Below are 57,671 nucleotides of genomic sequence, written 5' to 3' on the forward strand. Positions count from 1 at the left end.
ACTGTACTTGAATGATTTTTTCAAAATTGGGGTAAATTATCATGGATTTACTCAAATGTATCAGACACTATCATCCAAGTATGGTTTTGATGACGCAACGTTTTTTGAATATCTTTGTAAGAAAGGGCCTTTTTCTATTCAAATTTGGCGTAAAAAACAAACTCAAAATTATGTGATTCTTGATGAAGCCTATACTGACTATACACAAGGTTTTGAAATTCAATCTCCTGAAAAAATATTTATTCCTTGGGGGACTACTTATGAAGCCTTATTTCAGCAGACACAATTTAAAGAAAAAGGAATCTCTTATGACTTTATCTTCCCTATTCGGATAGGGCGTTTATTACTCAAGGATGTGTGGATCACACCAAGTGTCCGAAAAGATGTACCGATTTTAGCGTTATACACTGAGTGCTATCATGAATCCGCGACAGAAAAAAGTTATCAGGAATTAACCGCCGCATTACGTGAGAACCAACAGTTAATCAGATCATGTGTTGAAGAACGAGCCGATCCGAAATTATATAAGTCTGTTTTACGCCTTAACGCGACAGAATTTGAATTGCGTTATTATCGACATATACGAGACGATTTTGATAGGGGATACACTAAATTCAGCATTAGAGATACGACAGACTATTTAGATTATGTGATCAACGAGCCTTATGAAAATCAATTAGTGATAACGGATTATTTAGTGATTGAGGCGCAAAATTTAATAAAAATGGATTATACCGATAATTCCATTATTAAACGCCGACCACCAAAAATAAAAGAAAAGTTTCGTGATGCACAAAGCCTGATTTGGACAGATGATCTCAATCATAAAATCGGTTTTACCAGTGATGACCGCGCTATCGTCTTTGATAAAGCGGACATTGAATCCTTTACTCTGGCAAATATAGAGACAACCCGAAGACATAATCGCAGTTCACTCAGCATCTGTTTTGTGGATAAAAATAAGGAAGCCATCACTGTATTTCTAGCTGAACATCATTTTCTGATACCCTATGTGGATAAAATAAAAACACTGACACAAAAAGAGGTGTTGTTTCTTGAAGAATATATAGAGGATGTTTAAAAAACCGATAACATCTTGATGTCATCGCAAATTCAAACTCCTTTTACACAATATATTTAAACTTTAACCCGATTTAATATTTACGTAAAAACAACTAAGAGAACTTAAATGAACAACATTCACAACCATAAAATTTTAATTTTGGACTTCGGTTCACAATATACCCAGTTGATTGCCCGCCGTGTACGTGAAATTGGCGTGTACTGCGAACTTTGGGCATGGGATGTATCCGAAGCCGATATTCGTGAGTTTAATCCAACTGGGATTATTCTTTCTGGTGGTCCTGAAAGTACCACTGAAGAAAACAGCCCACGAGCTCCCGAATACGTATTCAACGCCGGTGTACCCGTATTAGGGATCTGTTATGGTATGCAAACCATGGCGATGCAACTAGGTGGTTTAACTGAAACTTCTACTCACCGAGAATTTGGTTATGCATCAGTGAATCTAAAAGCCGCGGACGCGTTATTTGCTCAATTAAATGATGATGTCGCAAGTTCACAGCCCAAATTAGACGTTTGGATGAGCCATGGCGATAAAGTGACGCGTTTGCCAGATCATTTCCAAGTCACCGCAATGACCTCAACCTGTCCAATCGCAGCTATGTCGGATGAACGTCGTCGTTTTTATGGTGTCCAATTCCACCCAGAAGTGACTCATACAAAAAGCGGGCTTGAATTATTAACGAATTTTGTGGTGAAGATCTGTGGTTGTGAACGTAACTGGACACCAGAAAATATCATTGAAGATGCCGTTGCTCGTCTTAAAGCACAAGTGGGCGATGATGAAGTGATTTTAGGCTTATCTGGTGGCGTTGACTCTTCTGTCACTGCACTACTCTTACATCGTGCGATTGGTAAAAACTTACACTGTGTTTTCGTAGATAACGGTTTATTACGTCTCAACGAAGCGGAACAAGTGATGGAGATGTTTGGCGATAAATTTGGTTTAAACATTATCCACGTAAAAGCAGAAGATCGTTTCTTAGATGCGTTAAAAGGCATCGATGAGCCCGAAGCAAAACGTAAAATGATTGGTAAAGTCTTTGTGGATGTCTTTGATGATGAATCGAAAAAACTCACCAGCGTCAAATGGTTAGCCCAAGGCACGATTTATCCGGATGTTATTGAGTCTGCGGCAAGTAAAACAGGTAAAGCACATGTGATTAAATCACACCATAACGTCGGTGGTTTACCTGACTACATGAAGCTAGGACTTGTTGAACCACTTCGTGAATTATTTAAAGATGAAGTACGTAAAATCGGTTTAGCATTAGGTTTACCAGCTGAAATGTTAAATCGTCACCCATTCCCAGGACCAGGTTTAGGTGTCCGTGTTTTAGGTGAAATCAAAAAAGAATACTGTGATTTAGTCCGCCTTGCTGATGCGATCTTTATGGAAGAGTTGCATGCTTCTGGTTGGTACTACAAAGTCAGCCAAGCCTTCACGGTATTTTTACCAGTAAAATCCGTAGGTGTCATGGGTGATGGGCGTAAATATGACTGGGTAGTTTCCCTCCGTGCTGTGGAAACAATCGATTTTATGACCGCACATTGGGCACACCTGCCTTATGATCTCTTAGGTAAAATTTCCAATCGTATTATTAATGAAGTCAATGGGATTTCTCGCGTTGTTTATGACGTTAGCGGTAAGCCGCCAGCAACAATTGAGTGGGAATAACCTAACAAATAAGCCCTGCAAATGCAGGGCTTTCTATTTTGTTTAATGTTTAATTGATTAGTATTGACTTATTCCGTCACACAACCGCCAATAATCACTTGCCCATCACCAATCAATTCTGCTTTATTTCCTTTGGTGTGAAGTTCGTAAGTATAATCTTTATTGATGGCTTTATAATTTGCGCCTGAAGCTGACTTAACAATTTCAAGTGGAATCATTTCGTCAACTTGGTTAATAATCGCAAAACTATCTTTGCTGGTATTCACAAAAATCACATCGAGTGTTTTTTTCCCTTCACAGCTATAAACGACTTTCGCTAATTCCCCTTTTGAACTGGCTTCCATAATGGTTGCTTGTGCAGAAATTGCACTTAATGAAAGAGTAGCTAATATTGCAATCAATGCTGTTTTATTTAATTTCATAAAAACTCCTAAATTCATTTTATTGCGTACCAAACGCATTGCTTGGACAAAAGATTATCCATAAAAGTTCAATCAATATTTTTATATCTAAAGAAATAATCAAATTGAGAAAAGTCTGTACTTAACCCCATTCCTCTTTCTCTGATATCTAATGGTATAACAAGTGAATCAGCACATGATTTTTGCTAAAAAAAAGCATACAATATTGCCTATGTTTGCACCTTAATAAAAATCTTGCTAAAGTGCGCTACAAATTGTGCTAATTTAAGAACAGGAAGAAAAATGGCCCAAGAATATTTAGATTTTGAATTACCTATCGCAGAACTGGAAGCGAAAATCGAATCTCTGCGTTCTGTCGCAAGTCAAGACGATGAAATTAATCTTGATGATGAAATTGCACGTTTGCAAAAGAAAAGTGCCGAGTTAACCAAAAAAACCTTTGCCAATTTAGACGCATGGCAAGTGTCAAAAATGGCACGTCATCCAAATCGTCCTTATACACTTGATTATATTGAACGTATTTTTACTGAATTTGAAGAATTAGCCGGTGATCGCGCCTTTGCCGATGATAAAGCCATTGTAGGCGGTTTAGCCCGTTTAGACGGCAAACCGGTTATGGTCATCGGTCACCAAAAAGGACGCAGTGTCAAAGACAAAGTCAAACGTAACTTTGGTATGCCTGCCCCTGAAGGTTACCGTAAAGCTTTACGTTTAATGCAAATGGCGGAGCGTTTTAATTTACCGATTATTACCTTTATTGATACACCAGGAGCATACCCAGGTGTAGGTGCAGAAGAACGTGGTCAGTCCGAGGCCATTGCTCGTAATTTACGTGAAATGTCTACTTTAAAAGTACCAGTGATTTGTACCGTTATCGGTGAAGGTGGTTCAGGTGGCGCGTTAGCCATTGGTGTAGGTGATAAAGTCAATATGTTGCAATACAGTACTTATTCTGTGATTTCACCTGAAGGTTGTGCCTCTATTTTATGGAAAAGCGCAGAAAAAGCATCTACAGCAGCGGAAGTCATGGGATTAACGGCCAATCGTCTGAAAGAATTAAACTTAATTGACAGTATCATTGAAGAACCGTTAGGCGGCGCACATCGTGATTTTGACGCGATGGCGCATAACTTAAAACAACGTTTATTAGACGATCTCAACGAACTGGAAATGCTTGATGAAGATAATCTACTTCATCGCCGTTATAATCGTTTAATGGACTACGGTTACTGTTAAAACTCAATTAGTGCGGTACACATACCGCACTTTTTTTTGGGAAAGGTTATTATGCGTCGTATTTCACTTTTCATCACTGCTATTTTCTCCCTTAGTTATTCTGTGATTGCTTTTGCAGATAAATATGAATTTTCCTTTGCGCCCAATATCGAGCAAGACCCCGTGATGATGGAAGCCATATTTTTAGAAAAAAGGATACTGAACAAGCAAGAAATTTCTGTTTATCAAACAAAATATGAAAACAATATTGAAGGTAGTTGGATAAAAACCCCCGTCACGCCGTTTTCAACGAAATTAAACGCTGAGATCTTAGAACAATTTGACCTTTATGCTGTACCTTTTGAAAAAATGATCCTTGTGCCTAAAAATTGGCAACTACTGAATGGTGGTGTTGGCGTAAACGGTTCAATTTCTTATGTTTTTACACCCAAAACAGGAAAAGGTTATTTATCTTATTACCATGCGGGTGCTTGTGTAGGCTGTGCCATGATATCAGCCTCTGCGTTTTTTCCAGAAGCACAAAAAGATGCCAAAGAACATGATTTTGAAGCCTATAGCGCCACTGTCCCACCATTATCACAAGTACGCTTAAAACCACATCTCATGGCTTATCAGGTCAATAAAGGGAAAGATAAACTGGATGGGGTTGCTTATTATAATCTCGAAAATGATGGTTCATTTTGGAAAGCTGAAGTATTCTTGCCAGAATCACAACAAAAATTAGCAACCCCACTACTTAATCAATTTATTCGAGAAGGAAAACAATAACATGAAACATGTGCTTTCAATACAGTCCCATGTGGTCTATGGCTATGCGGGAAATAAATCTGCTACATTCCCTATGCAATTATTAGGTGTGGATGTTTGGGCATTAAATACAGTTCAATTTTCTAACCATACGCAATATGGTAAATGGACTGGCATGGTGATTCCGAAAGAACAAATTGGCGAAATTGTGCGTGGTATTGATGCCATTGAAGCGCTCCACTTATGCGACGCCATTGTTTCTGGCTATATTGGTTCGGCTGAACAAGTCGAAGAAATTGTTAATGCGGTGCGTTTTATTAAAAGCAAAAATCCAAATGCGCTGTACTTATGCGATCCTGTTATGGGTCATCCTGATAAAGGCTGTATCGTTGCAGAAGGCGTAAAAGAAGGGCTAATTAATTTAGCCATGGCAGAAGCCGATTTGATCACACCGAATTTAGTCGAATTACGTGAGCTAAGTGGTCTCCCTGTCGAAAATTTTGCACAAGCACAAGATGCGGTCAGAGCGATCCTCGCCAAAGGACCGAAAAAAGTTCTCGTCAAACACCTTAGCAAAGTCGGTAAAGACTCAAGCCAATTTGAAATGCTATTGGCAACCAAAGACGGCATGTGGCACATTAGTCGCCCATTACACCAATTCCGTAAAGAACCTGTTGGCGTGGGTGACTTAACCGCTGGTTTATTTATTGCTAATTTGCTGAATGGTAAATCTGATATTGAGGCCTTTGAACATACCGCCAATGCTGTCAATGATGTCATGACCGTTACACAACAAAAAGATAACTATGAATTACAAATTATTGCTGCACGTGAATACATTATGCAACCTAGCAGTCAATATAAAGCCGTGAAAATTGCTTAATTTCTTGCAAAAAGGGCGTTAGAATTAACGTCCTTTTACTTTGTGATGAAATACTATGTTGCTAACACAATTCCAAGCCGAAATTGCGCAACTTCCGCCCACACAACATCAGTTTTTAATTGGTTTTAGTGGTGGTTTGGATTCCACTGCTCTATTACTCTTGTTTGCAAAACTTCGTGAAAAACAACCGCACTTAATGCTACGGGCGATTCATATTCATCACGGACTAAGTGCTAACGCGGATGCATGGGTCACGCATTGCCAGCAAATTTGCCAACAAGTAGCCATTCCACTCATTGTAGAACAGGTCAAAATTGAACAGCACAAAGGGATTGAAGCGGGAGCAAGAGAAGCACGCTATCAAGCAATCCGCCAACATCTTCTGCCTAATGAAATGTTCGCCACAGCACATCATCAGCAAGATCAAACCGAAACTTTTTTCCTTGCCTTAAAACGAGGTAGTGGCTTGGCTGGTCTCGGTGCGATGCAAAGGGAAAGTACACTCTATTGTTTACCTATCTGTCGTCCATTATTAACCTTTACACGCCAAATGTTGTTAGATTATGTCAAGCAAGCAGGTTGCCCTTGGGTAGAAGATGAGAGCAATACAGACAGCCGTTATGAGCGCAATTTCTTACGCCATGAAGTCCTTCCACGCTTACGGCAACGCTGGCCACATTTTGACAATGCTGTGCAGCGCAGCGCACAACATTGCTTTGAGCAACAACAATTACTCAGTGAACTGCTACACGCCGAATTTGCACAACATTTTGATAAAACCGAGCGCACTTTTCAGCTCCGCGATTTTGCTACACGCTCTCTGTTAAAACAAAATGCATTACTCCGTTTATGGTTGGCGCAATGTGGGCTTTCTATGCCGTCTAAAGTGCAGTTAACGCAATTGATTCAAGATGTCATTCTTGCTAAATTGGATAGCCAACCCCAATTTCAACTGGGCGAATATTGTGTCCGTCGCTATCAGGATACACTCTACCTGACACCCCATTTTGCTGATTTATCATCACTGCGCTTACCAATTCACATTGGCGAAACACTTACCTTACCCGATCATTTAGGCATGCTTTCACTCCAACAACAAGCTGGGCAATTGCAGGTAATTTGGTCTCATCCACAACACACCTTCACAAGCATATTGCCTTTAACAGAAGACCCTATCGAAGTACGTTTTCGCTATTCTGGTAAAGTGCGTTTAAGCCCAACTAGTGCGAATAAAGACATCAAAAAACTCTGGCAGCAACATGCTGTCCCAGTATGGTTACGCCAACGTATTCCACTTATTTTCTATGCGGACAGGTTCAAAAGTGCGGTCGGTTATTTCAATGCTATCTAATGCCAGCTTTCCGCTTTACTTTTCTTTTTTCTGTTATCTCTTCTGACATTGTCATAAGTAGCGCAGTATAACCTCGCTTTCGTTATCAACACTGTTAGTCCATGTTGACTCTATTTTGTTAATTTTCTGTGTCTTTTTGTAAAAAATAAGTTGTTGAAATAACATTTTTCTCTATAATCAAATCTTAATGATAATTAATATCATTAAATAAGAATGGATACTTAGATGAGGATTATATGAAAGATTTATCAAAAATGACCTGCCTTGAAGACTTACGCCGTGTTGCGCAACGTAAAGTGCCAAAAATGTTTTATGACTATGTAGTTTCAGGATCTTGGAGCGAAAGCACATTGCATGCCAACCGTAATGATTTTCAAGCAATTAAGCTACGTCAACGTGTTTTAGTGGATATGGAAGGTCGCTCACTGGAAAGCACAATGATTGGTCAACAAGTCAAAATGCCATTAGCCATTGCGCCAACCGGCTTTACCGGCATGGTTCACCCCGACGGTGAAATCCATGCGGCACGTGCGGCAGAAAAATTTGGCATTCCCTTTTCTCTATCGACCATGTCCATCTGTTCTATTGAAGATGTGGCAGAGCATACGAGCGCACCATTTTGGTTTCAACTCTATGTCATGCGTGATCGTGAGTTCATGCGCAATTTGATTAAACGTGCACAAGCGGCCAAATGCTCTGCACTAATTCTGACAGCCGATCTGCAAGTGCTCGGACAGCGCCATCGTGATATCAAAAATGGCTTATCCGCCCCACCTAAACCCACTTTAAGAAACTGGATAAATCTTGCCACCAAATTGGAATGGAGCTTAAAAATGCTCGGTACACAACGCCGTACTTTCCGTAATATTGTCGGTCATGCCAAAAATGTTGGCGATTTATCCTCACTCACTTCATGGACCTCAGAGCAATTTGATCCGCGTTTAAGCTGGGATGATGTGGCAGAAATTAAAGCATTATGGGGAGGTAAACTCATCATTAAAGGGATAATGGAACCAGAAGATGCCGAAATGGCGGTGAAATCTGGTGCTGATGCCATTGTGGTATCCAACCATGGTGGTCGTCAGCTAGATGGTGCGTTATCCTCGATTCAAGCTTTGCCAAATATAGTGAGTGCCGTAGGGAACGAGATTGAAGTCTGGCTAGACAGTGGCATTACGAGTGGTCAAGATATGCTGAAAGCTTGGGCAATGGGCGCGCGTGGTTTCATGACTGGTAAAGCCTTTTTACATGGTCTCGGGGCGTATGGGGAAGCTGGGGTACATCGTTTACTGGAAATTTTCTATAAAGAAATGGATGTATCTATGGCGTTTACTGGTCATCGTAACTTAAAAGACGTGACCGAAGCAATTTTGGTGAAAGGCACTTACCCTACCGCAGACTGAGAAAAAACAAAAGACAACGTTTTTGCACCAAGCAGAGCATAACGTTGTCTTTCTCATGTTTTCACATAGTCGCATTAATGCGACTATGTTTTTTTTCAGAACGCGTGAAGTTTAGATTGCCCAACCAAAAGCATAGAATGCCACTAATGCTATCGCAATCAAAACGGTACCCACATTGAGCTTTTTCACTTCACCAGACACAACTCGCCCGATCACTAACGCGGCAAAGCCTAACATAATACCAGTGACAATGTTTGCCGTTAACACGATGAACACCGCACAAACTAAGCCGCTCATTGCGCCAATAAAATCATCAAAGTCTAATTTACTGACGTTACTTAACATCAATAAACCAACATACATCAAGGCAGGCGCAGTGGCATAACCCGGGACTAAGAAAGCTAAAGGTTGGAAAAACAACATTAATAGGAATAACACGCCTACCACGACAGCGGTTAAGCCCGTTTTACCGCCTGCGGCTGTTCCTGCTGCCGATTCAATATATACCGCAGCCGGCGCAGTACCGAAAATACCAGAAAAAATACTGCTGACAGAGTCTGAAGTTAAGGCTTTCCCGCCATTGATAATTTGCCCCTCTTTGTCTAATAAATTGGCTTGACCTGCCACCGCACGAATCGTACCTGTCGCATCAAATACCGCGGTCATCACAAGGGCAAACACCACAGGTAAAATAGCCGGTTGTAATGCGCCCATTAAATCTAATTCAAGGAATAATGAGTTTTCACCAAAAGTTGGCATTTTAAAAATGCTACCGCCAAATTTAACATTCGGATCAAAAACCAAGCCGACTAATGTGATCGCAATAATCACCCATAAAATCGCGCCTTTCACTCTCATTTTTTCTAAGCCAATGATCAACGCTAAGCCAATTAATGACATTAATACGGGAAACGATGTAAATTCACCCATTTTTACCGGTAAGCCCGCTTGATTACTCACTACAAGCCCCACACCATTGGCCGCAATTAATAAAAGAAATAAACCGATACCAATCCCAGCACCATGTGCAATACTACTTGGCAAGTTACGTAAAATCCAAGCACGAATCCCCGTTGCAGAAATAATGGTAAACACCACCCCCATTAAGAAAACGGCACCTAATGCGACAGGAATGCTGACTTGTTGACCTAATACTAAGCTAAATGCAGTAAATGCGGTTAAAGAGATCGCACAACCAATCGCCATAGGCACATTTGCCCATAAACCAATCAATAACGAACCTAAACCTGCCACTAAACAGGTCGCAATAAACACAGATTCAGCAGGAAAACCTGCTGCGCCCAACATATTTGGTACCACAATCACCGAATACACCATAGCTAAGAAGGTGGTTAAACCGGCAATGATTTCTTGACGCACATTTGAGCCACGTTTCGTCATCTCAAAATGTTTTTCTAACGACATATTGTTTCCTTAAAGTTAACGTAGTAAATAAAAAAATAAGCGCATATTCTACGCTATTTTTTTCAATAGTAAACGTTTGCGTAATCGTTTGCCAACATTTTAATAAGAAATCTAAATTCAAACATGACAGCTTGAGTAAAAGTGCGGTAGATTTTCAACAAGTTTTGATAAGCCCTGCCTTCTATGTGGGGATAGTGCTTTCCCTTAATTAGCAAAAGATCTATACTACTGACTCTTTGTATCAAATAACGCAACTAAGGACATAATATGGTGATTCTCGTAACTGGTGGTGCAGGCTATATTGGCTCGCACACCGTCGTTGAACTACTTAATGCAAATAAAGATGTTGTTGTTTTAGATAATCTTTGTAATTCCTCTCCGAAATCCCTCGAGCGTGTTGCTCAAATCACCGGCAAACAAGTCAAATTCTATCAAGGTGATATTTTAGATACCGCACTTTTACAAAAAATCTTCGCTGAAAATCAAATTCAATCTGTGATGCATTTTGCTGGCTTAAAAGCGGTTGGCGAAAGTGTGCAAAAACCCGCTGAATACTATATGAATAACGTCACAGGCTCATTGGTCTTAATACAAGAAATGAAAAAAGCAGGTGTTTGGAATTTTGTGTTTAGCTCTTCTGCGACGGTGTACGGTGATCCTGAAATTATTCCGATCACTGAAAGTTGTAAAGTAGGCGGAACAACAAATCCTTATGGCACCTCAAAATTTATGGTGGAGCAAATTTTAAAAGATATCGCCAAAGCGACACCAGAATTTAGCATTACGATCTTGCGTTATTTTAACCCTGTTGGTGCACATGAAAGTGGCTTAATTGGGGAAGATCCAAATGGCATTCCAAATAATTTATTGCCTTATATTAGCCAAGTGGCAATCGGTAAGTTACCACAACTTTCGGTATTTGGTAGTGATTATGAGACTCACGATGGTACTGGGGTACGTGATTATATTCATGTGGTCGATCTTGCTATTGGTCACCTTAAAGCCCTTGACCGTCACGAAGGTGATGCTGGCTTGCATATTTATAATTTAGGGACTGGTAGCGGTTATTCTGTGTTAGATATGGTCAAGGCGTTTGAGAAAGTAAACGACATCAAAATCCCTTATAAACTTGTTGATCGCCGTCCAGGTGATATTGCTACCTATTATTCAGATCCTAGCCTTGCCAAAACAGAACTAAACTGGACAGCAGCGCGTGGTCTTGAACAAATGATGAAAGACACTTGGCACTGGCAAAAAAAGAATCCTAAAGGCTATTGAGATTAATCATGGAAACCCAAAAACCGAGTTTATTATCCCAAATTTTCAGTCGGAACATGTTGCTGTGTATTTTTACCGGTTTCAGTTCTGGTTTACCGCTGTATGTTCTGTTCCAAATGGTACCTGCTTGGCTGTCGTCAAGTAATGTGGATGTCAAAACCATTGGCTTTTTTACCTTAATTGGCTTCCCTTATACTTGGAAGTTTATTATTTCTCCGTTACTTGACCGTTACTACCCTAACTTTTTAGGGCGCCGTCGTAGTTGGATGTTTATGACACAAGTTGCCTTATTGGTTTTACTCGCCTTGCTTGGTCAATATGATCCCGTCGCCAATATCACTATTGTTGCGGTCATTTCCACATCCATTGCGATCTTCTCTGCCGTGCAGGATATTGTCATCGATGCTTACCGTCGTGAAATTTTAACAGATGAAGAACTCGGTTTAGGTAACTCAATCCACGTGAATGCTTACCGTATTTCAGGCTTAATCCCTGGTGGGTTATCATTGATTTTAGCGGATAGCTTACCTTGGGATGTAGTATTTATTTTCACTGCGCTCTTTATGATTCCAGGGTTAATTTTGTCATTGTTCTTGAGTAAAGAACCTGATGTACCACAAATTGACCGCTCTTTGCCGTTCTATCATACTTTTGCGTTGCCTTTTAAAGAATTCTTCTCACGCAAAGGCATGGCTTCTGCCTTGGGGCTGATCTTCTTTATCTTCTTATATAAATTTGGTGATTCCCTCGCCACATCCTTGCAAACCAAATTCATTTTAGATATGGGATTTAGCAAAACCGATATTGGTACTGTAGTGAAATTAAATTCACTTTGGGCATCGATTATTTCAGGCATGTTAGGTGGAATTTTAATGCTACGTATTGGTATTAACCGTTCCTTATGGCTATTTGGTTTTGTGCAATTGATCACCATTTTAGGCTTTGTATGGATGGCGAGTTATGGCAAATTCAATACGATTGGTTCTTTTGAATTCTTTGTTCTCACCACGGTGATTATTGGGGAATATATCGGGGTAGGCTTAGGCACAGCGGCATTTGTCGCGTTTATGGCGAGAGAAACCAATCCACTTTATACTGCAACACAATTAGCGATTTTTACTAGTTTATCCGCTATTCCAAGCAAAATATTTAGTGCCTTTTCAGGTGTCTTAGTAGCAGATTATGGCTATTATACGTTCTTTTGGATCTGCTTCTTTGCGGCAATCCCTGGTATGTTAATGTTGTTTAAGGTCGCCCCTTGGCATAGCGCAGAACAACGCGCATAACTTGCCGAACGGTTGACATTTGGATCAAATTCAGCAACCATAAACCGTTTTGTTTTATTCCGAAAACAATGAAAAATCACACCGCACCTTGTCATGAAAAACACAAGGTGCGGTAAAAAATCTGATTATTTTACTCAATGAGGTCATTATGAAAATTATCCTATTAGGTGCACCGGGTGCGGGGAAAGGGACACAAGCGCAATTTATTATGAATAAATTTGGCATTCCACAAATTTCAACGGGTGATATGTTGCGTGGTGCAATCAAAGCAGGGACAGACTTAGGTAAACAAGCAAAAACCTTAATGGATGCGGGTCAATTAGTGCCAGATGATTTAATCATTTCATTAGTGAAAGAACGTGTTGCACAAGCCGATTGTGCCAAAGGTTTCTTATTAGACGGCTTCCCACGCACTATTCCACAAGCGGATGCGTTAAAAACAGTCGGTATCCAAATTGACTACGTTTTAGAGTTTGATGTGCCTGATGAAGTGATCGTAGAACGTATGAGTGGTCGCCGTGTACACCAAGCCTCAGGTCGTACTTATCACGTCGTTTACAACCCACCAAAAGTAGAAGGGAAAGATGACGTGACTGGCGAAAACTTAATCATCCGTGCCGATGATAAACCTGAAACTGTATTAGATCGCTTAAAAGTGTATCACTCCACCACGAAGCCATTAGTGGACTACTACCAAGCAGAAGCGAAAGCGGGTAACACCAAGTACTTCCGCTTAGACGGGACGAAAAAAGTGGAAGAAGTGAGTCAAGAATTAGATACCATTTTAGCGTAATTTGTTTTTATCAAAAAAGGCTGTTTAATACAGCCTTTTTTGTTATCTGGACCGAAGTGCGGTCTATTTCAACAACGATTTTAACGCTGTGCCGATTTCCGCTAAACTGCGTACCGTTTTCACACCAGCAGCTTCAAGGGCGGCGAATTTTTCATCTGCGGTGCCTTTGCCCCCACTGATAATCGCGCCTGCGTGTCCCATACGCTTACCTTTTGGTGCGGTGACCCCAGCAATATAGCTCACGACGGGCTTAGTCACATAGTCTTTAATAAAAGCAGCCGCTTCTTCTTCTGCGGAACCACCGATTTCGCCGATCATCACGATCGCTTCGGTTTGTGGATCATCTTGGAACAGTTTCAAAATATCAATAAAGTTTGACCCAGGGATTGGATCGCCACCAATTCCCACACAAGTGGACTGTCCAAAACCTTCATCGGTGGTTTGTTTGACCGCTTCATAGGTTAAGGTACCTGAGCGTGAAACAATACCGATTTTACCTTTTTTGTGAATATTGCCCGGCATGATCCCGATCTTACATTCTTCTGGCGTAATCACGCCAGGACAGTTAGGACCAATCATACGCACGCCAGTTTGATTCAAGCGTTGTTTTACTTGTAACATATCTAGGGTTGGGATCCCTTCAGTGATACAAATCACTAACTGAATGCCCGCATCAATGGCTTCCAAAATCGCATCTTTACAACCTGGTGCCGGGACATAAATCACGCTAGCCGTAGCACCCGTGGCGTCAACCGCATCACGCACAGTATTAAACACCGGTAAGCCTAAATGGGTTGTCCCCCCTTTACCCGGCGAAACACCACCGACCAATTGCGTACCGTAAGCCAATGCTTGTTCAGAGTGGAAGGTGCCTTGTCCGCCAGTAAAGCCTTGGCAAATCACTTTGGTATCTTTATTAATTAAAATAGACATCTTATTTTCCCTCCGCGGCTTTCACAGCTTGAATCGCAGCATCCGTTAAAGTATTTGCCGCAATAATATTCACACCACTGTTTGCTAAAATCTCACGACCTAAAGGCGCATTATTCCCTTCTAAACGGACCACCACAGGCACATTGACGCCTACTTCATTCACGGCAGCAATGATCCCTTCTGCAATTAAATCGCAACGCACGATACCACCAAAGATATTCACTAATACCGCTTTTACTGCACTATCCGATAAGATAATTTTGAATGCTTCCGCCACACGCTCTTTGGTCGCCCCACCGCCCACATCAAGGAAGTTTGCCGGTTGACCCCCGTGTAATTTAATAATATCCATGGTCCCCATGGCTAAGCCTGCACCATTCACCATACAACCAATGTTACCCTCAAGTGCCACATAGTTTAATTGGTGTGATTCTGCAAGCGCTTCACGTGGATCTTCTTGGCTTGGGTCTTGCATCGCTTTTAATGCTGGCTGACGGTATAAGGCGTTACTATCGACCACGATTTTGGCATCTAAACACAGTAAATTACCTTCTTTGGTCACCACTAACGGATTCACTTCTAACAGCGCCAAGTCTTTTTCCACAAACATTTTTGCCATTTGTACGAAAATATGAGCAAATTGTTTAATTTGATCACCTTTTAAACCCAGTTTAAACGCAAGTTCACGCCCTTGGTATGGCATCCCCCCCGTTAGAGGATCTATCGCCATTTTATGTAATAAGTGCGGTGTTTTTTCCGCCACTTCTTCGATATTTACCCCACCTTCAGTGGATACCATAAACACAACACGTTGTGATGCACGATCAAGCACTGCGCCTAAATACAACTCATGTGCAATGCTCGATCCTTCTTCCACATAAAGAGTATTAACAGGTTGCCCATTAGCATCCGTTTGGAAAGTCACTAAGCGTTGTCCTAACCATTGGTCAGCAAAAGCACGCACTTCGGCTTCGTTACGCACCAATTTCACACCACCGGCTTTACCCCGCCCACCTGCGTGAACTTGGCATTTTGCGACCCAAACATCACCATTGAGTTTTTTTATTGCATCTGCGGCTTCATCTGCGCTTTTACACGCATAACCCTTGCCTACTGGCAATTGATATTCTGCAAAAATTTGCTTCGCTTGATACTCGTGTAGGTTCATAGCGTTATGTTCCTTATTTTCATATTCTCAGCCCATATTCAAAGCGAGTTTGTTTATCGTAAGAAATGGCAGAAGTGTTGATTCAAAGTGTCAAATTCATTGAATTACTGCATTGAATGTAATCCAATTCGATTGCCTTCAGAATCCTCAATAACCGCATAAAATCCTTCATCGCCAATACTTGTTTTTCCTTGTAATAACTTACCGCCAAATTTCACGGCACGCTCCGCTTCAACGGTACAGTCTTCACAAGCAAAGAAAAGGGTAAAATTATTTCCTCTTACAACCGGAAAGTCTTTATCTTCATATAACATGCCACCAATGCCATATTGCGCATAATCTGTTGAAAAAAAGCAAACAGACATTTTCTCTCCCGAAGGGCAATCACCGTCTGTTAGAGGGAGCTGAAACACGGCTTGATAAAATGTTTTTGCGCGTTGTAGATTTTCTACATGGATTTCAAACCAAGAAACGGGATTGCTCATATTTACCTTTAAACAGATTCTCTTGATGGGGATAAAAAGTGCGGTCTGATTTGAAATTTTTTACCAAATTGACCGCACTTATTCCATGAATGCTTAGATTTCTAACAATAAACGGGTTGGATCTTCCAACAATTCTTTAATCGTTACTAAGAAACCAACTGATTCACGACCATCAATTAAACGGTGATCATAGGAGAGCGCAAGATACATCATCGGACGAATCACCACTTCGCCATTCACCGCCACGGGGCGATCTTTAATGGCATGCATGCCTAAAATGGCACTTTGTGGAGGATTGATAATCGGGGTAGACATGAGGGAACCGAACACACCACCATTAGTAATAGTAAAGTTACCCCCGGTTAAATCTTCAACTGTTAATTTTCCGTCACGCCCCTTATCAGCAAGCGCTTTAATTTCTTTTTCAATATCCGCCATGCTTAATTTATCGCAGTTGCGTAATACTGGGGTAACTAAACCACGTGGTGTCGAAACCGCGATGCTGATATCGAAATAGTTATGATAAATGATATCGTCACCATCAATCGACGCATTGACTTCTGGATAACGTTTTAGTGCTTCCACCACAGCTTTAATGTAGAACGACATAAAACCGAGACGCGTGCCGTGTTGTTTTTCAAACTTCTCACCATAAGTTTTACGTAATTTCATAATCGGCGCCATGTCCACTTCGTTAAATGTGGTTAACATTGCCGTGCTGTTTTTCGCTTCTAACAAACGCTCCGCAATACGTTTGCGTAAACGTGTCATTGGTACACGTTTTTCCTCACGATTACCGACAACAAACGCAGGCTCAGCCGGCTTATTCGGCGCTTTATTGGCTTTTTGCGCGATAACTTTCTCCACATCTTCGCGTGTAATACGCCCGCCCACACCGCTTCCTTTAATGTTTTCTGCATTTAAGTCATGCTCAGCAATTAAACGACGTACCCCCGGGCTCACCGAGTCGCTACCCACTGATTCAGTACTTAAATTCGCATGATGGCGATCCGCCGGCGTTGGCTCCTGAGTGACAACCGTTTCTTTAGTGACACCACCCGCTACGGCTGTGGCTGACAATTTACCTAATAATTGTTTACTGATAACGGTGGCGCCTTCTGCTTCAATAATCGCTTCAAGTACACCATCAGATTGTGCTGGGACTTCAAGTACCACTTTATCGGTTTCAATTTCGACTAAAATCTCATCACGTTTTACGACATCACCCACTTTCTTATGCCAAGTTACAACCGTTGCATCGGCGACAGATTCTGGTAAATCGGGAGTTATAATCTCAAAATTGCTCATTTTTCTTTCCTTTTATCAGTTTTATTTTTGCGAAAAGTGCGGTCTGTTTTCATCAAACCTGACCACACTTTCCATTAGGCTAACGCCTCATTCACTAATGCGGTTTGCTGTTCATTATGTAACGACATATACCCCACCGCCGGTGAAGCCGAAGCTGGACGACCGACATAACGTAGCTTGCCATGTTCAGGAATAGACGACACAAAATTATGTTGGCTACAATACCATGCCCCTTGATTCAAAGGTTCCTCTTGGCACCACACATAATCCGTGACATGGCTATAATCCGCTAAAATCTGTTTCATTTCCTCATGAGGATAAGGATAAAGCTGTTCAATACGAATAATTGCAACATCACTTTGATTATTTTTACGACGCTGCTCTAATAAATCATAATACACTTTACCGGAACACATCACGACCCGTCTGACGTGTTTTGGATCCAATGCATCGACTTCAGGAATAACATTTTGGAATTTACCATCAATTAATTCTTCCATCGTCGATACTGCTAATGGATGACGCAGTAAGGATTTTGGTGAAATCACAACCAACGGACGACGTACTTTACGGATCATTTGACGGCGTAATAAGTGATAAATCTGTGCTGGCGTTGACGGCACACAGACTTGCATATTTTGCTGTGCGCAAAGTTGTAAATAACGCTCTAAACGGGCGGATGAATGCTCTGGTCCTTGTCCTTCATAGCCATGTGGTAACAACATCACTAAACCACACATCCTGCCCCATTTCTGTTCACCAGAACTAATAAACTGATCCACCACCACTTGTGCACAGTTAGCGAAATCGCCAAATTGTGCCTCCCAAATGGTTAAGGTTTTTGGATCGGTTGTCGCGTAACCATATTCAAAGGCTAACACGGCATTTTCTGTTAAGACTGAATCCCACACTTCAAAGCGCCCTTGTGAACCATGTAAATTCGCTAATGGGATGTAAAGGGTTGCATCTTTTTGGTTGTGTAAAACGGAATGACGATGGAAAAAAGTACCACGTCCAGCATCTTCACCAGATAAACGCACATGATAGCCTTCATCTAACAACGTGGCATACGCCATGGTTTCTGCCATGCCCCAATCAAATAATTTTTCACCATTTGCCATTAATGTGCGGTCGGCATAAATTTTATTGACGCGTGAATGTAATTCATGCTGTGCAGGATATTCACATACTTTTTGAGCTAACCCTTTGAAACGTGCTGCATCAAATTTGCTTTCATATTCACACCATTCACGGCTTAAATATTTCGTCCAATCTTTAGTGGTTAAATCCATTTCACGCCATTCCGCGACCACACAATCACCACGATCTAAGGCATCACGGTAATTATTCACAAGCTCTGTCGCGGCTTCTTCATTAATCACGCCTTGTGCAATCAAACGATCCGCATACACTTTGCGTGGCGTCGGATGTTTTTTAATACGGTCATACATTAATGGTTGAGTCGCTGAAGGTTCATCCGCCTCATTATGTCCATGACGACGATAAGAGACTAAATCAATGAAAATATCCCGTTTAAATAAAGTACGGTATTCCACCGCCATACGTGCAGCATAGGCTACCGCTTCAGGATCATCGCCATTAACATGGATCACTGGCGCTTCAATCATTTTAGCAATGTCAGTACAGTATTCGGTAGAACGAGTATCATGCGGATTTGAAGTAGTAAAACCAATTTGGTTGTTGATCACAATGCGAATTGTCCCACCCACGCTATAACCACGGGTGCCTGACATGTTTAACGTTTCTTGCACCACACCTTGCCCAATGACCGCAGAATCGCCGTGTACAGTCACAGGTAACACTTTGGCTTTTTCATGGTCATTAATGCGTTTTTGTCTTGCTCGCACCGAGCCAATTACCACTGGGCTGACAATTTCTAAGTGAGAAGGGTTAAAAGCTAGGACTAAATGTACAATGCCATCATCGGTCATAAAATCAGAGGAAAAACCTTGGTGATATTTCACATCACCGGTTCCATTACCATTGTGTTTCCCCGCAAATTCATCAAATAATTCTGATGGTTTTTTACCAAGTACGTTGACCAACATATTCAAACGCCCACGGTGTGCCATCCCCATCGCAATTTCATCAATGCCATTACGCTTACCATGACGAACAATTTCTTTCATCAAGAGAATAAACGAATCACTTCCTTCTAAGGAAAAACGTTTTGCACCCGGGAATTTCGCCCCTAAATAGCGCTCTAGCCCGTCTGCTGCCGTTAACTCTTCTAAAAATTTAAGTTGTTCTTCTTTGTTAAAGCCTTGCGTTACACGTGACTCAAGCTTATTTTGCAACCAGGTTCTGGCTTCTACATCGTTAACATGCATGAACTCTAACCCAATCGTGCCACAATAGGTTTTTTGTAATAAGTCTTGTAATTCTCGTAACGAAATTTGATTACGGTGTGCAACTTCGCCCCCTAAATCAAAGGTTTCATCCAGATCACTTTCCGTAAAACCATGGTATTTATAATCGAGGGTTGGCGCGTCCATCCGTTGCCAAAGATTTAAAGGATCAAGGTCTGCATGCAAATGACCACGATTGCGATGGGCGTTGACGTAAGCCAGTAATTTCACTAATCTTGCACTTACATTGGGATCAATAACACTGACACCATTTGGAGAATTATCGCGGGCTAAACGTTTGAAATAATCACGGACTTGGGAATGGGGTTGCTCAACGGCAGTATGAGATTTCGGAAGGGCGTTAAAAATAGTTTGCCAACTGGCATCGACAGAGTCGGGATCACGAAGGTAATCTTCATAGAGTTCTTCGATGTAAGACTGATTGGTACCACCGAGAGCACTTGAAGTTAACCACTCGCTAATGGGTGTATTTTTTTGCATTAGGACCACCTGACACAATGATTTAGTAATAATAAGGAGTGAGAATCGTTGGACTATTATAACGCAAAACAAGCCCAATTATCCTTTCTTTATGTAAGCTATTTGCTACGATTAAAAAGCAAAACGCGTGAATAAGCAACACAATTGTGTAACAGAGCATTAACATTTTTACTATTTTTTGATCTCTGTCGCACTTTTAGAAAATAACATTTTATTTACAATTTTTTTTTCACAATAATGAAGACACTGACTCTTTTAAGCTTTATAGTTAATTAAAATGCAATAAAACACAACTTACTAAAAAGGAAGGATGACTTATGTCTGAATTAACTGCAAAACTGACCCTTAGCGATGGACGTGAATATGACCTACCTGTACATAAAGGCTCTCTTGGTTATGATGCAATAGATGTACAATCTCTGGTTAAGAATAAACTATTCACCTTCGATCCAGGCTTTATGTCAACAGCCTGTTGCCGCTCTGAAATTACTTATATCGATGGCGATAATGGTGTTTTATTACATCGTGGCTATCCTATTGCTGAGCTAGCTAAAAATGCAGATTACCTTGAAGTTGCGCATTTATTACTTTTTGGTGAAAGACCGTCTCCTGAAGAATACAAAAACTTTACGCAATTAGTCCGTCGTCATACCCTCGTTCACGAACAAATCTCTCGCTTTTTCCACGGTTTCCGTCGTGACTCACACCCAATGGCAATCATGTGTGGGGTAAGTGGTGCTTTAGCCGCCTTCTACCATGACTCCTTAGATATTAATGATATTACTCACCGTGAAATCACCGCAATTCGTTTACTTGCTAAAATGCCAACTTTGGCGGCGATGTGCTATAAATACTCGATTGGTCAGCCTTTCATGTTCCCGCAAAATCATCTCTCTTATTCCGGTAATTTCCTTTACATGATGTTTGCGACGCCTTGTGAACCTTACATCGTTAACCCGGTATTAGAGCGTGCCATGGATCGTATTTTCATTTTGCATGCTGACCATGAACAAAATGCGTCCACCTCAACCGTGCGCACCGCAGCCTCTTCTGGCGCCAATCCATTTGCCTGTATTGCAGCAGGTATTGCCTCACTTTGGGGACCTGCTCATGGTGGCGCTAATGAAGCCTGTATCAATATGTTAGAAGAAATTGGCACAGTCGATCGTATTCCTGAATTTATTGCTCGTGCAAAAGACAAAAATGATCCATTCCGATTAATGGGCTTTGGTCACCGTGTGTATAAAAACTATGACCCGCGTGCCAAAGTCATGCGTCAAACCTGTCATGAAGTTTTAAAAGAGCTCAATATTCAAAATCCGCTCTTTGATGTTGCTATGGAATTAGAGCGTATTGCACTCAGTGACCCGTATTTCATTGACCATAAGTTGTATCCAAATGTGGATTTCTATTCTGGTATTATTCTCAAGGCTATTGGTATTCCAACATCCATGTTTACGGTGATGTTCGCCTTAGCCAGAACGGTAGGTTGGATTGCACATTGGAAAGAAATGTTCAAACCGGGCAATATGAAAATTGTCCGCCCTCGCCAGCTCTACATGGGTGAAAAAGAACGTTCTTTTGAAGCTATGGACAAGAGTTAAAAATACGCGAAAAACTGACCGCACTTTATTGCACCTGCCGAGCACGACGTCACCGGCAGGTGCACTCTTAATACAATGCCTTTCCTTCCCCGCTATCACTTCCTTTCTCTCTTAAGTCCAGCAAAATGTTAAATTCATGCTAAAAAATAGAGATCTTGTTCACAAATTCATAACAAAGCGATTTACTTCTGACCGCGTTTTCCGCTATGTTGTTGCCACCACAAACCGACTCAAACACAATATAGAGGATACAACTATGTTAAAATCGACTCTTAAAAAAGCGGTTAGCGCGATGATAATCAGTGCTGCCTTCTCTTTCTCTGCCTGGGCAAATGAACCTATCGTGATTAAATTCTCACATGTTGTTGCCAATGAAACACCAAAAGGTCAAGGCGCATTGATGTTCCAAAAACTCGTGGAAGAGCGCTTGGCGGGTAAAGTGAAAGTCGAGGTATATCCAAACTCCTCTCTCTATGGTGACGGTAAAGAAATGGAAGCGTTATTACTTAATAACGTACAAATGCTTGCACCGTCTTTAGCAAAATTTGATAAATACACGAAAAAAATCCAAATCTTTGATCTTCCGTTCTTATTTGACGATATTGAAGCCGTCCAACGTTTTGAACAAAGCGAAGCCGGTAAATCCTTATTGAAGTCCATGGAAGAGAAAGGCATTACAGGTCTTGGTTATTGGAATAATGACTTAAAACAACTGTCTGCTAATAAAGAATTACGTGAGCCTAAAGATGCGCGTGGCTTGAAATTCCGTGTACAAAACTCCGAAGTGTTAGATGCCCAATTTAAAGCGTTGAAAGCCGTTCCACGTAAAATGGCGTTCGGTGAAATGTATCAAGGTTTACAAACTGGTGTAGTAAATGGTGCAGAAAATCCATATTCCAACATTTACTCACAAAAAATTCATGAAGTACAAAAATTCATTACAGAGTCAAACCACGGATTACTTTCTTACATGGTTATCGTTAATACTAATTTCTGGAACAGTATCCCTGAAGATATTCGTGCAGAATTAAGTAAAATTCTTGATGAAGTGTCTGTTGAAGTGAATAAAAAATCACATGATCTTAACTTAGCGGACAAACAAAAAATCATTGACTCTAAAGCCTCTACGATTATTACGTTGACCCCAGAACAACGTGAAAAATGGCGTGATGCGGTTCGTCCTGTTTGGAAACAATTTGAAGGCGAAATTGGTGCGGATTTAATCCAAGCTGCAGAAGCCTCAAATAAAAAGTAATGAGATAAGTTTAATTTAAGGTGCTGTGGCGAATACGTCATTGCACCTTTTTATATGCTTGGAGGAGTAAATGTCTTCACTCAAATGGTTTTGGGAACGTTTTGAAGAATGCCTGATTTCAATTTTGTTAGCAATCATGACTCTCGTCACGTTCTTCTATGTGGTTTTCAATAACTTATACAATGTGTTTTTCGATTTAGCGGATCGTTATCCGAGTATCGCGGGTATTGCTGAACCGATTGGCGAATTTATTATGAATGTGGCGCAAGAAATGACTTGGAGTATCGCTATTACCAAAGCCTGTTTCGGCTGGCTCATTTTCTTTGGCGCCTCTTATGGTGTGCGCACAGCAGGACATATTGGTGTCGATGCTGTTGTGAAACTCTTTGCGCGTTCAACACAGCGTACTCTTGGCATCATCGCATGCACTGTTTGCATTATTTATGGGATCTTAATTGCTTCTGCCAGTTATGAATGGATTAATGCCATGTATATCGCCAACATTGGGGCAGATGATTTACATCATTTTGATATCAAACTTTGGCAAATTGGCATGATTATGCCGATTGGGTTTACCTTAATTGGTATTCGTTTTATTGAAATTTTAGTTCGTATTTTACGCGGTAAACAAGTGGGATTAGGGCTTGCTGATGAGAGCGGTGATGCGATGAAGCTCGCACAAGGAGAAGAAAAATGACCGTCATTGCACTTTTTATTTTACTTTTCTTATTAATGTTCCTAGGTGTGCCCATTGCCATTTCTCTCGGGCTATCTGGTGCCATTGTCATCATGCTGTTTAGCCAAGATTCCTTGAGTTCATTAGCAATCAAATTATTTGAAACCTCAGAACATTACACGTTACTCGCTATCCCCTTCTTCTTACTTGCTGGTGCATTTATGACCACCGGTGGGGTGGCGAAGCGTTTAATTGACTTTGCCAATGCAACCGTTGGACACATTCGCGGTGGTTTAGCGATTGCCTCCGTCATGTCCTGCATGTTATTTGCCGCGTTATCTGGTTCGAGCCCAGCAACAGTGGCAGCAGTCGGTTCAATTGCGATTGCTGGTATGGTTCGCTCAGGCTATCCGATTGGCTTTGGTACTGGGATTATTTGCAATGCGGGCACCTTAGGGATTTTAATTCCGCCTTCAGTCGTTATGGTCGTCTATGCTGCCGCGACAGAAACCTCGGTAGGTAAACTTTTCATGGCAGGTGTTGTACCGGGCTTATTACTAGGGGTTGCATTGATGGTGGCAATCTATATTGTCGCACGCATTAAAAATCTGCCTGCCCAGCCGCGTGCCAGTGTAAAAGAGTGGTTCCGAGCTGCACGTAAAGCGATTTGGGGTTTACTCTTAATGGTGATTATCCTAGGCGGTATTTATAGTGGTATCTTCACACCGACTGAAGCGGCTGCAGTGGCGGCAGTTTATTCCTTTGTTGTCGCGGTATTTATCTACAAAGACATTAAATTAAGTGAATGTCCACGCGTGTTATTAGAATCGGGCAAATTGAGCGTTATGCTAATGTTCATTATTGCTAACGCAATGCTGTTTGCCCATGTATTAACCACCGAACAGATTCCGCAATTAATTACTGAAACCGTGACGAAAATGGAACTCTCACCTTGGATGTTCCTGATTGTCGTCAATATCGTGTTGCTGATTGCTGGTGCCTTTATGGAGCCATCGGCGATTATTTTAATTCTTGCACCGATTTTATTCCCTATTGCAGTACAACTCGGAATCGATCCGATTCATTTAGGGGTTATCATGGTGGTGAATATGGAAATCGGGATGATTACACCGCCAATCGGGCTCAACCTCTTTGTTGCTTCTGCGGTGTCTAAAATGCCATTAACCGCGGTGATTCGTGCAGCAACGCCATGGTTAATGCTCTTACTCGCCTTCCTCATCGCTATTACTTATATCCCAGCGATTTCAATGGCGTTACCAAATTGGATGGGGATTCATTAAGTTTACTCAATGTTAAGCTAAAAGCCCCTGATAACAGGGGCTTTTTCTTTCTCGCATTTAGCGCACAAAGGGATTGTGCTGCTTTTCTTGACCGATAGTGGTATAGGGTCCATGCCCAGCAACAATAATCATGTCATCGCCTAAAGGATATAATTTCTCTTTAATAACACTCAACAAGGTCGCGTGATCGCCCCCTTGAAAATCCGTGCGCCCAATACTTTGCTTAAAGAGCACATCACCAGTAAAGGCAATTCGCTTTTCGTGTTCGATAAACCCAATATGCCCCGGGGTGTGTCCTGGTAGGTGCAGTACTTCAAATTGCATATCCCCAACTTGGATAATCTCGCCTTCGTTATTTAACCAACGATCTGGCGTAAAGGCTGGAATTTCAAACAGACCAAATTTTTGCGATTGTGCTGGTAATGCATTAAACCAGTATTCATCTTGTGAATTAGGACCAATTATCTCTACGTTAAAATGCGCCTTCAATTTTGGTGCCGCCCCCACATGGTCAAGATGTCCATGTGTCAATAAAATAGTTTGTAAATTCAAGTCCAACTCTTCAATTCGCTTAATCAATTTTTCCGCGTCACCACCGGGATCAATAATTGCCGCATTACGCTTCTCATCCCAAATTAAAGAACAATTTTGCTGAAAAGCAGTAACCGGAATAATTTCAATATTCATGCTATCTCTCTATGACTAAATAAGAAGAAAACCGCACAAAAGTGCGGTTCAATACGGAAAAGTTTTATTTTATCAACTGCCACGCCATGTACGAACAGGACCAGTATCCACATGAATAAAATTACTGCGCGGATAATATCCTACCCCACCATTATTCAGTTTTTCTGCTGCTTGACGAAGTTTTGCTAATGGTACGCCATCAATACGGAAATCAATCGCTTGTCCACGTGTATGATAACTGTTACTGGCTACACCACGGCTTCTACGATGCATCGCCGCATTACTCACTGGTGAGCGATAACCACAAATAATTTGGATTTCAGTATTACGTAAACCTAAGCTGGCTTGTAAACGATAAAATTTTAAAAACAGTTTTGGATCCATTCTATGCATATGATTATTACGTTTATCACGCATTAAATAATCCAATTTCTTAAGTGCGACAGAGGAAAAGCCTTTGCTTGGCAAAAACTCTGCACTAAATTTATCCCCTGTATTAATGTTTCTGAAACGTAAAATACGTGGTTTAGGTGTCGAAACCGCTGCCAACAAAGGACTCGGTAACAAAGATGCGCCTAATACGATCCCACCTAAAGATAACCATTTACGGCGAGTATGGTTAATACTATTCATTATGTCAATTTCTCTATGTTATTTCATGCTTAGTTTGACCAACGTAATTAACATTCGTTCTCAAAAAGAACAAAACGCACTTATTTTACCTATTTCCCCCTAAAAAGAAAGGGGGAATGTGTTCAATTTGTGACGAGAGTCTGATTAATTTAAATACTTTTTAACGATAGCCCAATTAATGTAGCTTAAATTTGGGGTGACATCATAACCATAAATATCAGGTAAAGTATGTGTTTTACCATTGTTGACCCATGCGGTCACATAATATAGAAAGACCGGATTATTCGAAGCCACATTAACTGAGATCGTTTTACGACTTTTTACAGTATTCACTTTACGTTCTTCAGTCCAGCCCGCCTCTTTTAGAAGCACACTAGCTAATTCATCTGCTTTTTCTACTCGGACACAGCCTGAGCTTAATGCTAAATCTTTCTTTGCAAACAAGCCTCTGCTTGGTGTATCGTGCAAATAGATGGCATCCGAACTTGGCATATTAAACTTAAAGTTACCTAATGCACTGTCTCCCGGTGCCTGACGTAAACGGTAAGGAAATTTTTTCGCCGTCATATTTTCCCAATCAATCGTATAAGGATCGATAGTTTTTCCTTTACTGTCAATAATCGTATAACCATTACGATAGATATAACTTGGATCTTTACGTACACGTGGAATGATATCTTCATTAATCAAACGTGTCGGGGTGTTCCAAGGTGGATTCACGACAACATCACTTAATTTACTGTAAAGCACAGGGGTTTTACGCGCTTTTTTGCCGACAATTACTTTAGAGGTCAAAATCAGTTTACCATCACGATAATAATGCAATTGGTAGCTTGGAATATTGACAAATAAGCCATTGTCGAAAGTAGGAATAACACGTAAACGTTGGGCATTAATTGCAATTTTATATAATTGTGCCAGCTTATCATTATCCATCCCTTCTGCATTAAATAAAGAAGGTAGCTGCGCTATCGTCTGACGATATAATGGATTTTGTGTTGAAAGTGACGTTAAAAAGTCCGCACTTTTCCCCATTGCAACAGCAGATAACCATGCATGAATCTGTTCATCACGAGGTAATGCTGGTTTATAGTTATTCGCGCTATATAACCATTTTTGTGCGGATTTACTCACATTGTTGGCATAATACATGTAATCTAAAAAGGTATCGGTGAGTAATGCATCACGTTCAAAGCTACCTTCTGACGTCGAGTCAATATGTTCAAGAATCGTGGAAGCTTGTTTAGAAATCCCACTGAGAACTAACGCAGCATACTCACGTAAGAATTGTTGTTCCGTTGCCTTATCTTGCCAAAGTAATTGGAAATCATTATCTGCATAAATTTTCGCAACAGTTGACTTAAATTGTAATTCAATTTGCCCTAACTTATCCGTTAATGTTTGTTCTGCGAGCGCTTGTTTTTCTGCTGCAAGACGTTCCTCTTCCAGTTTCTTTTCTGCTGCTAATTGTGCTTCAATGGCTTTAGTTTCTAACTCAAGCTGTTGACGTGTTAAAAGATCGGCCTCTTGTACCGTATCAATAATTGGATTAGGCAACGACTCTTGATTAGCAAATACGCTCGTTGAACAAGCACAAGAAAACAGCAAGGCTAATTGTGCAAATTTAAATGATTTTATCTTTAACATCACATAGTTCCTTAACATAAATGAGAAAATGACCGCTACTCTCATGATGAAAGTGCGGTCAAAATAAAACTAGTTTGTGCTTTTCTGATTCATACCCATTTTTTCGGTTTCAAACTGAACAAGATCAGCTGCCATTCTCTCTGCTTCTTTTAAATAAAAATCTGGCGCCTCATAATCTTTTGCTAAATCATCCAGATCTTTTAATGGTTTTTTACCCTCACGTTTAAAGCGTGCATTTAAGTCTTTTAAACGTCTTGCATCATCTTTATCATTTTCAACTTTGCGCTTTTGATAATTCAACGACAAATATTTTAATGCGTTTCTTTCATCACGAATTTTAAGCTCTTCATTTAATGCGACAAATTCGGGATCTTTAGCTATGCGTTCAACATGTTTTGGCGTTAAGAACGCTACTGCATCACGCGCTTGTGCGACTTCAAAGTAATTTGCGGCAGGAATTTTATCCCAAGGCAACGCATTATCTTCTCTTTCCTCACCATATTCTTTCGCATCAATCGCAGCGGGGAAATCAATGTCGGTTGCCACGCCTTTTAATTGAGTACTTCCACCATCAATACGATAAAACTTCTGAATAGTATATTGAATCAGACCTAAAGGTTCTTGATTGGCATCGAACGCAAAGTTTAACGAACGACTTTGCTGTACTGTTCCCTTACCAAAAGTATTCTGCCCAATAATAATTCCACGATTATAATCCTGCATTGCGGCAGCAAAAATCTCTGAAGCCGAAGCACTAAAACGGTTAATCATCACTAATAAAGGTCCAGAATAAACTTGTTCACTGTCTGGATCTTCATGAACGCGAATACGTTGAAAAGCATCGCGCACTTGGACAATCGGTCCATCGCTAATAAATAAACCGCTTAACCCAACCGCTTCGGTTAATGCGCCACCGCCATTATCGCGTAAGTCAATAATTAAGGCTTTTGCTTTTTTCGTTTTCATTTCAGTCAATAATTTTCTCACATCTTGTGTCAATCCAATGTAAAAACTTGGAATCTTAATTGAGGCGACAATTTGCCCCTCTACTTTGCTGATTGTGAGTTTTGCGGCTTGATCTTCAATACGAACTTTATCGCGCACTAAGGTAATAATCTTAGATTTGCCCCCTTTCGCAGGCTCAATTTCTAAACGCACTTTTGTGCCTTTCTTACCTTTAATTTTGTCAACAATATCTTCTAAACGCCAACCTACAACATCTTCAATTTCACCGCTAGCTTGCCCTACACCAATAATGCGGTCACCTGCTTTCAATTTTTTGCTCCGTTCTGCAGGTGCCCCTGGCACTAATGATTTAATCGTTGTCCCATCATCTTCCGTTTGTTGTAATGTCGCGCCAATCCCTTCTAACGACAGGTTCATACTTTCGTTAAAACTTTTCGCTGTTCTCGGTGCCAAATAGCTTGTGTGCGGATCCACTTCTCGTGCAAAGGCATTTAAATACACCTGAAGAATGTCATCTGCTTTAGTCTGGGTTAAACGACGAATCGCCAAATCATAACGTTTAATTAAACGTTTCTTAATATCAGACCATTTTTTATCTTTTAATTTCTGATTGATAATGTCGTTTTTAACTCGTTGTTCCCACAACTTATCTAATTCTGCGTTGTCTTTTGGCCACGGGGATTTCTCACGATCGATTTCAATTTGATCCTGACCCGATAAATCAGGCTCTTTATCTAATAAAGAAAGCGCGTATTTATAACGATCATAGCGTCTTTTCATCATTAAATCGTACATTGCAAAGGCAATACTTAAATCCCCTTCATTTAATGCATCATCAAACTTATCGGCATATTTTGCGCGCATTTCATCAATATCAGATTGTAGAAAAGTATTTCGGCTAAAATCTAATGACTTAAGATAACGCTCAAAAATTTTCTCAGAAAACGCGTCATTTAACTGGAACTTACGATAATGACTTTGCGTTAAACGGGTTGTCGCACGTTTTGTCGCTAATTGATTTTCTTCCGTAGGTTGTGGCGTAACAATATCGCTTAATTTGATTTTTGGCTGTACTGCCTCGACAAGATTAAAGCTCATTAAGAAAGTACTTAACAAAAACGTTGCTAAATAACTTTTTGTTTTACTCAATTTCATTTCACCTTCCTAAAAAGAAAATACAATTTATGATTAATCACTTTGATCAATAAATGCCACCTTATTTGATGGCATTTTGTACTTATTTCATCTTATGCAAACAGATGTTCAGCTGTGACAGTGATGACTAAGCCATTTTCTAATTGTACACGGGCAGAGTCTTTTATCACTTCAAGCACAATCGCCTTTTTAGCACTCTCACCCACTTTCACTTTCACACTGTCACCTTTTTGTAAACTCGCTAACTCAATCGCGTTTAAAATCACTTTCGGTTTACGTGTCACTTTGGCTTTATTGGCGGTTGTCTCTTTCGCATGTTGTCCTTTTGCCGCAACACGACGAGCAGGACGTTTTTTTTCAGGTTTAGCTGCTTTCTCTGCTGCACGCATTGCAGCAACTTTAGCTTTTGCTTCCGCTAACTGTTGTGCAGCATGTTCGGCATGCTCTTGTTCTAAAATACCACACGCATTTCCTTGCAAATCAACACGCTCAGCCCCAGCTTTACAGCCATGCAAATAACGCCAATTTGACGTGTACGCACGTAATGCTTGACGTAATTGTGTTTTACTTACACGTTCATCATCTTGCAATGCCTCAGCTAAGTCTTGGAATAAACCAATTTTTAACGGTTTTGCTTCCCCTTCTAATGAAAAACAAAGTGGAAACTTTTCCACTAAATAGGCAATCACTTCTTTATTATTCGTTAATTTTTGGACTTCGGTCATTCTTTTTTCCTGAGTGTCAATTTTTAAATAGAAAAACTCAGCATAGTTTAGCTCACTTTCGGAAAAAATGACAATTATATCCTCACACAAATACATTAATTTACGTTCATAAAAGCAGTATCCATAAAAGAAAGATAGGCGTGACATTCTCTGACGGGGATATTTCCAAAACTTTTTAGACAGGATAGAATGTGGCTCTGTTTATTACACGTGGCATGTAACTGAATGACAAAAAATACCGCTCAACGCCCTCTACATGAATTAGCCTGTTGCTCAGATTGTGATGCAGTTGTGTCTTTTCCAACCTTACAAAGCGAACAACTGGCAGAATGTCCCCGCTGTCATCATGTGATCAAAACAACGGATCGTTGGAGCCTCCATCGTTGTGCCATGATTGCACTGTCTATCCTCATTTTAATGCCCTTTGCGTTAAAATTTCCACTTCTTAGCATTGATTTATTAGGTACCAAAATTGATGCGTCGGTTTGGGGTGGCGTTTGGAAAATGGCTACCCAAGGTTATCCCTATACTGCCTTTTTAGTGTTTATTTGTGCTGTTTTTATGCCTATTTCTTTTGCATTGCTTGTTTTACTTCTACGCCTCTCACAATTACTGAGAGTAAAACCGCGTAATCTTTTAATTTCTCTCGCGCATATCAAACCTTGGGTGATGTTTGATGTTTACTTAGTTGCCTTAGCGGTGACAATGTTTAAAGTGAAAGAATACGCCACGTTAGAAATTGATATTTATCTGATTGCTTTTGTTTTTACTGCGCTTTTAACAACATTGCTTTTTATCAAATTAAATCCTAAGGAATTGTGGAATGAATTCTACCCACAGCAACATTCACTCAATGCGATTCCACAAGATAATAAACCGCACTACTGTTTTGAATGCCAGTACAGTTTTATGCACGCTATGCATGATCGTCAACAGCGTGCAATTTGCCCTCGTTGTCATTCTACTTTACACTTATCAGCGCATATTAAGCTACAACGCACATGGGCCACCTTAATTGCAGGGATTATTATGATTTTCCCAGCCAATTTGTTACCCATTTCCGTGGTGTATGTCAATGGCGCACCCAGTGCGGATACATTAATGTCTGGTGTATTAAGTTTTATTGATATGGGAAGTTACTTTGTCGCCTTTATTGTTTTTGTTGCCAGTATTTTTGTCCCCATCAGTAAAATTATGATTATGTTATATTTATTAATTTGTGTGCATTTTCAATTAAGACACTCAATCAAATGGCAAATGCGACTACTCCACTTTGTCCATTTTGTCGGGCGTTGGTCCATGCTTGACCTCTTTGTTTTAGCATTGATGATGTCATTAGTAACACGTGGACAAATTATCGATTTTTCTGTTGGTCCCGCGGCCTTTTACTTTGGTATTGCCGTTTTTTTAACAATGATTTCTACTTCACAATTTGATAGCCGATTACTTTGGAAAATTTATGACAAACAAACAGCACGATAACACGCAGGCACAAACACATAGCACAATACCTGCTCATTTAAAACAAGTCAGACGTATTTCACCTTTTTGGTTACTGCCTTTTGTTGCCCTTTGTATTGGTGCAATCTTATTTTTCCAAATCATCCAAGAACAAGGACATACCATTCGCATCACTTTTGCCAATGGTGAAGGACTGGTCGCAGGAAAAACGCAAGTTCGTTACCAAGGTTTACAAATCGGGGTTGTTAAGAAAGTCAACTTTACGAAAGACTTAAAGCAGGTTGAAGTAGTAGCTAACATTTATCCTGAAGCCAAGACTGTATTACGTAAGAACACAAAATTTTGGTTGGTCAAACCCAGTGCGTCTTTAGCTGGTATTTCAGGCATAGATGCGCTCGTTTCTGGTAACTATATTACTTTGCAACCCGGTGATGGGGAAAATGAAGATGAATTTATCGCCGAAACAGAAGGACCAATCGCCCAAGTGGATGATGGCGATTTATTAGTGCACTTACTTGCCGATGATCTTGGGTCAATTTCCATTGGCGCATCAGTCTATTTTAAAAAGTTACCGGTTGGGAAAGTGTATGATTATCGCTTTGTTGAAGACGGTAAAAAAGTCTCAATTAACATTGTGGTTGATAAGGCCTATGCACATTTTGTCAAGAAAGACAGCCACTTCTGGAATATTAGCGGGATCGATGCACAAATTGGTCTATCCGGCATTAACATTAACGTAGATAGCCTCAATGCGATTGTACAAGGTGCGGTCGCCTTTGACTCGCCGGCAAATAGCGAACAAGCCGAAAGCCATGACAAATTCACACTTTATGCTAATTTTAATGCGGCTAAACGCGGTATCGTCATTGACGTCAATATTCCTCATACCACGGGCTTACAAACAGGACAAACTGGGGTTTATCATCAAAACAAACAAATTGGTGTGCTATCTGAATTAACCTCTGTTGAAGATCAACCTGCTTTATTACAAGGTAAGCTCTTAATTGACCCCATGTTATCGGAATTATTCACGAGCAAAACGCATATTGTCTTACGCAATAAAAAACCGGGCTTAGCGGATCTAACGAATCTTCCACAACTTCTTCGTGGTGAATATTTTGAAATACTTGCGGCAGCAGGCGAACCTCAAACCGCCTTCACAGTAATTAAAGAAAATGAGCTTTTATTGCAACAACCTAATACTTTGGTTCTCACTTTAAGCGCACCGGAAACCTACGGGGTCAGTGAAGGACAAGCTGTCTATTATAACGATGTCACTATAGGTGAAATTATTCAACAAGATCTCAATGTTGATGGTGTGAATTTCAAAGTGGCTATTGCAGAAAAATATCGTCATCTGATTCATCAAGATAGTCAGTTTATTGCAGCATCCCAATTGGATATCAACATCGATGCGAATGGTTTACGTTTTGAAGCGGCTTCACCAGAAAAATGGCTACAAGGAGGAGTGCGTGTACTCGCAGGCAAACAAAAAGAAGGACAGCCTCTTACCCACTATCCATTGTATAAAGATATCTCTCATGCGCAGGTCGGCATTACCGATGCCAATTTAACACCGACACTGACCTTAAGCTCAGAGAGATTACCCAATATCAATGCGGGCTCCGTCGTATTATATCGCCAATATGAAGTCGGTAAGATTTTAGATGTCCGACCAAAAGCCAATACATTTGAGGTCGATGTTTTTATTTATCCAAAATATCAAACATTATTGACCCATAAAAGTGTCTTCTGGGTAGAAAGTGCTGCGAAAGTCGATATCAGTACACAGGGGGTAAGTATTCAGGCGACCCCAATTTCACGCGCTTTAAAAGGCGCAATCAGCTTTGATAATATCGGGCATACTGGCTCGAAAACACTTTATCCAAATGAGTTACGGGCGAAATCTGCTGGACAACAACTAACGTTTATTACCGAAGATGCGACGAATTTAAGTCAAGGTATGCCGTTACGCTATCTTGGTCTCAATATCGGTGAAATCGCCACAGTAAACTTGGATACGAAAAGTAATAAAGTGATCGCAAAAGCGTTGATTAACCCACAATACATGTCATTGATCGCCAAAGAAGGCAGCCGTTTTACGTTGATATCTCCTCAAATTTCTGCGGCGAGCATTGAAAACTTAGAGAGTTTACTCCAACCCTATATTGATGTTGAAATCGGTCAAGGCAAAGGAAAAACACAGTTTACATTGGTACAATCTGCTCCTCGTAGCAATAATAAATATACCCAAGGCTTGCCATTGGTGTTAGAAACCCATGATGCGTTGAATATTACCGTAGGCTCACCGATCCTCTATCGTGGCGTTGAGGTAGGAAAAATCAACCATATCACGTTAAATGAACTCGGTGATCGTGTCTTTGTGCATATTATTATTGCGCGAAAATACCAGCATCTTGTCCGTCAAAATTCAGAATTTTGGATTGCCGCTGGCTATGATTTTAATTTCAGTTTACGCGGTGCAGAAGTCAATACAGGATCAGTACAACAATTATTAAAAGGTGGAATTGCTTTTTCTACACCCGCGAGCACAGTGATTCAACCTGTCGCAAAAGCAAATCAACATTTTTTACTGCAAGTAAAACGTCCTCAAGATGCGCAACAATGGAATTCGGGTGCCTTACCAAAATAAACGAAAAAAATACCGCACTTTTATCCTCAAGTGCGGTATGTTTATCTGTAATTTTTTCTGATCTATTTAGCTTGTCGCCAGTCTGACAATCGTCGTTATCACATTGACGGCACTTTGCATCCCCTCCAAAGTAATTAACTCATGTTTACTGTGAAAATTATATCCCCCCGTAAACACATTTGGGCAAGCTAATCCCTGTTCCGCTAACCAAGCGCCATCGGTGCCCCCACGAATTGCTTTATGAATCGGCTCAATGCCACATTCTCGCATCGCGCTATCCGCCAATTCAACGGATTGTGGCACGGTTTTCACGACTTCATTCATGTTCTTATAACTGTCTTTAATTTCAAGTGTGATTGGCTTTTTTAAACGTTTTTGTTGATTAAACCGGTCAACAAGCTGCTGAATAAAAATTTTACGTTGCTCAAATCCGCCCCTGTCGAAATCCCGAATTAAATACTGCAATTCCACTTTTTCCACATGTCCGGTAAAGTGACTAAGATGGTAAAACCCCTGTTTCCCTTCTGTTTGCTCTGGTGTTTCCTCTGCTGGAAAACCTTGCTGAAATTCACAAGCAAGCGTAAGCGCATTAATCATTTTGTCTTTTGCCGATCCTGTGTGCATATTTACACCTTCAATCGTCACAATCGCCGTCGCGGCATTAAAGTTTTCATACTCTAATTCGCCGACTTCACCACCATCAATAGTATAAGCCCAATCGCACGGAAATTTTTCTACAGGAAAAAATTGCATCCCCAAACCAATTTCTTCATCCGGCGTAAAGGCAACACGAATGTTACAATGCGGTAAATTTTCTTCTTTTAATACCGCAAGTGCGGTCATAATTTCTGCAATACCAGCTTTATTATCCGCACCTAGTAAAGTATTGCCATCAGCAACCACTAACGTTTTCCCAATCAGTTGATGTAAAAATTGATAATGCGCAGGGCTAATAAACTCCTCGCCCACCCCTAGCGCAATATCGCCACCACGGTAATTTTCAATCACTTCGGCTTGCACATTTTTACCGCTACATTGTGTTGCTGTATCTAAATGCGCAATGAAACCAATGGTTGGCGAATCTGGATTGACATTGGAAGGAAGAAAAGCTGTCACAACGGAATGTTTAGAGATGTCAATATCTTGTAAACCGAGGGCGAATAATTCCTGTTGTAAATGCTTGGCAAGCTTTAATTGTCCCGCTGAGCTCGGGGATATTTTCGCCCCGCTTTTCGACTGGGTATCATAGGTGGTATAGTGTAAAAAGCGTTCTAATAGCTTATAGGTTTGCTGTTGGTTTAACATAAAACTGGCTCGCTGATAAAAGAATGGTTTCAGTCTAACGACAAATCATCTGAGCTTCATTGACATATCACAACTTTTCGCTTTAATTTTGTGAAAACCCTAGCTTTCTTATACAAGCCTAAAACACTCGCTACACAACACCACATCTCATAAAAAATCATGTCACACTCTCTTTTAAATTTTTTACAAAATCCCTTTTATTTATTGAACAATAGCTATATCATTAGCATTTATTTTTTAACCGTAAGTGCCAACAGCTTTTCTGTTGGCATTTATTTCTACTCAATACCAAAATTGGTACATTAGGGAGAAAACCAAAGCTAGTGGAAAGTTCAGTTCAAAACAAGCCTATTATTGAGCTTCGTTCTATTACTAAATCTTATGGTGATAAAACTATCATTGAAAACTTTAACTTAACAATCAACAATGGTGAGTTTTTAACCATTCTTGGTCCTTCAGGTTGTGGTAAATCGACAGTTTTACGTTTACTTGCAGGGTTAGAAGAATTAGATTCAGGCAATATTATTCTTGACGGAGAGGACATTACTCATGTCCCTGCAGAACAGCGTCACGTCAATACTGTTTTCCAAAGTTATGCCTTATTCCCACATATGACAATTTTTGAAAATGTGGCATTTGGCTTACGCATGCAAAAAGTACCGAATGAGGAAATTAAACCTCGCGTGTTAGAAGCATTACGTATGGTACAACTTGAAGAATATGCGTACAGTAAACCTGCTCAATTATCAGGTGGTCAACAACAACGTATTGCCATTGCGCGTGCGGTGGTTAACAAACCGAAAGTGTTGCTACTGGATGAATCCCTTTCCGCATTAGATTATAAATTGCGTAAACAAATGCAAAATGAATTAAAGGCATTGCAACGCAAATTGGGCATTACCTTTATTTTTGTGACTCACGATCAAGAAGAAGCTCTTACGATGTCTGATCGTATTATTGTGTTACGTAAAGGTCATATCCAACAAGATGGTTCCCCGCGTGAAATTTATGAAGAGCCAAAAAATCTGTTTGTTGCCAAATTTATTGGTGAAATCAATATCTTCAATGCAACGGTATTAACGCGTGTCGATGAGAAACGTGTTCGCGCCAATGTGGAAGGACGCGTTTGCGATATTTATACCAATCTTGATGTTGTTGCTGAGCAAAAACTCAAAGTTTTATTACGCCCGGAAGATATCTTAATTGAAGAATTGGATGAAAACCAAAGTTCAAAAGCGATTATTGGTCACGTGGCAGATCGTAACTATAAAGGAATGACGTTAGAATCAAACATCACGCTAGACCATAATGGAATGACCGTGCTTGTTAGCGAATTCTTTAACGAAGACGATCCAAATATCGATCACTCTTTAGGTCAAAAAGTGGCATTAACATGGCACGAAGGCTGGGAGGTAGTGTTGAGCGATGAAGAATAACGCCTTTCAGAAATCAACCATTGGTGTCATCTTCGGGTGGTTGATTTTCTTTGTTCTTGCGCCAAACTTACTTGTGCTGATCGTGAGTTTTTTAACTCGCGATAGCAGTAATTTCTATGCGCTTCCTTTTACATTGGAAAACTATACACGCTTATTTGAGCCGCTATATGCGCAAGTGGTATGGAATTCCTTATATATGTCGGGTTTAGCCACCTTAGTGTGTCTGATTATCGGCTATCCTTTTGCCTTTTTATTAACCAAAATTAACCCGAAATACCGTCCATTTTTACTGTTTTTAGTGGTGTTACCTTTCTGGACCAACTCCCTAATTCGTATTTATGGTATGAAAATTTTCTTAGGGGTCAAAGGGATTTTAAATAGCACACTCATGTCCATTGGCTTAATTGATACGCCTATCCGTATTTTGAATACAGAAGTCGCGGTCATCATTGGTTTAGTGTATTTATTGCTGCCATTTATGATTTTGCCACTTTATGCCTCTATTGAAAAATTGGATTATCGCTTACTGGAAGCGGCAAAAGATCTGGGTGCTACTGCATTCCAACGCTTTATCAAAGTGATTATTCCGCTCACGATGCCGGGTATTATCGCAGGTTGTTTATTAGTGCTTTTACCAGCCATGGGGATGTTCTATGTCGCTGATTTATTAGGCGGTGCCAAAGTCCTCTTAGTGGGTAACGTGATTAAGAGTGAATTCTTGATCTCACGTAACTGGCCGTTTGGTTCTGCAATCAGCATTGGATTAACTATCCTGATGGCATTACTGATCTTTGTTTACTACAAAGCCAGCAAATTAATGAATAAGAAAATGGAGTTGGAATAATGGGCCGTTTACTACGCAATATTTTTATGTTTGTGGTCTATGCTTATTTGTATATTCCAATTGCAATCTTAGTCACAAACTCGTTTAACGATGATCGTTATGGCTTAACCTGGAAAGGCTTTAGTTGGAAATGGTATGAGCGTTTGTTTAGCAACGATACCTTAATTCAAGCAGCCATTCACTCTATTACCATTGCTTTCTTTGCCGCGACAGCAGCAACGATTATTGGTGGATTGACCGCGATTGCGCTTTACCGCTATCGTTTCCGTGGTAAACAAGCAGTTAGTGGGATGCTATTTATCGTCATGATGTCTCCAGATATTGTCATGGCAGTCTCTTTACTGGCACTGTTTATGATTGTGGGAATTAACTTAGGTTTTTGGTCATTATTACTCGCCCATATTACCTTCTGTTTGCCTTACGTGGTCGTCACCATTTTCTCAAGATTAAAAGGGTTTGATGCCAAAATGCTAGAGGCTGCCAAAGATCTGGGGGCGGGCGAGGTGACAATTTTACGTAAAATTATTTTCCCACTGGCGCTGCCAGCTATCGTTTCAGGTTGGTTATTGAGCTTTACTATCTCACTGGATGATGTAGTGGTCTCCTCATTCGTGAGTGGCGTCAGCTATGAGATTTTACCATTGAAAATTTTCTCTTTGGTCAAAACAGGTGTCACCCCAGAAGTCAATGCATTGGCAACCATTATGATTATTCTTTCATTAGCTTTAGTCATTTTGAGCCAAGTGGTTGCGAGAAAAGACAAATAAATGTTGTCTTAAAAAATAATACTTCACAAACAACCTAATACAAAATAGAATACGCCTTGCCTTAAAACAAGGCGTTTTTTTATGCTTCTTCAAGAAGAAATGATTACCCTCAACAGGAGAATGATAGAGATGAAAAAATTTGCAGGTCTTGTGACTGCAGGGATCATGACATTCGGCTTAGCCGCAAATGCACATGCAACCAATGACACTGTTTACCTTTATACTTGGACAGAATACGTTCCAGATGGTTTATTAGATGACTTCACAAAAGAAACGGGCATCAAAGTTATCGTTTCAAGCTTAGAATCAAACGAAACCATGTACGCCAAATTAAAGACACAAGGCGAAACCAGTGGTTATGATGTGATTGCACCATCAAACTATTTTGTGTCTAAAATGGCGCGTGAAGGTATGTTAAAAGAGCTAGACCACAGCAAATTACCTGTTATCAAAGACTTAAACCCTGATTGGTTGGATAAGCCTTATGATAAAGGCAACAAATACTCCTTGCCTCAGCTATTAGGTGCACCGGGTATTGCATTTAATACCGATAGCTATAAAGGTGAAAACTTTACTGCTTGGGGTGATTTATGGAAACCTGAATTTAAAGGGAAAGTCCAATTATTAGATGACGCACGCGAAGTGTTTAATATTGCACTGTTAAAATTGGGTCAAGATCCAAATACTACGGATCCCGCAATCATTAAACAAGCTTATGAAGAGCTGTTAAAATTACGTCCAAACGTATTGTCATTTAACTCAGATAACCCAGCGAACTCATTTATTTCAGGTGAGGTGGAAGTGGGTCAATTATGGAATGGCTCAGTCCGTATTGCGAAAAAAGAACAAGCGCCGTTAAACATGGTTTTCCCGAAAGAAGGTCCTGTACTTTGGGTGGATACCTTAGCTATTCCAGCTAACTCAAAAAATCCTGATGGTGCACACAAATTAATTAACTATTTATTAAGTGCAAAAGTTGCTGCACAGTTAGCAGAAGAAATTGGTTACCCAACATCAAACTTAAAAGCACTTGAATTATTGCCAAGCGAAGTGACGCAAGATCCGGCAGTTTATCCAACGGCTGAAATTCTACAAAATAGCCACTGGCAAGATGATGTAGGTGATGCGGTTGAATTATACGAAAACTATTATCAACAATTAAAAGCGGCTAAATAATCGCGTTTTTATCATCCATAAACAGCAAGTGCGGTCAAAAAAATACAAATTTTGACCGCACTTTTTTACTCTTTTATCTTATGCAATTCACTTCTCATGACATGCATTTTTAAGCAAAAATTTTATATAACAATTCATTTACAAGTGCGATTTTATGTCCTAAAATCCGTCTTTGTCCGTACCCATTCGGCATCTTCAGGTCAGTAAACGCCCTCGTTTTACTGGCATATTTTCACCCATTTTCTGGGAGCAATGTGAATGAAAAAATTAACTGGCATTTTAACTGCTAGCGTGATGATGCTGGGCGTAAGCAACTATGCAAGCGCAGCTAACAATGAAGTTTACCTTTATACTTGGACTGAATATGTTCCTGAAGGTTTATTAGATGAATTTACCAAACAAACGGGAATTAAGGTCATTGTTTCAAGCCTTGAGTCAAACGAAACCATGTATGCCAAATTAAAAACTTTGGGGAAAGACGGTGGCTATGATGTGATTGCACCAACTAGCTATTTTGTGTCCAAAATGGCACGTGAAGGCATGCTAAAAGAGCTTGATCACAGTAAATTACCGGTCATTAAAGAGCTTGATCCAAATATGCTTGATCGCCCTTACGATAAAGGCAATAAATATTCATTACCACAACTCTTTGGTGCGACTGGCATTGCTTATAATACCACCAACCAAGATCCAAGCCATTTCCAATCTTGGGGGGATTTATGGAATGCCGAATTCAAAGGGAAAGTACAAATGCTCGATGACCCTCGTGAACTGTTTAATATTGCTTTATTAAAAATGGGGAAAGATCCTAATACTCAAGATCCAGCAGTATTAAAAGAAGCCTATGAGGAATTATTAAAATTACGTCCAAATATTCTTTCTTTTAACTCGGATAACCCTGCCAGTACTTTTATTTCAGGTGAAACCGATATTGGCTTGCTGTGGAATGGTTCCATTCGTATCGCCAAAAATGAAGGGGCAACGGTAGAGATGATTTATCCAAAAGAAGGCACTATGTTATGGATAGATAATCTTGCTATCCCTTCCAATGCGAAAAATACGGAAAATGCTTATAAGCTCATTAACTATTTATTGAGTGCGGATGTATCCGAAAAACTGACTTTAAATATCGGCTATCCAACCTCAAACCTTGAAGCGTTAAAACGCTTACCAAAAGAATTAACCGATGATCATGCAACGTTCTTAACACAAGAGGTTATTGATAGAAGCCAATGGCAAGTGGACGTAGATAATGCTATCTATTTGTATGAAGGGTATTATCAAAAGCTCAAAGCAGCAAAATAATTTACTATCGATTTGATTTGTATCATAAAAAGATCTTCTGAATGAAGATCTTTTTTTTCTGTTGCATTAAGATGAGGTCATGCATGATGAGAAGGAGAAACATAATGATCCCAATTTCAGAGAAAATCCGAAAAACACTCTCACTAATTGAGTCCCAACAATTAGCACAAGATGTATGGCATATTTTGCAAGAACAACATTTTAAAGGCATGTTACCTTATTTTACGGTTGAACATCTTTGTACTAAACATCAGCTTACACCACAACAACTCGCACTTAAGCTCTTACCAATTGCAGCTGCTTACTCTCTCGCTCCAATTTCCCAATTTCATGTTGGGGCTATTGCGATTGGACAACGTGGTGCATATTATTTCGGTGCGAATTTAGAGTTTGCCTCGACCCATATTCAACAAACCGTCCATGCTGAACAAAGTGCGATTTCTCATGCTTGGATGAATCACGAAAGTGCAATTACCGATGTGGTCGTCAACTATACGCCATGTGGCCATTGTCGCCAATTTATGAATGAATTAAAAACCGCCCCGCAGTTAAAAATTCATTTACCACACAGTCAAAATAACTTATTACATAGCTATTTACCTGATGCATTTGGTCCGGCTGATTTGGATATTCAGCACTTTTTATTAGATGCACAAGATAACCAGCTTGCATATGAAACGCAAGATCCTGTCATGTTGACTGCACTTGAATGTGCCAATGCCGCACATGCACCTTATTCGAAGTCATATCACGGCATCGCTATTGAAACAAAAGATAAACAAATTTATCGCGGCAGTTATGCGGAAAATGCCGCATTTAACCCAAGTTTACCAGCATTACAGGTCGCACTAAATCACCTTTTACTCAGTGGTGATACCTTACAAAACATCCAACGTATTGTCATGATCGAAAAAGCAAATCACTTATGCTATCGCCATATGGCTGAAGATTTAGTTGCCAACCTCGTTGATATCCCACTTGATTATATTGCGCTGTAAACCACACAAAAATAGAATGAAAAAAGCGGTCACCTCTTTAACAAGGGACCGCTTTTTTAAACGCGAAATGACTAACCAATCTGTGCTAACCCGCCCATATATGGACGTAATACGCTTGGAACGGTAATGGTACCATCTGCATTTTGGTAATTTTCTAAAATCGCGACCAAAGTGCGTCCAACCGCTAAGCCAGAGCCGTTTAAAGTATGCACTAAACGTGTTTTCTTATCTGTTTTAGAACGGCAACGTGCTTGCATACGACGAGCTTGGAAATCCCACATATTTGAACATGAAGAGATCTCACGGTAGGTATTTTGAGCCGGTAACCATACTTCTAAGTCATACGTCTTGCATGAGCTGAATCCCATATCGCCTGTACATAATAAGACTTTACGATAAGGTAACTCTAATAACTGTAAGACTTTTTCTGCTTGTCCTGTCAATTCTTCTAACACTTGCATTGAAGTTTCAGGTGCAACAATTTGAACCAACTCCACTTTATCAAATTGATGCATACGAATTAAACCGCGGGTATCACGCCCATAGGATCCTGCTTCAGAACGGAAACAAGGAGTATGCGCTGTCATTTTCAAAGGCAAATCCGCTTCATCGAGAATTTCATCACGAACTAAGTTCGTAACGGGTACTTCTGCTGTTGGAATTAATGCATAAGGTTGTTCGCCTTCTAACGCATTGGTGTGAAATAAATCCTCACCAAATTTTGGTAATTGCCCGGTACCATATAAAGTAGCGTGATTAACTAAATAAGGGACATAGGTTTCGGTATAACCATGTTGCTCAGTATGGAGGTCTAACATAAATTGAGACAGCGCACGATGTAATTTGGCGATCTGTCCTTTCATCACCACAAAACGAGAGCCACTTAATTTTACTCCTGCCGCAAAATCTAGCCCTTTCAAACCTTCACCTAATGACACATGATCTTTCACATCAAAATCAAAGGTTTTTGGTGTTCCCCAACGGAACACTTCAAGATTTTCGCTCTCATCTTTGCCAAGCGGAACTTCATCAGCAGGTAAATTTGGAATGGCGAGAACGATCTGGTTAATTTCAGCTAACACTTCATCCAAATGTGCTTTTGTGGTACTTAATTCAATGCCCATATGTTCCACTTCGTTTAATAATGCTGAAATATCTTCACCACGTGCTTTCGCTTGGCCGATATTTTTTGAACGCGCATTACGTTCTGCTTGAAGTGATTCTGTTTTGACTTGCAAGCTTTTACGTTGTTCTTCTAACTCACTTAATAAGGCAACATCTAGCACAAAATTACGTTTTACTTTTAATTTTTCAGCCACTTCCTCAAGATTATTACGCAATAGATTTGGATCGATCATTTTTTACCTACTTTTCTTAAAATTTAAACGGAATTAACCGCACTTTTGCATAAAAATAATTCATCTATTTTAGATCGAATTAACCTAATAAACCAGTTCAAAATCAGGGATTCTCAGATTAATCTCCATCAAAAAGTAAGATTTTCCTGCCTATCCTGCGAATATCAGCACCCTCACCAGTCAGCTAACAAAAAGCACCTGAAAACAGGTGCTTTAGTTAATGTTTCGAGCAGTATTAAACTCGCCATACGGCAGTTTTCAATAACGTTTTTTCTTGCTTTGTTGATCCTGTTGTCTAAGCCAATCGAGCTTTTCTTTGATTTTAATTTCCATCCCACGATGAGTTGGAAAATAATATTGTGTGTCTTTCAACGCTTCTGGAAAATAATTTTCGCCCGCAGCATAAGCATGTTCTTCATCATGCGCATAACGGTATGCTTCACCATAGCCCAATGTTTTCATTAAATGGGTAGGCGCATTGCGTAAATGTGCTGGTACTTCATAATCTGGCGTTTCTTTAACGTGTTGTTTCGCTTGATTAAATGCACGATAAACTGCGTTGCTTTTCGGTGCAACCGCCAGATAAACAATTGCTTGTGCAATCGCACGCTCCCCTTCCGCCGCACCGACTCGAGTAAAGCAATCCCAAGCAGCAAGTGCCACTTGCATCGCGCGCGGATCCGCATTACCCACATCTTCAGAAGCAATCGCGAGTAAACGTCGTGCCACATAAAGCGGATCCCCCCCCGCTGCCAAAATCCGAGCATACCAATATAATGCGGCATCCGGTGCAGATCCTCGTACGGATTTATGTAGCGCAGAAATTGCATCATAAAACCGATCACCTTGTTTATCAAAACGCGCTTGACGTTCACCTAACACGTTTTTTAATAAGCTGAGTGTCAAAGCTTTCCCTGCTTCCGTTTCCTCTGCCATATCCGCCATCAGCTCAAGACTATTTAAAGCTAAGCGTGCATCACCGTTCACATATTCAGCTAAACATTCTAATACATTCTCTTCTAAAACAAACCGCACTTTGCCTAGCCCGCGTTCTTCATCTAACAGTGCTTGCTTTAACACCTCGGTGATTTCTTGTGTGCTCAACGATTTTAGAATATATACTTTGGCTCGCGAAAGTAAGGCATTATTTAATTCGAAGGAAGGATTTTCAGTTGTCGCTCCAATAAAGATAATGGTGCCATCTTCAATATGAGGCAGAAAGGCATCTTGTTGACTTTTATTGAAACGATGAACTTCATCAACAAACAGGATCGTACGTCGATCAGCTAAGCGATTTTCTTTTGCTCGTTCAATCGCCTCACGAATTTCTTTAATACCACTGGTGACGGCGGAAATACGTTCAACGTCAGCATGAATCTGCCGTGCAATAATCTCTGCTAAAGTCGTTTTGCCCGTACCTGGCGGTCCCCATAAGATCATGGAATGCACATGACCCGCATCAAGTGCTTTACGTAAAGGTTTTCCCTCACCGATTAAATGCGACTGCCCACAATATTGAGCGAATGTCGTCGGACGCATTCTGGCGGCTAAAGGTTGAAAAGCCTGTTGGGCAAAGTCAAAACTTAAATTCGACATCACTGTTCTAACTATTTTTGGCGTTGGTCATCGAGTTCTACCCCTTTAGGCACACTAAACTTGAATACACCGTCGGCTAAAGGTTGGTTGGTAATATTACGTAAAATATACAAATTCGTTTGACCATCTTTTTCAATAGTACTGAAGTTACGCAATACCCCTTCACTATCAATACGAATATCAAACTGCTTAATATTACTCTGCTTTGCTTTTGGTTTGAGAGTAAATGTATCTGCCTTTTGTTCCACATTGTATTGTACCCAGTGGCTGCTATCGTCACTCGTCAACAAAACAAAAGGTGTGTTATTCACGGCATCTTTGACCCAATTTGCTGTCACTTGCTCAACAAAGGGATCATAAAACCACAAGGTTTTCCCATCTGAAATAATCTGGTTTTCTTGCGGTGTTTTATTATCCATTCGGAATAAATTTGGACGCTTGATTTTTAATGTCCCACTGCCTTGTTGAACATTTTTTCCGTCTGACGAACTGACTGTTTGAGCGTAATCAGCACTCAACACATTCACCTTGCTCAAACGTTGCTGTAATTCGCTTGCTGCATCAGCCCAAGCTGCACTGCTCAAAAAGAGGGTCAAAAGTGCGGTGGTTTTTAATAACATGTTATTCATCTCTACTTTCCTAAAAGTCCGAAGAACGTCTAGCAAGCACTTCACGTTTGCCATTTTGCATCGCAGAAACAATGCCCTGTTCTTCTAGTTGATCCATAATTCGGGCCGCCCGGTTAAAGCCTACTCTAAATTTGCGTTGAATATATGAAGTCGACGTCGTTCCTGTACTGGTTACAAACTCCACCACTTCATCAAATAAATCGTCTAGCTCACCGGCATCAGAATTAGCGCCATTACTCTCCGTAGCCTCATCCTCCCCGCTGTCTAAAATGCCTTCAATATAATTCGGTTTACCACGTGCTTTCCAGTCATCTACTACCCGTGCCACTTCATCATCACTCATAAAAGCACCATGCACCCGTACTAAATCAGAAGAGCCCGCACCAGAATATAACATATCCCCTCGTCCTAATAAGGCTTCAGCCCCCACTTGATCGAGAATGGTGCGTGAATCAATTTTACTGGCGACGGTAAAAGCAATGCGGCTTGGGATATTGGCTTTAATCAAACCAGTAATCACATCAACCGATGGACGTTGTGTTGCCAAAATCAAGTGAATACCTATCGCTCGGGCTTTTTGTGCTAAACGGGCGATCAACTCCTCGACTTGTTTGCCCGCCACCATCATTAAATCTGCAAACTCATCTACAATGACAACAATATAACTGAGTTTTTCCAACGCCGGTGGTAACGTATCCATGGTATCGCCAGGTCGCCAAATTGGATTCGGAATCGGCATATTCATCGCCTCATATTCCTCAATTTTTTCATTGTAGCCTTCAATATTACGAACTCTTAATGCCGACAGTAATTGGTAACGACGCTCCATTTCATCAACACACCAACGCAATGCATTCGCGGCTTTTTTCATGTCTGTCACCACTTCCGTCAGCAAGTGAGGAATACCATCATAAATCGAGAGTTCTACTACTTTAGGATCAATCATAATAAATTTTACTTCTTCGGGTTTCACCCGGAAAAGTAAACTTAAAATCATGGTATTTACTCCAACAGATTTCCCTGAACCGGTGGAGCCTGCAACCAATAAATGTGGCATTTTGGCTAAATCCACCACTACTGGTTTACCGCTGATATCCTTACCTAATGCCATAGAAAGCAAAGAGTTAGACTGACGGAACACATCACTGTCTAGCACTTCACGTAATGTCACCATTTGTCGATTAACATTAGGAGTTTCAATACCGATATAAGGTTTTCCCGGAATCACCTCCGCCACACGAATCGAACGGAACATTAAGGCGCGCGCTAAATCCGTATCAATACTGCTCACTTTCGATGCTTTGACACCCGGTTGTAATTCAAGTTCATAACGTGTCACCACAGGTCCCACTAACACATCTTTCACTGTTGCCTTCACCCCAAAGTTACGTAATTGATGTTCAATTCGTTGTGAGGTTTCAATAATTTCTTCTTGTGTAATGCGATGCGCTTGGCTCGGGCGATGTTCTAACAAATCCAAACTGGGCATGGGGGTAGTCGGTTTTACCTGCGTCGTCACCTTTTGTTGTAACGCTGGATGAATTAATGACTCACCATAAGGTTTATAATGCGGTGTCGTACTGTCACTGACATCCGCCGTGCTATTTTGCCTAATTTCAGGTGCCGCCAAGATTGTCTGCAATGCGTCTTCCGCATTGAGGGCTTTTGCACGTAAAGCCATTTCCTCACGGCGCTGTTGCTCTTGCGCGGCAAATTGACGAGCAAGATCACTTTCGTCTTCCCGTGCTATCTCGCTATTGTCTGATAAACTTGTATCTAACGGAGATAGCGAAACTTTAGGCATCGCAAACTCAGTCGCAACGAGTGGCTCTCCTGCGGTGTGAGGAATTAGTGTAGTGAACGGCTTGCTATCCTCATGTTCTGCCTCAGAGGAAGATAGCGCAGTGTCTTCAACAAAAGCCACACTGACACTTGGCAAGGCGAGTTCTGGTTCGACAGCATAACCGCCGAGTTCTACCTGATTAACATCGTCTAGAGGTACTGCTGGGATCGTGCTTTCTTTCGCTTGAGAAGCAGATTCGAGCCCCTGAATTTGAATCAAGTTTTCAATATTGATTAATGACTTTTCTTCATCCATTGTGGCTGATGGCGCTTCGCTAACAAAAACACGTTCACTTTCATTTATGCTTTGTATTGACGGTTCTTCTTGCAATGCCAGCTCTTGTTGTACTGGTGTGGCGGAAATCGTTTCTTCCTCTTGCGTTTGTGTAGGATTTTTCATGGTCAACCAATCATAAAAATAAATACACGAACGAATAAGAGAAGTACCTGAACAAAGGACAAAACCAAGTAGTGCTAACAAAGTGCCAGAAAGCATTAACCCCACAAAATCTAACATAGGGAAAAAGGCTGTCACTAAACTTCCTCCCAACACACCACCAGATAAATAGTAAGGCGTATTAGAAAACAGTAAGGTAAATAAAACACACACGCCACATAAAAAAATACTGAAGCCCAAAAGCCAAAGACTTAAGCGAAAAAAGCTGAATGGCACTTTGCCTTTACGACGCCAGAAGTAAAAAGAAATACCAAAAATAAGAAAGGGAATAATATGCCCAACGTGCCCAAATAACACAAAAAATAAATCAATAAACCAAGCACCGAATCTCCCTGCTTTATTAATCGTAGTAGGAATATAGCTTGAAGACGCCCACGAATTATCTAATGGCGAATAACTTGACCAAGCAACGATCAAATACACGCCAAACAGCATGCCCACAAGAAAGAAAAATGCCAATAGATACTGCTTAGGGGTAAATTTTTCAGAAATTCGTTTAATCATTGTATTACTTCAGTTGGAGAAAATTGGTTTGTTTGACTTCTTCCATCACGACATAAGTACGTGTGTCATTTACACCGGGTAAACGTAGTAAGGTTGTGCCGAGCAATTTACGATATGCCGCCATATCCGCAACGCGCGTTTTTAATAAGTAGTCAAAATCACCGGAGACAAGATGACATTCTTGAATTTCATCTAATTGTTGTACTGCGGCATTAAATTCTTCAAACACATCCGGTTTACCGCGAATTAATGTAATTTCCACAATCACCAATAAAGGGGAATCTAATAATTCAGGATTCAATAAAGCACGATATCCCATAATCACACCTTGTTTTTCAAGGCGCTTTACTCGTTCTAAACAAGGTGTGGGAGAAAGCCCGACTTTTTTTGATAAATCGATATTGGAAATTTTTCCATTGCGTTGTAACTCATTGAGAATTTTGATATCAATACTATCTAGGGCTTTCATTAGTTTCTTTTCCATAACTCCTCTGCGGTTAAAAAGGCAATATGTTAGTGAGATTAACTAATTTTACACCATTTTTCAAAATTTAATTTTTTTTCTTTGTCTTAAATCATACTTACTCTCTTTTTTTCTCGTTTTTCATTTTCTCAAGACTTACACTAGAAAAAAAAGCATGTCACTGAGGAAAACGTTGAAAAATCCCTTTATCGCCAATTGGACATCGAAAGGTAATACCCTGTGTTTAGGACATTGGGAAATCCAGTATTTAAACACTACTCTAATCTTGCCGCCTGAACGTCGAGAAAAAGATATGGGAACACAGGAGATCTATTATTTTATTGATCCTGAAAACAGATTATATTTAGAAGGGCTAGATGAAGATGACTGGATTCTTGCGAATATAGACTGGTTAAGCGACGTTTTTATTCAAGCGAATATTCCTTTAGAAGAACCTTACTTACGTCAATTTTACCAAGCCGTCAATCAAGAAGATTGGCGATGTGGTAGCTGCGGTGGCTGTTTATAAATATAACAGCCACCACATCACTTAGAAATTCTCTAAAATTGCCAAGGCATCCGACAATTTCTTAACGGTGAAAACATCCATATTCGGCACCGCACTTTTCGGTCTATTTGCGAAAGGTACAATTGCGCGCTTAAAGCCATGTTTCGCTGCCTCACCAATACGCTCTTGCCCACTTGGCACTGGGCGAATTTCTCCCGCTAACCCCACTTCACCAAAAACCACTAAATCTTGTGGCAATGGGCGGTTACGGAAACTGGAAATTAATGCCAATAACAATGCTAAATCTGCACTGGTTTCCGTGACCTTAACACCGCCCACTACGTTAACAAACACATCTTGATCCGACATTTGTAAGCCACCATGACGATGTAATACCGCTAATAACAAGGCTAAACGGTTTTGTTCTAACCCTACAGCAACACGACGCGGATTTGCTAACATAGAATGGTCAACTAACGCCTGAATTTCAACTAATAAAGGGCGTGTTCCTTCCCAAATCACCATCACTGAACTCCCTGGCGTTTGCTCTTCACCCCGGCTCAAAAAAATGGCTGATGGATTTTTCACTTCACGCAACCCTTGTTCTGTCATGCCAAACACACCGAGTTCATTCACAGCACCAAAACGATTTTTATGGCTACGTAGAGTACGATAACGAGAATCCGCCTCTCCTTCGAGCAAAATTGAACAGTCGATACAATGCTCAAGGACTTTAGGACCCGCTAAGGTTCCGTCTTTCGTCACATGTCCCACCATAATAATCGCTACTTGGCGGGTTTTCGCATAACGCGTTAAAAAAGAGGCACATTCACGTACTTGTGCCACACTCCCTGGCGAAGACTGAATATCCGCTAAATGCATTACTTGAATGGAGTCAATCACGATGATTTGCGGTTTTAATTGATCCGCTAGCTGACAAATTTGTTCAACTGACGTTTCAGACAGCATGTTTAATTTATCTGTAGGTAAGCCTAATCGTTTTGCACGCATGGCCACCTGTTGCAAAGATTCCTCCCCTGTCACATAAAGCGCGGTCATATTTTGAGCTAAACCACACATCACTTGTAACAATAAGGTACTTTTGCCTGCGCCCGGATGACCACCAATTAAAATTGCACTGCCCGGTACTACACCGCCCCCTAAAACGCGATCCAACTCGTGAAAACCACTGGAAAAACGCGGTGTTTCCTGTAATGAAATCTCAGCAAGGGTTTGGATCTTCGCGCACGTTTCACCAGCATAGCCACTAAAACGATCGCCTTTTGCGCTATTGCTAGATGACACTAAACGCACTTCACTAATCGTATTCCAAGCTTTACATGCCGCACATTGTCCCTGCCAACGAGAAAACTCTGCGCCACAATCATTACACACATATGCTGTTTTAGGTGCCTTAGCCATAAATTAATTACTCAACGTTAAAAAAGTTAAATGGATCATACGTTTCACATAATGACCTGTTTGCAACAAGCCCAGTAATTTGTCTAACACAAGGCGATTATCCTGACTTTCACTATGCAAACGAATCAATTCACGTACTTGTTGTAATAAACTGTGATGACTGTCTAACAAGTCCAGTAAATATGTTTGTTCACACGCATTCTCCTCGCCGACCTGTTGATTTAACGCGCTGTCTAACAACGTTGCCTGTTCAACATAATAGTGATAGAGATTAAAGAACGCGCCAATCCGCTCTACTGTACGCAAGAAATCTGCAGCAAAATAGTCTGCTCCAATTGCAAAGGTTTCTTCAATTAAGTCTTGTTCTAAGCGAAATAATGCTCTCAATTTAGCCAAGGCACTTGTCGTGTTTTGTGTAAATTGTAGAAACTCGCGCCACTTCTCTAACCAGTTCGTTACTGTCATGGAAGTCAGATTTGCTAAAAGATAACCTCTTTTTGCTTTTGACGCTGAACTTAAACGGAGCTCGTTTTCTAATGTAAGCGTTTGGACAAAACGAAGTAAATCAATAGGAAGACCCGACTTTAATTCAAATTCAACTTCACAAATCGGTGTCTGTTTTTCTCCCGCGACAATTTTACCTTGATCAAACGCCACTTCAATATGAGTTCCGTTACCACATTCGATTAACCAACTCTCACGTTCAAAGTCTGTACTAAATACAGGCTTTAATTCCCATTGTGCATAATTCGGCAATGTTAAAGCATATTTTTCAACTAATAACGATATGTTTGGCTGCGCATCAGGCAAAGTCACATTATATTCAGGGCGGATATGCAAACCGCCGTGAACCTCACCATCCGTTTTTAATGTGAGCGTGTATTGTTGATTTTCTTGCCGTACACGTAGCCCCATTTTGTGTTTTGCTAAGACACGATCCGCGGTATCGTAATAAGTATTTGCCAAAAAGATTGTGTTATGCGCAAGAATACGAAAATTCGTTAATTCTTGATGTAATAAATCAGCAAACTTGGGCGTCACAGCTAATTTTAACTCGACTTCATTCCCCATAATAAAATTCCTTTTATTTCAATAAATTATATAAAACGGAAAAAACAGTAATGTGATTTTACGCGGGCATTATCCAATAAATACTGAACTTTTTCGATTAAAATCGTGAATTTTTAGCTAACATCATGTAATATTCGCCTGAAAAATTAGATCAATCTCTATTGGGAGTCACCTTATGGCACTGAATAATATCCTTGGATTATTTGCACATTCGCCGTTAAAACCCTTACAAAAACATTCAGAGAAAGTGACTGAGTGTTGTAATTTACTTATTCCGTTCTTTGAACATACCTTCCACGGTGAGTGGGATAAAGCGGAAGAACTCCGCGCGAAAATCTCAGAATGCGAGCGTCAAGCTGATACGTTAAAACGTGAAATCCGTTTGAAACTGCCACGAGGTTTATTTATGCCAATTGATCGTACAGATTTATTGGAATTAGTCACACAACAAGACAAATTAGCTAATTTTGCAAAAGATATTTCAGGTCGTATGATTGGTCGTCATTTTGCCATTCCTGAAAGTATGCAACCGGAATTTGAAAAATATGTCAAACGCAGCTTAGATGCCATTATCCAAGCCCATCGCGTAATTGATGAAATGGAGCAACTACTCGAAACCGGTTTTAAAGGGCGCGAATTAGATCTTGTCAATCGCATGATCAATGAATTAGATGCGATTGAAGATGATACGGATCAAATGCAAATCAAGTTAAGAAAAATGTTACTTGGTTTAGAGTCTCGTTATAATCCAATTGATGTCATGTTCTTGTATAAAACGCTGGAATGGGTTGGGGTCTTAGCGGATCAAGCTCAACGCGTAGGATCACGAATTGAGTTAATGTTAGCTCGTTCATAACCCATCGGTTTTAAGGAAGAACAAAAATGGAACTACTTAATCAATATGGTACTTTGCTCGTTTTTATTACGGCTGCATTTGGTTTTTTCATGGCCTTTGGTATTGGTGCGAATGATGTATCAAATGCAATGGGCACCTCTGTTGGCTCAGGTACTATTACTGCCAAGCAAGCCATTATTATTGCAATGATTTTTGAATCCGCCGGGGCTTATTTGGCGGGCGGTGAAGTGACCGAAACCATTAAAAGCGGCATCATTGATCCCATGAAATTTGTGGACACACCAGATATTTTAGTCTTAGGGATGATGGCGGCGCTATTTGCTTCTGGATTATGGTTATTAATTGCTTCACGCATGGGTTGGCCTGTATCTACTACGCATTCGATTGTCGGTGCGGTGGTTGGCTTTGCTTGCGTCACCGTGGGTAAAGAGGCTGTAGAATGGAGCACAATTAAAAACATTGTCGGCAGTTGGTTTATCACACCGGTTATTGCGGGCATTGTCGCTTACGGTATTTTTGCCAGCACGCAAAAATTGATTTTCGATACTGATGAACCCTTAAAAAATGCACAAAAATATGGTCCTTACTACATGGGGATCACCGCTTTTATTCTATGTATTGTGACATTAACGAAAGGGCTAAAACACATTGGTTTACATTTAAATGGCTTTGAAGTCTTTCTGATTTCATTAGTGATTGGCATTATTTCTATCGTGGTGTGCTATTTTTATTTCAGAAGCCCAAATTTCATCCAAAAAGTACAACGTGGTACCTTTGGTGGTGTTGAGAAAGTATTCAGTATTCTAATGCTTCTGACAGCTTGTGCTATGGCATTCGCACATGGTTCTAATGATGTCGCTAATGCGATTGGTCCACTTTCTGCGGTCGTTTCGATTGTAGAACATGGTGGGCAAATTTTGCCAAAAACACAATTGGCTTGGTGGATCTTACCACTTGGTGCAATCGGTATTGTGATGGGCTTAGTCGTATTGGGTTATAAAGTGATGGCAACCATTGGAACAGGCATCACGGATCTCACGCCGAGTCGTGGTTTTGCGGCGCAATTTGCGACAGCCATCACCGTTGTTGTGGCGTCAGGTACTGGTTTGCCAATTTCAACCACGCAAACATTGGTAGGCGCCGTATTAGGTGTCGGTTTTGCACGTGGTATTGCTGCACTCAACCTGAATGTGATCCGCAATATTATTGCTTCTTGGATCGTCACCTTACCTGCAGGTGCATTTTTTGCCATTATCATTTATTATGTACTTAGCTTTATTTTCCACTAATATGTTATAAAGTGTGGTGCCTAAGCCACACTTTTCATTTTGTTTTACTATAGGATATTGTTTTATGCAAAAAATCGCTAAAGTCTTACTCTCTTGTCTTTTTCTTAGTGTATCCATGCAAGTTGCCTACGCAGAAACCAGATATGTCACAGAAAACTTAAGCACATTTTTGCGTAAAGGCGCAGGCGAACAATATAAAATTGCGGGCGCTATCCGAGCAGGCGAAGCGGTCACGGTTTTAGATCAAAAAGACCGTTATACCTTAATCCGTGATAGCAAAATCGTGATGCTTGGATCTTAACCAGTGAGTTAACTTCTACTCCAAGTAGTAAAGAAGAAAATCCTAAGTTAAAGACTCAGATCCAAGAATTGACCATGAAACTGAACCGCTTAGATAGTGACTGGCAACAACGTACTAGTGAAATGCAGCGTCGTGCTAACCAAGCGGAGCAACAAAGCAGTCAATTACTTGAACAAAACTCTCAGCTAAAACGTGAGTTAGAAATCACCAAAAATAAAAACCGTGATCTTGAAGCAATGCTAGATGCGGGTAAACGTGAAATTGCGATCCAATGGTTTATCTATGGTGGCTCTGTTCTTGGTGTGGGTTTATTGTTAGGTTTGTTAATCCCATTCATTCTACCAAAACGCCGTCGCAATAATGGTTGGGCATAACGATCAACGATGAACAACAAGATAAAAATCTATTTAGTTGGAGGTGCTGTGCGAGATCAGCTCCTCAATCTTGTTGTGAAAGATCGTGATTGGGTCGTAGTTGGTGCAACGCCAGATGATTTACTATCACAAGGCTATCAACAAGTCGGCAAAGACTTTCCTGTTTTTCTGCATCCCCAAACAAAAGAAGAATATGCTCTCGCTAGAACAGAACGTAAAGCGGGTAGCGGCTATACTGGCTTCATTTGTGATTTTTCACCTACAATTTCTTTGGAACAAGATTTAAGTCGACGTGATTTAACTATCAATGCGCTCGCTCAAGATCTTGACGGAAAAATCTATGATTTTTATGGTGGTCTTACGGATTTAAAACAACGTCTTTTACGCCACGTTTCCCCCGCCTTTGCAGAAGATCCGCTACGCGTATTACGTGTGGCACGTTTTGCTGCTCGCTACCATACTCTTGGCTTCACTATTGCATCTGAAACCTGCGAATTGATGCAACAGTTATCACAAAGTGGTGAGCTGTCAAACCTAACCGCAGAACGTGTCTGGTTAGAAACAGAAAAAGCCTTATTAGAACCGCATCCTGAAGTGTATTTCCAAACGCTACAAGAGGTGGGCGCATTACAAGTACTGTTTCCTGAATTAGCTGCATTACAGGGCGTCCCCAATCCCGCGAAATACCATCCAGAAATAGATACGTTTGTGCATACTATGCTGGTCCTACAACAAGCAGTCTTGTTGACAGAAAACACGGACAGTGACAAAAGTGCGGTACGTTTTGCTGCAATTTGTCATGATTTAGGAAAAGCCTTAACACCAAAAGAAATATTGCCACATCATTATGGACATGAAAAAGCTGGTGTCATGCCGACAAGACGCTTATGTCAGCGCTTTAAATTACCTCACGCAATTCAAGATTTTGCAGAACTTTGTTGTGAATATCATTCGCACATACACAAAGCCTTTGAATTACGTGCGGAGACAATATTGAAATTATTCAATCGTCTAGATGTCTGGCGTAAGCCGGAACGTTTTAAAGCACTTTTGTTAGTCTGTATTGCAGACACGCGTGGTAGGACCGGATTTGAACAAGTTGACTATCCACAACGTGAATTTCTCTGGCAACTTTATCAAAGTGCTCTGCAGGTCAACGTGCAAGACATCATCCAACAAGGTTTCCAGCAGCAAGCCATTCGTGATGAACTCAATCGCCGTCGTATAATCGCGATTAAACAGACACGCGCGGAAATCCTCCCGCGCTTTACTAATCCGTGTTAAGCTCGTAAAATAATCACAATTTTGAGTACTTTTATTGGTTATGAAAAAACAACATTTTCTTTTGCCTATCATTGCAAGTTTCTTTTTATTTGCTTGTACCCTGGATACAGAACGTCCAACGGATGTGAAATATATCAGTCACACCGATCCCACGTGGCAACAACATTTATCTCAACTTAAGAAGATTCGCGATTACACTAACCAAGGTCAGTTAGGTTATATCAGTCAGAAAGAACGATTTTCTACTCGTTTTGACTGGCAATACCAAAATCCAACCAACTACCGTCTAACCTTGTCTTCCACACTGAGCCCAACAACCCTATCTATTGAAGTACGTCATAATGTTATGCACCTGTCTGATAATAAAGGACCTCTCCGCTCAGCACAGGATGCCAAGCGGTTACTGAAAGAGATTGTTGGGATGGATTTACCGCTTGACCAATTCGCCCTTTGGTTAAAAGGACAGCCTGATGAGAGTCGGGAATATCGAGTCGCTGAAAATCACTTACTCGCCCACTTTAGCTATCCTATCGATAATCAACAATGGACAGCGGATTACTTAAGCTATCATCAACTTCCACTTCCTTTACCGAAGGATATTTTGTTGAAGACAGAAGGGCAAACTTTAAAGATTCGTATCGATAACTGGACTTATTAATGCAACATTATCATTTTTCTCACTCACTTTTAGCACAACAAGAAAAACCATATCGTTTCCCTTGTCCGGCTAAACTTAACTTATTTCTCTACATTAATGGGAAACGTCAAGATGGT

The 57,671-nt window shown here is 40.5% G+C and carries 48 protein-coding genes and 1 pseudogene (2 of these 49 only partly in view); 29 read left to right on the forward strand and 20 right to left on the reverse strand.

The window, feature by feature from the left end:
- Nucleotides 1-1,081: the 3' portion of a hypothetical protein gene (locus CKV69_RS04785; RefSeq protein WP_014326181.1), read on the forward strand. The gene continues 191 nt to the left of window position 1, outside the view; 1,081 of the gene's 1,272 nt are visible here — the last part of the coding sequence; the start codon falls outside the window, past its left edge; its stop codon occupies nucleotides 1,079-1,081.
- 108 nt (nucleotides 1,082-1,189) lie between these two features.
- A complete protein-coding gene (gene guaA / locus CKV69_RS04790; RefSeq protein WP_005725350.1) occupies nucleotides 1,190-2,761 on the forward strand; it encodes a glutamine-hydrolyzing GMP synthase in 1,572 nt (523 codons plus the stop codon).
- A 68-nt stretch (nucleotides 2,762-2,829) separates the two neighbouring features.
- Here guaA and CKV69_RS04795 read toward each other — a convergent pair whose 3' ends face one another.
- Nucleotides 2,830-3,183, reverse strand: a complete 354-nt coding sequence (locus tag CKV69_RS04795) for a c-type lysozyme inhibitor (RefSeq protein ID WP_038641879.1) — start codon at nucleotides 3,181-3,183, stop codon at nucleotides 2,830-2,832.
- A gap of 282 nt (nucleotides 3,184-3,465) precedes the next feature.
- On the opposite strand from CKV69_RS04795, the gene accA reads away from it, so the two are divergent.
- The 5 genes from accA (at nucleotide 3,466) to CKV69_RS04820 (ending at nucleotide 8,803) form a co-directional block, all read left to right on the forward strand.
- The gene (accA, locus tag CKV69_RS04800; protein WP_014326182.1) at nucleotides 3,466-4,419 is read left to right on the forward strand and encodes an acetyl-CoA carboxylase carboxyl transferase subunit alpha; all 954 of its coding nucleotides are present in this window, start codon (nucleotides 3,466-3,468) and stop codon (nucleotides 4,417-4,419) included.
- Between the two features lie 51 nt (nucleotides 4,420-4,470).
- Nucleotides 4,471-5,187, forward strand: a complete 717-nt coding sequence (locus CKV69_RS04805) for a DUF4850 domain-containing protein (RefSeq protein WP_014326183.1) — start codon at nucleotides 4,471-4,473, stop codon at nucleotides 5,185-5,187.
- A gap of 1 nt (nucleotide 5,188) precedes the next feature.
- On the forward strand, nucleotides 5,189-6,049 hold the full coding sequence (gene pdxY / locus CKV69_RS04810; protein ID WP_005721193.1) for a pyridoxal kinase PdxY: 861 nt from the start codon (nucleotides 5,189-5,191) through the stop codon (nucleotides 6,047-6,049).
- Between the two features lie 55 nt (nucleotides 6,050-6,104).
- Entirely contained in the window at nucleotides 6,105-7,400 is a 1,296-nt protein-coding gene (tilS, locus tag CKV69_RS04815; RefSeq protein ID WP_025248489.1) for a tRNA lysidine(34) synthetase TilS, read from the forward strand.
- Between the two features lie 236 nt (nucleotides 7,401-7,636).
- Nucleotides 7,637-8,803 carry an alpha-hydroxy acid oxidase gene (locus tag CKV69_RS04820; RefSeq protein ID WP_005753601.1) on the forward strand — a complete coding sequence of 389 codons (1,167 nt, stop codon included), beginning with the start codon at nucleotides 7,637-7,639 and terminating at the stop codon, nucleotides 8,801-8,803.
- A 111-nt stretch (nucleotides 8,804-8,914) separates the two neighbouring features.
- On the opposite strand, the gene CKV69_RS04825 is transcribed toward CKV69_RS04820, so the two are convergent.
- A complete protein-coding gene (locus CKV69_RS04825; protein ID WP_005753599.1) occupies nucleotides 8,915-10,228 on the reverse strand; it encodes an NCS2 family permease in 1,314 nt (437 codons plus the stop codon).
- A 267-nt stretch (nucleotides 10,229-10,495) separates the two neighbouring features.
- On the opposite strand from CKV69_RS04825, the gene galE reads away from it, so the two are divergent.
- The 3 genes from galE (at nucleotide 10,496) to adk (ending at nucleotide 13,585) form a co-directional block, all read left to right on the forward strand.
- Nucleotides 10,496-11,506, forward strand: a complete 1,011-nt coding sequence (gene galE / locus CKV69_RS04830) for a UDP-glucose 4-epimerase GalE (protein WP_038641881.1) — start codon at nucleotides 10,496-10,498, stop codon at nucleotides 11,504-11,506.
- 8 nt (nucleotides 11,507-11,514) lie between these two features.
- On the forward strand, nucleotides 11,515-12,792 hold the full coding sequence (locus CKV69_RS04835; RefSeq protein ID WP_014326187.1) for an AmpG family muropeptide MFS transporter: 1,278 nt from the start codon (nucleotides 11,515-11,517) through the stop codon (nucleotides 12,790-12,792).
- A 148-nt stretch (nucleotides 12,793-12,940) separates the two neighbouring features.
- Nucleotides 12,941-13,585, forward strand: coding sequence for an adenylate kinase (adk, locus tag CKV69_RS04840; RefSeq protein ID WP_014668172.1), 645 nt, complete (start codon nucleotides 12,941-12,943; stop codon nucleotides 13,583-13,585).
- Nucleotides 13,586-13,648: 63 nt separating this feature from the next.
- Here adk and sucD read toward each other — a convergent pair whose 3' ends face one another.
- The 5 genes from sucD to sucA all read right to left on the reverse strand — a co-directional run bounded on the left by sucD (nucleotide 13,649) and on the right by sucA (nucleotide 20,349).
- Nucleotides 13,649-14,518, reverse strand: coding sequence for a succinate--CoA ligase subunit alpha (sucD, locus tag CKV69_RS04845; protein ID WP_005721145.1), 870 nt, complete (start codon nucleotides 14,516-14,518; stop codon nucleotides 13,649-13,651).
- Nucleotide 14,519: 1 nt separating this feature from the next.
- Nucleotides 14,520-15,686 carry an ADP-forming succinate--CoA ligase subunit beta gene (sucC, locus tag CKV69_RS04850; RefSeq protein ID WP_014326189.1) on the reverse strand — a complete coding sequence of 389 codons (1,167 nt, stop codon included), beginning with the start codon at nucleotides 15,684-15,686 and terminating at the stop codon, nucleotides 14,520-14,522.
- 104 nt (nucleotides 15,687-15,790) lie between these two features.
- Nucleotides 15,791-16,171 (reverse strand): VOC family protein, encoded by a 381-nt coding sequence (locus CKV69_RS04855; protein ID WP_005721143.1) that lies wholly within the window; start codon nucleotides 16,169-16,171, stop codon nucleotides 15,791-15,793.
- Between the two features lie 93 nt (nucleotides 16,172-16,264).
- On the reverse strand, nucleotides 16,265-17,479 hold the full coding sequence (odhB, locus tag CKV69_RS04860) for a 2-oxoglutarate dehydrogenase complex dihydrolipoyllysine-residue succinyltransferase (protein WP_014326190.1): 1,215 nt from the start codon (nucleotides 17,477-17,479) through the stop codon (nucleotides 16,265-16,267).
- A 74-nt stretch (nucleotides 17,480-17,553) separates the two neighbouring features.
- A complete protein-coding gene (gene sucA / locus CKV69_RS04865) occupies nucleotides 17,554-20,349 on the reverse strand; it encodes a 2-oxoglutarate dehydrogenase E1 component (protein ID WP_014326191.1) in 2,796 nt (931 codons plus the stop codon).
- A 317-nt stretch (nucleotides 20,350-20,666) separates the two neighbouring features.
- On the opposite strand from sucA, the gene CKV69_RS04870 reads away from it, so the two are divergent.
- The 4 genes from CKV69_RS04870 (at nucleotide 20,667) to dctM (ending at nucleotide 25,185) form a co-directional block, all read left to right on the forward strand.
- Entirely contained in the window at nucleotides 20,667-21,953 is a 1,287-nt protein-coding gene (locus CKV69_RS04870; RefSeq protein ID WP_005721140.1) for a citrate synthase, read from the forward strand.
- Between the two features lie 256 nt (nucleotides 21,954-22,209).
- On the forward strand, nucleotides 22,210-23,208 hold the full coding sequence (locus CKV69_RS04875; RefSeq protein WP_005724666.1) for a TRAP transporter substrate-binding protein: 999 nt from the start codon (nucleotides 22,210-22,212) through the stop codon (nucleotides 23,206-23,208).
- Nucleotides 23,209-23,278: 70 nt separating this feature from the next.
- Nucleotides 23,279-23,905 (forward strand): TRAP transporter small permease, encoded by a 627-nt coding sequence (locus CKV69_RS04880; protein WP_005724665.1) that lies wholly within the window; start codon nucleotides 23,279-23,281, stop codon nucleotides 23,903-23,905.
- Complete coding sequence (gene dctM, locus CKV69_RS04885; protein ID WP_005721137.1) at nucleotides 23,902-25,185, forward strand: C4-dicarboxylate TRAP transporter large permease protein DctM; 1,284 nt, start codon at nucleotides 23,902-23,904, stop codon at nucleotides 25,183-25,185. Before CKV69_RS04880 ends, dctM begins: the two co-directional genes overlap by 4 nt.
- Nucleotides 25,186-25,242: 57 nt before the next feature.
- Here the strand turns inward: dctM and CKV69_RS04890 are convergent, their stop codons facing one another.
- The 5 genes from CKV69_RS04890 to proQ form a co-directional block, all read right to left on the reverse strand.
- The gene (locus CKV69_RS04890; RefSeq protein ID WP_005756107.1) at nucleotides 25,243-25,872 is read right to left on the reverse strand and encodes an MBL fold metallo-hydrolase; all 630 of its coding nucleotides are present in this window, start codon (nucleotides 25,870-25,872) and stop codon (nucleotides 25,243-25,245) included.
- Between the two features lie 72 nt (nucleotides 25,873-25,944).
- On the reverse strand, nucleotides 25,945-26,505 hold the full coding sequence (locus CKV69_RS04895; RefSeq protein WP_005724663.1) for a YcbK family protein: 561 nt from the start codon (nucleotides 26,503-26,505) through the stop codon (nucleotides 25,945-25,947).
- Between the two features lie 144 nt (nucleotides 26,506-26,649).
- Complete coding sequence (locus tag CKV69_RS04900; RefSeq protein ID WP_016504544.1) at nucleotides 26,650-28,152, reverse strand: L,D-transpeptidase family protein; 1,503 nt, start codon at nucleotides 28,150-28,152, stop codon at nucleotides 26,650-26,652.
- Nucleotides 28,153-28,221: 69 nt separating this feature from the next.
- Complete coding sequence (gene prc / locus CKV69_RS04905; RefSeq protein WP_014668177.1) at nucleotides 28,222-30,273, reverse strand: carboxy terminal-processing peptidase; 2,052 nt, start codon at nucleotides 30,271-30,273, stop codon at nucleotides 28,222-28,224.
- A gap of 92 nt (nucleotides 30,274-30,365) precedes the next feature.
- Complete coding sequence (gene proQ / locus CKV69_RS04910) at nucleotides 30,366-30,998, reverse strand: RNA chaperone ProQ (protein ID WP_016534459.1); 633 nt, start codon at nucleotides 30,996-30,998, stop codon at nucleotides 30,366-30,368.
- A gap of 225 nt (nucleotides 30,999-31,223) precedes the next feature.
- Between proQ and CKV69_RS04915 the strand changes: the two genes are divergently transcribed.
- Together CKV69_RS04915 and CKV69_RS04920 are read left to right on the forward strand one after the other, a co-directional pair.
- Entirely contained in the window at nucleotides 31,224-32,480 is a 1,257-nt protein-coding gene (locus tag CKV69_RS04915) for a paraquat-inducible protein A (protein WP_005751196.1), read from the forward strand.
- A complete protein-coding gene (locus CKV69_RS04920) occupies nucleotides 32,458-35,112 on the forward strand; it encodes a PqiB family protein (protein ID WP_005756098.1) in 2,655 nt (884 codons plus the stop codon). Before CKV69_RS04915 ends, CKV69_RS04920 begins: the two co-directional genes overlap by 23 nt.
- Nucleotides 35,113-35,178: 66 nt before the next feature.
- Here the strand turns inward: CKV69_RS04920 and pepT are convergent, their stop codons facing one another.
- Nucleotides 35,179-36,417: a peptidase T gene (pepT, locus tag CKV69_RS04925; protein WP_014326195.1), complete on the reverse strand. Its 1,239-nt coding sequence runs from the start codon at nucleotides 36,415-36,417 to the stop codon at nucleotides 35,179-35,181.
- Nucleotides 36,418-36,740: 323 nt separating this feature from the next.
- Between pepT and potA the strand changes: the two genes are divergently transcribed.
- The 6 genes from potA (at nucleotide 36,741) to cdd (ending at nucleotide 42,943) form a co-directional block, all read left to right on the forward strand.
- Complete coding sequence (gene potA / locus CKV69_RS04930; RefSeq protein WP_038641885.1) at nucleotides 36,741-37,853, forward strand: spermidine/putrescine ABC transporter ATP-binding protein PotA; 1,113 nt, start codon at nucleotides 36,741-36,743, stop codon at nucleotides 37,851-37,853.
- Nucleotides 37,843-38,697 carry a spermidine/putrescine ABC transporter permease PotB gene (potB, locus tag CKV69_RS04935; RefSeq protein ID WP_014326196.1) on the forward strand — a complete coding sequence of 285 codons (855 nt, stop codon included), beginning with the start codon at nucleotides 37,843-37,845 and terminating at the stop codon, nucleotides 38,695-38,697. Before potA ends, potB begins: the two co-directional genes overlap by 11 nt.
- The gene (gene potC / locus CKV69_RS04940) at nucleotides 38,697-39,464 is read left to right on the forward strand and encodes a spermidine/putrescine ABC transporter permease PotC (protein ID WP_005724657.1); all 768 of its coding nucleotides are present in this window, start codon (nucleotides 38,697-38,699) and stop codon (nucleotides 39,462-39,464) included. Before potB ends, potC begins: the two co-directional genes overlap by 1 nt.
- Before the next feature lie 129 nt (nucleotides 39,465-39,593).
- Nucleotides 39,594-40,640 carry an extracellular solute-binding protein gene (locus CKV69_RS04945; RefSeq protein ID WP_005724655.1) on the forward strand — a complete coding sequence of 349 codons (1,047 nt, stop codon included), beginning with the start codon at nucleotides 39,594-39,596 and terminating at the stop codon, nucleotides 40,638-40,640.
- Between the two features lie 258 nt (nucleotides 40,641-40,898).
- Complete coding sequence (locus CKV69_RS04950) at nucleotides 40,899-41,945, forward strand: extracellular solute-binding protein (RefSeq protein WP_014326197.1); 1,047 nt, start codon at nucleotides 40,899-40,901, stop codon at nucleotides 41,943-41,945.
- Between the two features lie 104 nt (nucleotides 41,946-42,049).
- Nucleotides 42,050-42,943, forward strand: a complete 894-nt coding sequence (gene cdd / locus CKV69_RS04955; protein ID WP_005753570.1) for a cytidine deaminase — start codon at nucleotides 42,050-42,052, stop codon at nucleotides 42,941-42,943.
- A gap of 71 nt (nucleotides 42,944-43,014) precedes the next feature.
- On the opposite strand, the gene serS is transcribed toward cdd, so the two are convergent.
- The 5 genes from serS to lrp all read right to left on the reverse strand — a co-directional run bounded on the left by serS (nucleotide 43,015) and on the right by lrp (nucleotide 49,813).
- On the reverse strand, nucleotides 43,015-44,301 hold the full coding sequence (gene serS, locus CKV69_RS04960; protein ID WP_014326198.1) for a serine--tRNA ligase: 1,287 nt from the start codon (nucleotides 44,299-44,301) through the stop codon (nucleotides 43,015-43,017).
- A 258-nt stretch (nucleotides 44,302-44,559) separates the two neighbouring features.
- The gene (locus CKV69_RS04965; RefSeq protein WP_014326199.1) at nucleotides 44,560-45,897 is read right to left on the reverse strand and encodes a replication-associated recombination protein A; all 1,338 of its coding nucleotides are present in this window, start codon (nucleotides 45,895-45,897) and stop codon (nucleotides 44,560-44,562) included.
- Nucleotides 45,898-45,908: 11 nt separating this feature from the next.
- A complete protein-coding gene (gene lolA, locus CKV69_RS04970; RefSeq protein ID WP_005753565.1) occupies nucleotides 45,909-46,526 on the reverse strand; it encodes an outer membrane lipoprotein periplasmic chaperone LolA in 618 nt (205 codons plus the stop codon).
- A 10-nt stretch (nucleotides 46,527-46,536) separates the two neighbouring features.
- A complete protein-coding gene (locus CKV69_RS04975) occupies nucleotides 46,537-49,329 on the reverse strand; it encodes a DNA translocase FtsK (protein WP_014326200.1) in 2,793 nt (930 codons plus the stop codon).
- Between the two features lie 4 nt (nucleotides 49,330-49,333).
- Nucleotides 49,334-49,813 (reverse strand): leucine-responsive transcriptional regulator Lrp, encoded by a 480-nt coding sequence (lrp, locus tag CKV69_RS04980; protein WP_005721107.1) that lies wholly within the window; start codon nucleotides 49,811-49,813, stop codon nucleotides 49,334-49,336.
- Between the two features lie 154 nt (nucleotides 49,814-49,967).
- Between lrp and CKV69_RS04985 the strand changes: the two genes are divergently transcribed.
- On the forward strand, nucleotides 49,968-50,321 hold the full coding sequence (locus CKV69_RS04985) for a hypothetical protein (RefSeq protein ID WP_014326201.1): 354 nt from the start codon (nucleotides 49,968-49,970) through the stop codon (nucleotides 50,319-50,321).
- Nucleotides 50,322-50,342: 21 nt separating this feature from the next.
- Here CKV69_RS04985 and radA read toward each other — a convergent pair whose 3' ends face one another.
- Together radA and CKV69_RS04995 are read right to left on the reverse strand one after the other, a co-directional pair.
- Nucleotides 50,343-51,722 (reverse strand): DNA repair protein RadA, encoded by a 1,380-nt coding sequence (radA, locus tag CKV69_RS04990; RefSeq protein ID WP_014326202.1) that lies wholly within the window; start codon nucleotides 51,720-51,722, stop codon nucleotides 50,343-50,345.
- Nucleotides 51,723-51,725: 3 nt separating this feature from the next.
- Nucleotides 51,726-52,793 carry a CYTH domain-containing protein gene (locus CKV69_RS04995; protein WP_014326203.1) on the reverse strand — a complete coding sequence of 356 codons (1,068 nt, stop codon included), beginning with the start codon at nucleotides 52,791-52,793 and terminating at the stop codon, nucleotides 51,726-51,728.
- Nucleotides 52,794-52,968: 175 nt separating this feature from the next.
- On the opposite strand from CKV69_RS04995, the gene CKV69_RS05000 reads away from it, so the two are divergent.
- From CKV69_RS05000 to ispE, 6 genes and pseudogenes are all read left to right on the forward strand, one after another.
- A complete protein-coding gene (locus CKV69_RS05000; protein ID WP_005721097.1) occupies nucleotides 52,969-53,649 on the forward strand; it encodes a TIGR00153 family protein in 681 nt (226 codons plus the stop codon).
- Nucleotides 53,650-53,675: 26 nt separating this feature from the next.
- Nucleotides 53,676-54,938 (forward strand): inorganic phosphate transporter, encoded by a 1,263-nt coding sequence (locus tag CKV69_RS05005; RefSeq protein WP_014326204.1) that lies wholly within the window; start codon nucleotides 53,676-53,678, stop codon nucleotides 54,936-54,938.
- Nucleotides 54,939-55,002: 64 nt separating this feature from the next.
- Nucleotides 55,003-55,613: pseudogene (locus tag CKV69_RS05010) on the forward strand (TIGR04211 family SH3 domain-containing protein).
- A 9-nt stretch (nucleotides 55,614-55,622) separates the two neighbouring features.
- Nucleotides 55,623-56,897, forward strand: a complete 1,275-nt coding sequence (locus CKV69_RS05015; RefSeq protein WP_014326205.1) for a multifunctional CCA addition/repair protein — start codon at nucleotides 55,623-55,625, stop codon at nucleotides 56,895-56,897.
- A 40-nt stretch (nucleotides 56,898-56,937) separates the two neighbouring features.
- Entirely contained in the window at nucleotides 56,938-57,555 is a 618-nt protein-coding gene (lolB, locus tag CKV69_RS05020) for a lipoprotein insertase outer membrane protein LolB (RefSeq protein ID WP_005753554.1), read from the forward strand.
- On the forward strand, nucleotides 57,555-57,671 hold the 5' end (the start) of the coding sequence (ispE, locus tag CKV69_RS05025; protein ID WP_014326206.1) for a 4-(cytidine 5'-diphospho)-2-C-methyl-D-erythritol kinase. 771 nt of this gene lie beyond the right edge of the window; the window shows 117 of its 888 coding nt (coding positions 1-117); its start codon is at nucleotides 57,555-57,557; its stop codon lies off the right edge, out of view. The genes lolB and ispE overlap by 1 nt, the downstream gene beginning before the upstream one ends.

The organism is Pasteurella multocida, assembly GCF_900187275.1.
Lineage (GTDB): Bacteria > Pseudomonadota > Gammaproteobacteria > Enterobacterales > Pasteurellaceae > Pasteurella > Pasteurella multocida.

Excerpts from the sequence above, each read along its gene's own strand:
- lolB (WP_005753554.1), top strand. The coding sequence starts at position 56,938 with ATGAAAAAACAACATTTTCTTTTGCCTATCATTGCAAGTTTCTTTTTA.
- proQ (WP_016534459.1), bottom strand. The coding sequence starts at position 30,998 with ATGACCGAAGTCCAAAAATTAACGAATAATAAAGAAGTGATTGCCTAT.
- CKV69_RS04835 (WP_014326187.1), top strand. The coding sequence starts at position 11,515 with ATGGAAACCCAAAAACCGAGTTTATTATCCCAAATTTTCAGTCGGAAC.
- CKV69_RS05015 (WP_014326205.1), top strand. The coding sequence starts at position 55,623 with ATGAACAACAAGATAAAAATCTATTTAGTTGGAGGTGCTGTGCGAGAT.
- potC (WP_005724657.1), top strand. The coding sequence starts at position 38,697 with ATGGGCCGTTTACTACGCAATATTTTTATGTTTGTGGTCTATGCTTAT.
- odhB (WP_014326190.1), bottom strand. The coding sequence starts at position 17,479 with ATGAGCAATTTTGAGATTATAACTCCCGATTTACCAGAATCTGTCGCC.
- accA (WP_014326182.1), top strand. The coding sequence starts at position 3,466 with ATGGCCCAAGAATATTTAGATTTTGAATTACCTATCGCAGAACTGGAA.
- CKV69_RS04870 (WP_005721140.1), top strand. The coding sequence starts at position 20,667 with ATGTCTGAATTAACTGCAAAACTGACCCTTAGCGATGGACGTGAATAT.
- CKV69_RS04890 (WP_005756107.1), bottom strand. The coding sequence starts at position 25,872 with ATGAATATTGAAATTATTCCGGTTACTGCTTTTCAGCAAAATTGTTCT.
- CKV69_RS04895 (WP_005724663.1), bottom strand. The coding sequence starts at position 26,505 with ATGAATAGTATTAACCATACTCGCCGTAAATGGTTATCTTTAGGTGGG.
- CKV69_RS04945 (WP_005724655.1), top strand. The coding sequence starts at position 39,594 with ATGAAAAAATTTGCAGGTCTTGTGACTGCAGGGATCATGACATTCGGC.
- lrp (WP_005721107.1), bottom strand. The coding sequence starts at position 49,813 with ATGGAAAAGAAACTAATGAAAGCCCTAGATAGTATTGATATCAAAATT.
- dctM (WP_005721137.1), top strand. The coding sequence starts at position 23,902 with ATGACCGTCATTGCACTTTTTATTTTACTTTTCTTATTAATGTTCCTA.
- CKV69_RS04975 (WP_014326200.1), bottom strand. The coding sequence starts at position 49,329 with ATGATTAAACGAATTTCTGAAAAATTTACCCCTAAGCAGTATCTATTG.
- tilS (WP_025248489.1), top strand. The coding sequence starts at position 6,105 with ATGTTGCTAACACAATTCCAAGCCGAAATTGCGCAACTTCCGCCCACA.
- serS (WP_014326198.1), bottom strand. The coding sequence starts at position 44,301 with ATGATCGATCCAAATCTATTGCGTAATAATCTTGAGGAAGTGGCTGAA.
- galE (WP_038641881.1), top strand. The coding sequence starts at position 10,496 with ATGGTGATTCTCGTAACTGGTGGTGCAGGCTATATTGGCTCGCACACC.
- CKV69_RS04985 (WP_014326201.1), top strand. The coding sequence starts at position 49,968 with ATGTCACTGAGGAAAACGTTGAAAAATCCCTTTATCGCCAATTGGACA.
- CKV69_RS04915 (WP_005751196.1), top strand. The coding sequence starts at position 31,224 with ATGACAAAAAATACCGCTCAACGCCCTCTACATGAATTAGCCTGTTGC.
- CKV69_RS04920 (WP_005756098.1), top strand. The coding sequence starts at position 32,458 with ATGACAAACAAACAGCACGATAACACGCAGGCACAAACACATAGCACA.
- CKV69_RS04795 (WP_038641879.1), bottom strand. The coding sequence starts at position 3,183 with ATGAAATTAAATAAAACAGCATTGATTGCAATATTAGCTACTCTTTCA.
- radA (WP_014326202.1), bottom strand. The coding sequence starts at position 51,722 with ATGGCTAAGGCACCTAAAACAGCATATGTGTGTAATGATTGTGGCGCA.
- CKV69_RS04875 (WP_005724666.1), top strand. The coding sequence starts at position 22,210 with ATGTTAAAATCGACTCTTAAAAAAGCGGTTAGCGCGATGATAATCAGT.
- CKV69_RS04820 (WP_005753601.1), top strand. The coding sequence starts at position 7,637 with ATGAAAGATTTATCAAAAATGACCTGCCTTGAAGACTTACGCCGTGTT.
- CKV69_RS04805 (WP_014326183.1), top strand. The coding sequence starts at position 4,471 with ATGCGTCGTATTTCACTTTTCATCACTGCTATTTTCTCCCTTAGTTAT.
- pdxY (WP_005721193.1), top strand. The coding sequence starts at position 5,189 with ATGAAACATGTGCTTTCAATACAGTCCCATGTGGTCTATGGCTATGCG.
- guaA (WP_005725350.1), top strand. The coding sequence starts at position 1,190 with ATGAACAACATTCACAACCATAAAATTTTAATTTTGGACTTCGGTTCA.
- sucD (WP_005721145.1), bottom strand. The coding sequence starts at position 14,518 with ATGTCTATTTTAATTAATAAAGATACCAAAGTGATTTGCCAAGGCTTT.
- CKV69_RS04950 (WP_014326197.1), top strand. The coding sequence starts at position 40,899 with ATGAAAAAATTAACTGGCATTTTAACTGCTAGCGTGATGATGCTGGGC.
- lolA (WP_005753565.1), bottom strand. The coding sequence starts at position 46,526 with ATGAATAACATGTTATTAAAAACCACCGCACTTTTGACCCTCTTTTTG.
- CKV69_RS04880 (WP_005724665.1), top strand. The coding sequence starts at position 23,279 with ATGTCTTCACTCAAATGGTTTTGGGAACGTTTTGAAGAATGCCTGATT.
- CKV69_RS05005 (WP_014326204.1), top strand. The coding sequence starts at position 53,676 with ATGGAACTACTTAATCAATATGGTACTTTGCTCGTTTTTATTACGGCT.
- sucC (WP_014326189.1), bottom strand. The coding sequence starts at position 15,686 with ATGAACCTACACGAGTATCAAGCGAAGCAAATTTTTGCAGAATATCAA.
- prc (WP_014668177.1), bottom strand. The coding sequence starts at position 30,273 with ATGAAATTGAGTAAAACAAAAAGTTATTTAGCAACGTTTTTGTTAAGT.
- CKV69_RS04900 (WP_016504544.1), bottom strand. The coding sequence starts at position 28,152 with ATGTTAAAGATAAAATCATTTAAATTTGCACAATTAGCCTTGCTGTTT.
- CKV69_RS04855 (WP_005721143.1), bottom strand. The coding sequence starts at position 16,171 with ATGAGCAATCCCGTTTCTTGGTTTGAAATCCATGTAGAAAATCTACAA.
- adk (WP_014668172.1), top strand. The coding sequence starts at position 12,941 with ATGAAAATTATCCTATTAGGTGCACCGGGTGCGGGGAAAGGGACACAA.
- cdd (WP_005753570.1), top strand. The coding sequence starts at position 42,050 with ATGATCCCAATTTCAGAGAAAATCCGAAAAACACTCTCACTAATTGAG.
- CKV69_RS04965 (WP_014326199.1), bottom strand. The coding sequence starts at position 45,897 with ATGTCGAATTTAAGTTTTGACTTTGCCCAACAGGCTTTTCAACCTTTA.
- sucA (WP_014326191.1), bottom strand. The coding sequence starts at position 20,349 with ATGCAAAAAAATACACCCATTAGCGAGTGGTTAACTTCAAGTGCTCTC.
- CKV69_RS04825 (WP_005753599.1), bottom strand. The coding sequence starts at position 10,228 with ATGTCGTTAGAAAAACATTTTGAGATGACGAAACGTGGCTCAAATGTG.
- potB (WP_014326196.1), top strand. The coding sequence starts at position 37,843 with ATGAAGAATAACGCCTTTCAGAAATCAACCATTGGTGTCATCTTCGGG.
- CKV69_RS04995 (WP_014326203.1), bottom strand. The coding sequence starts at position 52,793 with ATGGGGAATGAAGTCGAGTTAAAATTAGCTGTGACGCCCAAGTTTGCT.
- CKV69_RS05000 (WP_005721097.1), top strand. The coding sequence starts at position 52,969 with ATGGCACTGAATAATATCCTTGGATTATTTGCACATTCGCCGTTAAAA.
- pepT (WP_014326195.1), bottom strand. The coding sequence starts at position 36,417 with ATGTTAAACCAACAGCAAACCTATAAGCTATTAGAACGCTTTTTACAC.